The sequence below is a fragment of the Pedobacter sp. UYP1 genome, assembly GCF_040547305.1.
GTDB lineage: Bacteria > Bacteroidota > Bacteroidia > Sphingobacteriales > Sphingobacteriaceae > Pedobacter.
Map to the genome: position 1 here is coordinate 57,672 of NZ_JBEPPL010000011.1, position 57,671 is coordinate 115,342.

Sequence of the window (57,671 nt, forward strand, 5' to 3'; positions counted from 1 at the left end):
GCAGCATCAATACTGCTCACACTTACTCTCCCCCTTTTAATAGTTAACATCACAGGATGCGCCGATCCGGAATGCAAGACTACCAATTGAACCGGAGTCCCTTTTTTGCCCTTGATCTTCCCGATCATTTTATCTCTGGTCAAGTGTTTACCACTGACAAATAAACTGTCAATTTTTAAAATTTTATCCCCTAGTTTTAATCCTGCAACCGAAGCCGGGCCATCTTTGATCACATTCGTAACCAGCAGCGTATCTTTAAGAATATAATACTCAATACCGATCCCTTCAAAATTGCCTTCCAGCATATCTGACTGTGCATTTGCTTTGACCGGAGGAAGATAAACACTATGGGGATCGAGCTGATGTAATAAACTATCGATCTCCAGGTGACTTAAAGTATCCGCATTAATCTCATCCACATAATTCCTGTTGATCAGATTGATAATTTCATCTACCTTATTTGAGTTTTTATCCGCGAACTGGACACTGCGTTGGAAAGTGAACCCCTGATCCTTTAAAAACTTGTAACCCAGAAACATACCACCTATTAATGTGACAGAATAAGTGATTGCGACAAGCAGGTTTTTGCGGGTGGTTGGTTTCATGAAATAGCAGTTGCACAAAGCTATAAAATTACGCTGTTAATTAACCTATTAACCCCATTAGAATTGTAATTGTTTAAGATTTTATTATAATCCTCATTTGTTTATAAATATTCAGCTGTAAATCTGTCCGAAATGCATTCATATTTCCCTGTTAAAAAGAAATTGACGATTTTTAACAAAAAATACATAAAATGATACGGATCACCGAACAAGAATCGAAGTACAATAATATTGATCAGATGGAAGTGCTTGACATTCTGAAAGGTATAAATAACGAAGATAAAACAGTTCCCATGGCAGTGGAAAAGGCGATCCCGCAAATTGAGAAACTGGCTACTGCTGTAGCAGAGCGAATGAAAAGCGGAGGAAGGTTATTCTATATCGGCGCAGGTACAAGCGGCAGACTGGGCGTAGTTGATGCTTCAGAATGTCCACCTACATTTGGCGTGCCTTTTGATGAGGTGGTCGGGATTATTGCAGGTGGAGATAAAGCAATCAGACGCGCTGTAGAAAACGCAGAAGATGACGATGCCCAGGCCTGGATAGACCTGCAGGAATTTACGATCAATGCAAAAGACAGCCTGATTGGCCTTGCCGCATCAGGAACTACCCCTTATGTGGTAGGCGGACTGAAAAGAGCAAGAGAAAACGGTGTACTCACCGGTTGTATCATCTGTAATGAAGGAGGCCCTGTGGCCGAAGCCAGCGATTTCCCTGTTGAAGTTGTCGTAGGCCCGGAATTTTTAACGGGATCCACCCGGATGAAATCCGGTACAGCCCAGAAACTAGTCCTGAATATGCTGAGTACAACTGTTATGATCAGATTAGGCCGCGTAAAAGGAAACAGAATGGTCGACATGCAATTAACGAATCATAAACTCGTTGACAGAGGTACACAAATGGTCATGAATGAACTACAAATCGACTATAAAAAAGCCGAAGACCTGCTGATCCGTTACGGAAGTGTCAGAAAGGCTGTGGAAGCCGGTACTAAATAAAAATATTATGCACGAAATAGAACCATTTTACCGCTGGCGTGACGACTATATAGCCGCGGAAGACCCCCGGTCACCATTTTATAATACCGAATACTCTGAGTTTTATTTCGATAAACAGCTATACAATTTCCTGATTCATCCGCAATGGGATGATTTTGGCTCCAATACACTTTATATTAAGGTGCTGTTTGTGGACTATGACCATCATTATGCGATCATTGAATTTATCGGTGAATGGAATGATGCCATAGGAAATGATATTATGCTGCTTAAAAGAGAAATTCTCGAACTAATGATCGATGAAGGCATCAACAAATTTATCCTGATTGGAGAAAACATTCTTAATTTCCACGCCTCAGAGGATAGCTATTATGAAGAATGGTTCCAGGATGTTGAAGACGGATGGATCACCGGACTCAATTTCAACCCGCATGTAATTGAAGAATTCAGAAGCAGCAATATTGATTACTATATCAACTTTGGTGGCGAACTTGACGATTTGGCATGGAGAACAGCAAAACCCCTTCAAATCTTCCATAAAGTTGAAGAAATTCTGACAAAAAGACTAGGGGCATAGCTTTTGCTGATACAAATAGATTCGTATATTTAATTAAATTTTAAAATAACATGGATAACAACAATAATAATTGGTCACAACAATCAGTATTTGTGGAAAACCAAACAGGAACAGTTGCAAAGAAATTTTTTGCCAACGTGTTTTTATGGATGTTTGTAGCGTTGAGTTTATCAACACTGGCTGCAGTTTACATGGCAAATACGCCAGAAATGTTAAGCTACCTGATCAATCAGGAAACAGGTAAAATGTCTATGATAGGTTATGTTGCTATGTTTGCTCCGCTTGGACTGGTACTTTTGATGAGTGCAGGGCTGAGTAAGTTATCATACAGTGCTTTATTAGGCGTATTTATTCTGTATTCAGTATTGACCGGTGTCAGTCTGAGTTTTATCTTATTGATTTATACAACAAGTTCAGTAGTAGCTTGTTTTGCTGCTGCTGCAGGGATATTTGGTTTAATGGCTGTACTGGGTTACACCACCAACACCGATTTAAGTAAATTCGGATCAATCTTAATGATTGGTGTAGTAGGACTGGTTATTGCCAGTGTAGTGAACATGTTCCTGAAAAGTTCAAGCTTTGACTATATCATGAGTTTCTTCGGTGTAGCGATTTTCACTGCATTAACTGCTTATGACGTTCAAAAATTGAAACGTATCGGGGCAGGTATTGAAGAAAACGGTGGTACTATGGCTGTTGATGACACTAAGAAATTAGCGATCATGGGTGCCCTATCTCTATACCTTGACTTCCTGAATATCTTTATCTTCTTATTGAGAATATTCGGAGGAAGAAAATAAACCAGTATTCCTGGTTAAAAAGCCGGCCAGTGAAGTGCCCTCAGTAAGTCAGACACTTATTAAGGGCACTTCACTGGCCGGCCTTTTTTTGTTGATCTTTAGCACTATTCTCAATTACATCCATAGAAGAATACGCTAACCACACAGAACATTGTTCCGTACTATGTGTTCATTTGCCTGATTTTTGCAATTTTATATGCTTTAAACTCTATTTGCTTGGAAATGATTTTTCTTTGTTGCATTTTTGTATGAGCTTATAAAGAAAGACGGAGGGATTAGACCCGACGAAGTCTTAGCAACCTGTGCTTACAAGGTGCTACATTCTACTCGAACAGTTTCGGCTGTTCCTGACAGATAAGTTAATTCGATCCGACACCGGATTTCTGATTAGGCCTTTATATAAAATTTTCTGTCTTCAAGATACTGGCATCGCATTAGTTGCTTGAATACAGACAAATGGCTATCCAACACAGATAATGAGCATAAGAGAAGAGCTTAAAAAACGAATACTAATCATCGATGGCGCAATGGGCACCATGATCCAGCGCTATATCCTAACTGAAGAAGACTTCAGAGGAGAGCGCTTTGCGAATCATCCATGCGACGTCAAAGGAAATAATGACCTGCTGAATATTACCCGTCCTGATATCATCAAAGCTATACATACCGAATATCTTAAAGCAGGAACAGATATCATCGAGACCAACACTTTTAGTACGCAAAGGATCTCTCTTGCGGATTATAAGATGGAAGAACTTGACTATGAAATGAGTTTCGAAGGTGCTAAAATAGCCAAAGAAGCAGTCAATGAATTCATGGCCGCAAATCCAGACCGCGTTTGTTTCGTTGCAGGTGCCGTAGGCCCTACCAACCGTACCTTGTCTATCTCACCAGATGTAAATGATCCGGGATACAGAGCCTTAACCTTTGATGAACTAGTTGACGCTTACTACGAACAAATCAGAGGACTGGTTGATGGCGGATCAGACCTGTTATTAATTGAGACCATTTTTGATACTTTAAATGCGAAGGCGGCAATCTTTGCAATCAAAAAATATGAAGAAGTTATCGGGCGTAAAATTGAGATTATGATTTCCGGAACTATTACAGATGCATCAGGCAGAACACTGTCCGGTCAGACTGTAGAAGCTTTCCTGAATTCAATCATTCATGCTAACCCATTGAGCATAGGCTTTAACTGTGCATTGGGTGCAAAAGACATGAGGCCCCATATTGAAGAGCTCTCTGCTAAAGCACCCTGTTATGTATCTGCATACCCTAATGCAGGTTTACCGAATGAATTTGGCGCTTATGATGAAATGCCCAATGAAACAGCGTCACTGGTCTCAGACTTTATTCAGCACGGTTTTGTCAATATCGTGGGTGGTTGTTGTGGTACTACGCCAGAGCATATCGCAGCGATTGCCGCAAAAGCCAAAAATATTACCCCAAGACAAATACCAGAAATACCACGTTACCTTCGCCTGAGCGGACTTGAACCCGTAACCATTACGCCCGAAAGCATGTTTGTTAATATTGGTGAAAGAACTAATATCACAGGCTCCCCAAAATTCTCCAAGTTAATTTTAAGCGGTGACTACGAAGCTGCACTTGCCGTTGCCAGGCAACAAGTAGAAGGTGGTGCGCAGGTCATTGACGTGAACATGGACGAAGGGATGCTGGACTCTGAAGCCGCAATGACGAAATTCCTGAACCTGATTGCTTCAGAACCTGATATTTCCAAACTGCCGATCATGGTCGATTCCTCTAAATGGAGTGTCATTGAAAACGGTTTAAAATGTTTACAGGGAAAAGGGATTGTCAACTCCATTTCGTTAAAAGAGGGAGAAGATAAATTCCGTGAAAGTGCCCGTAAGATTATGAATTACGGTGCAGCAATCGTAGTGATGGCCTTTGATGAAAATGGACAAGCAGATAACTTTGAACGTAGAAAAGAAATCTGTAAACGCTCATACGATATCCTGGTAGAGGAAATTGGCTTCCCGGCAGAAGATATTATCTTCGACCCGAATATCTTAACCGTAGCCACCGGTTTAGAAGAACACAACAACTATGCAGTTGATTTTATCAACGCAGCACGCTGGATTAAAGAAAACCTGCCCTATGCGAAAGTAAGTGGTGGTGTATCCAATATATCTTTCTCTTTCAGAGGAAATAATACCGTACGTGAAGCTATGCACTCTGCCTTTCTGTTCCATGCCATTAAAGCCGGACTGGATATGGGAATTGTGAATGCCGGGATGCTGGAAGTTTATGAAGCTATCCCTGCCGAGTTACTGGAACGCGTAGAAGACGTTTTATTAAACCGCCGCGAAGATGCTACAGAACGTCTGGTAGACTTTGCAGAAACCGTAAAATCTAAAGGAAAAGAACTCGTTAAAGACGAAGAATGGAGAAAAGCACCTGTAGAATCCCGTCTGTCCCACTCTTTGGTCAAAGGTATTATTGAATACCTGGATGCCGATGTAGAAGAAGCGAGACAACAATACGACCGCCCTATTCATGTCATTGAAGGTCCGCTAATGGACGGAATGAATATCGTAGGTGACTTATTCGGTGCCGGAAAGATGTTCCTCCCTCAGGTCGTAAAATCAGCCAGGGTAATGAAGAAAGCTGTAGCTTATCTGCTTCCCTTTATTGAGCAGGAGAAACTGGACAACCCGGATGGTGACCAAAGCTCTTCGGCCGGCAGAATCTTACTTGCCACAGTAAAAGGTGACGTTCATGATATCGGTAAAAACATTGTAGGCGTGGTATTGGCCTGTAACAACTTTGAAATTGTTGATTTAGGCGTGATGGTCCCTGCACAGGAAATTATCAGAAAAGCCAAAGAAATTAACGCAGATATTATTGGTTTAAGCGGACTGATTACACCTTCACTGGATGAAATGGTTCACTTTGCCAAAGAGATGGAACGTGAAGGCTTTACCGTACCCCTGTTGATTGGTGGCGCAACCACTTCCAGAATACATGCTGCCGTAAAAATAGCACCGAACTATTCGGGCCCAGCCATTCACGTGCTGGATGCCTCCAGAAGTGTGACTGTATGCAGTACTCTGATGAACGCGGAAGCCCGCGGTGGTTATATTGATAATATCAGGCTGGAATATGATAAAGCACGCGAAGCGCATTTGAATAAACGCAATGATAAACGTTTCAAATCTATTGAAGAAGCAAGGACCGATAAATTTACGATTGACCCTGCCCTTGTAGCTCCTGCACCTAAATTTCTCGGGACTAAAACATTCGAAGATTACCCGCTGGAAACCCTTGTGCCTTATATTGACTGGACTCCTTTTTTCCACACCTGGGAATTAAGAGGCAGTTACCCAAAAATATTCAATGACAAATCTGTTGGCGTAGAGGCAAAAAAACTATACGATGATGCCCGCGTACTTTTACAAAAGATCGTTGATGAAAAGTTACTGACCGCTAAAGCAGTTATCGGTTTCTGGCCGGCACATGCCAAAGGCGATGATATCGTATTAGACGTAGCAGGCGAACCCGTAACGATTCATACCCTGCGTCAGCAAGCGGAGAAAGTTGCCGGAGAACCTTATTATGCCTTATCAGATTTCGTGGCAACCAAAGAAGACGGAGTTCAGGACTATTTTGGTGGTTTTGCTGTGACTACAGGTATTGGCTGTGACGAAATGGTTGCTGAATTTGAAGCAAACTATGACGATTACAACAGTATTATGGCAAAAGCACTAGCAGACAGGCTGGCTGAAGCCTTCGCTGAACACTTGCATGAATTAGTCCGTAAAGATTACTGGGGCTATGCAAAAGACGAACAATTAACTAACGAAGATCTGATCAAAGAAGAATACGCAGGTATCCGTCCGGCACCAGGTTACCCTGCATGCCCGGATCACACCGAAAAAGAAACATTATTTGACTTATTAGGTGCAGAACAAAAGATCGGGCTGCGCTTAACAGAAAGCTTTGCGATGTATCCAACTGCAGCAGTCAGCGGATTTTATTTCTCACACCCTCAATCCAGATACTTCGGCCTTGGGAAAATAACCAAAGATCAGGTAGAAGAATATGCAGTCAGAAAAAACATGTCACTTGAAGATACCGAAAGATGGCTTAGTCCGAATTTAGCCTATTAACCTCACAACAAAACTTAAATGAAGATCACCGACCACGTTAACAACGCCAAGGGTAAAACCTTGTTTTCTTTTGAGCTCCTGCCGCCAGTTAAAGGAAAAAGCATCACAGATATTTATGATGCCATAGATCCTTTGATGGAGTTTAATCCACCCTTTATTGATGTGACCTATCATAGAGAAGATTATATCTATAAACAACATGACAACGGCTTGCTGGAAAAGGTGTCTTACCGTAAACGTCCAGGTACCGTAGCCATCTGTGCGGCAATCATGAACAAATACAAAGTAGATGCTGTTCCGCATTTAATTTGTGGTGGTTTTACCAAAGAAGAAACCGAAAATGCCCTGATTGACCTTCAGTTTTTAGGAATTGATAACGTATTGGTTTTACGCGGAGATGCCAGACACGCAGATTCGACCTTTATCCCTACCCCCGGCGGACACGCTTATGCCACTGATCTGTTAGGTCAGGTTAACGATATGAATAACGGAAAATATCTTTTTGAAGATCATTCAGCCTTCCAGACAGATTTCTGTATTGGTGTAGCCGGCTATCCGGAAAAGCATTTTGAAGCACCTAACCTAAAGGCCGACTTTAAATACCTGAAGCAAAAAGTAGATATGGGTGCAGAGTTTATCGTGACCCAGATGTTTTTCGACAATGCCAAATACTGTGATTTTGTTGCCCAGTGCAGAGCAAATGGGATAAATGTCCCCATTATTCCCGGACTTAAGCCGATTACTTCTTCTAAACAACTCATCAGTTTACCAAAAATATTCCATATCGATCTGCCGGAAGATTTGACAGAAGCCGTTCAGGAATGTAAAAATGAGAAGGACGTAAAAGAGGTAGGAATAGAATGGATGATCCAACAGTGCAAAGAGTTAATCAAGGTTGGCGCTCCAGTACTTCATTTTTATACCATGAGTAATCCTGAACCAACAAAAAGAATTGCCCGCGCAGTTTTCTAATTTAGAGGTCAGATTCTGCTCCTGATGAATATTTGGCAGATTCTTTGTATATTTCGTTCTCTACAAAGAACGATATGAGAAGGACGACATTGATGGTACTTACAGTTATTGGCACTTTAACTTCCTGTAATGCCTTAAAGAATACGGTAGAGGCAAGTTCAGATTTATCCAAACTCGGAGGAACCTGGGAACTGAATTATATCTCAGGCCCAAGGATTGCTTTCAACGGTTTGTATCCAGGCCAAAAGCCAACCCTGATTTTTGACCTTGCTGATAAAAAGGTAAGCGGTAATAGCAGCTGTAACTCTTTCTCAGGAAAGCTGAATGCAGATGATACGTCCATTAACTTTAATCAGCCAATGGCAGTTACAAAAATGGCCTGCCCCGGTGAAGGAGAATCTGTTTTCTTTGAAACCTTAAAAAAAGTAAATAAATACTCCATCAAAGGAGATACGATACTTAATTTTATGATGGGTGATATCGCCATCATGCGATTTAAAAAGATAAAATAATATAAAGCCTGTTTAATTTGAATTAAACAGGCTTTTTTTCTAAAAGAATATCCAACTGGCCAAATCCTAGCCTGCCGTTAATAAAAAGGTCTTAAAAGCATCAAAATCTACTGGCATAGCCGTAGCTATCTTCTGTTTTTGTCTCAGTGCATTCACCTGCTCAGGAATATCAATCTTCGCAGCAATTTCAGCAGGGAATATATCAGGGAACTTACAAGGATGTGCTGTCGAAAGGAATACAAAAGTATCATCGCCCGGAGCCTGTTGTTTCTGATACTCCTGCACAGCTAACCAGGCAATAGCCGTATGCGGGCAAGCCACGTAGTTAAACTGCTGATAAATATCAGCAATAGCCTGAACAGTCTGCTCATCGGTATACCGGTAGCTCTTTACAATCTCTTTCACACTTTCACGCTGTCCGTTAAACAAAGTCATAATCCTCACCCAGTTACTTGGCGCACCTACATCCATTGCATTTGCATAAGTCTGTACCGAAGGCCTGGTTTCATAAACCCCTGTTTCCAGAAAGCGTGGAACCGTATCATTCGCATTGGTAGCGGCGATAAACTGTTTGACAGGCAAGCCCATTTTATAAGCTAACAAACCCGCAGCGATATTCCCGAAATTACCACTAGGCACAGCAAAGACTACCTCTCTTTTACCCTTTCTGAAAAGCTGGGCTACTGCATTAAAATAATAAAAGGTTTGCGGAATTAAACGCGCTATATTAATCGAATTTGCAGAAGTAAGTCTCATTTTACTATTCAGCTCGTCATCAGCAAAAGCCTGTTTAACCAAATGCTGACAATCATCAAAAGTCCCGTCTATTTCTATTGCACGGATATTTTGCCCATTGCTGCACAATTGCAACTCCTGAATCTCACTCACTTTTCCCTTAGGATATAAAATCGTTACCCTGGTATTCGGCACCCCCAAAAACCCAAGTGCTACCGCCCCCCCGGTATCTCCCGAAGTAGCAACCAGCACATCCAGCAATTGCTCATTATCCTTTAAAAAATAAGCCATTACCCTGCTCATAAACCTTGCCCCGAAATCTTTGAAAGCCAATGAAGGCCCATGAAACAATTCCAGCACATAAGTATCCTCATCCAGCGGATGCAAAGGGGCTTCAAAATTGATGGCATCATCAATAATTGCCTTTAAATCATTTGCAGGGATATCATCCTGTAACAAAGCTGAACTCACTTTATAAGCAATTTCACGCAGCGTATACCGGTCAAGGTGCTGAATAAAATCCTGATCAAGTGCAGGGATTTCCACAGGCATATATAAACCTTTATCCTGTGGCATACTATTGAAAACAGCAGATTGGAAATCTATTTTCAGGTCGTGGTTATTCGTACTGTATAATTTCATGTTCGCGTTTTTTAATCAAGTATAACCGGGCCTTTTTTATTAACCGATGATACAAATGAAAGACTGTTAATCTGAATGGATTTTAATTGTTTTTGAAGTGCCTGTGTAATTAAATGTGCTGTATCCTGATCTTTGGTCAGTGCGAAAACAGAAGGCCCCGAACCGGAAATCCCGAAACTCACGGCGCCCATCTCCATCGCTATACTTCTCATTTTATAAAAATCAGGGATCAGAATAGACCGCGTAGGCTCCACCAGCACATCCACCATACTCCGGCCAATCAAATCATAATCATTCGTAAACAAGCCCGTTACCAAACCAGCTACATTTCCCCATTGCTTCACCGCATCTTTCAATAAAACCTTAGAACGGATCATTTGCCGCGCATCCTTAGTCGGAACATCTACCTCCGGATAAACAATTGCCGCACACATATCCTGTGGAAAAGGCAAGCTGATTACATCCAATGGCTCATAACTCCTAACTAGTACAAAACCACCCAGTAAAGCAGGCGCTACATTGTCTGCATGCCCATAACCGCAGGCCAGCTCTTCACCTTTCATCGCAAAAGGAACCAATTCCTGACTACTCAATTGATTGTCAAACAAGGTATTAACCGCAAACAATCCAGCCACTGTACTTGCAGAACTTGAGCCCAGCCCACTTCCGATAGGCATCTTTTTATGCAATTCTATATCAATTCCAATATCGGTACGTCCAATATGTTTCAGGTAATCCTGTACACTCGCACTCACCGTATTTTTATCTGGATTAAGCGGTAACCGGCCATCATCACCCGTAATTTTAGAAATAATTACACCTGGTTTATCCGTAACCCGCATTACCACTTCATCACCCGGCGCATTCACTGCAAAACCCAAAACATCGAACCCGCAAACTACATTCGCTACGGTTGCCGGAGCAAAAACTTTTACTGTATTTCTCATTTCTTACCCACATTTATGATGTCCGCAAATACACCAGCGGCAGTCACTTCTGCACCTGCACCAGGCCCTTTAATCACTAAAGGACGATCTTTGTAACGGTCTGTAGTGAAAGAGATAATATTATCACTGCCCGAAAGCATGTAGAAAGGATGGCTGTCATCAACCATTTGCAAGTTAATAGTCACTTTTCCTTCTTCTAGTTTTCCGATATACCGCAGTACTTTATTTTCAGCTGCCGCTTTGTTCTTCAAATCTTCAAAGTAAGCCGCATTGTTTTCCAGTTCCTGATAAAAATCTGCTACACTAGCCGCAGCCAGACAAGCCGGCGGCAACATACTTTCTAACTGCACATCTGCTTCTTCTAAAGGATACCCCGCATCTCTTGCCAGGATCAGCATTTTGCGCATAAAATCTTTTCCATTCAAATCATCACGGGGATCTGGTTCAGTATACCCTTTATCCTGTGCTTCTTTTACGATTTCGTGGAAAAGCACGTCATTTTTAAAGTTATTAAAGATGAAAGAAATTGTACCCGAAAGGATCGCTTCAATACTGAAGATATTATCTCCGCTTAACATCAGATCTTTTAAAGTACGGATGATCGGAAGACCTGCCCCTACATTCGTTTCATAATGAAAATCGACCCCATAAGTACGTGCAGCGTTTTTAAAAGCAGCATATTGCTCATATTCGGCCGAGTTTCCAATCTTATTACAAGTAACAAGCGAGATACTGGATTCCAGTATTTCCTGGTAAAAGTTAACCGGATTACCACTCGCAGTATTGTCTACAAAAACACAGTTTGGCAAATTCATCGCCTTCATCTGTTTCACGAAGGAAGCTAAATCTGCTGGTTCCGCATTCCTGCTCAGTTCATTTTCCCAATCTGCAAGGTTCATCGCTGTTTTACTCAGGTACATCTCCCGCGTGTTACTAACACCCATCACCTTTACTTCAAGGTCATTGTTCTGTGCAAGTAACGGACTTTGAACTAACAACTGACGGAACAAAGTTTTACCGATGTTTCCGGTACCCAGGCAAAACACATGCAGCGTTTTCTTCAGGTTTTCAAAGAAAGCTTCATGCACCGCATTTACGGCTTTTGACAAGTCTGTTTTTGATAAAATAACCGATATATTATATTCTGAAGATCCCTGCGCAATTGCACGCACATTGACCCCGTTTCTACCTAAAGCATGGAACAATTTTCCAGACATACCTGGTGTATGTTTCATATTCTCCCCCACAATAGCCAGTACAGCCAATCCATTTTCTACCTCCGGATATTCCAGTTTTTTAGCCTGTAATTCCAGTTCAAATTCCTTACTGATGATAGCCAGCGCACTTAAAGCATCCGCAGGTTTCACTGCGAAAGTGATACTATGTTCAGAAGAAGATTGTGTAATTAATACCACGTTAATCTGTTCTCTGGATAAAAGAGAAAACAACCTGCCACTGAAACCAGCCTTCCCAACCATTCCGCTACCCGACAAATTCAGGATACTGATTTCATCAATAGAAGAAATTCCCTTGATAGGAAAAGTTGAGGTATTAACCCCATGGCGTATATAAGTACCCTTAAAGTCTTTATTAAAAGTATTCTTGATGACGATTGGTATTTTCTTTAGAAAAGCCGGGGTCATGGTTGGCGGATAAATCACTTTTGCGCCAAAATACGACAGCTCCATAGCTTCTGTATAGCTCAGCTCTGGTAAAGAAAATGCTTTTTCCACGATCCTTGGATCAGCAGTCAGCATTCCATCTACGTCAGTCCAGATTTCAATCTCATTTACATTCAGGGCGGAACCCCATATTGCAGCTGTAAAATCACTGCCACCGCGTCCCAAAGTTGTGGTTCTTCCTTCGGTATTGCTGGCTATAAATCCGGTTACAAATAATAGTTTATCTCTATTCGCTTCATAAAAGTCCTGAATCAGCAGTTCTGTTAAAGGCGTATTTACTTTAGCCTGTCCAAAATTACTATCAGTTTTAATCAGTTCAGCCCCATCTACACATTGTGCATTCGGGAAGTCCTGTTTAGCCACATGGCTAATCATAAACGCAGAACAGCGTTCTCCGAAACTCAGAATCAGATCTTTGGTCTGAGGGCTTAGTTCTTTTAAATGATAAACTGATTGCAAAACATCTTCCAGCTCATTGAAGTAAATCTTCAACCTGGTAAATACTGGGTTTTGTGCAGCTGCCGGAAGCAACGTTCTCACCACCTCGAAATGTTTTTCTTCGATTTCTTTAAGCGCTGCAGTATAGTCTTCTGCCACCTGTGCTTTTTCTGCCATTGCCTGGAGCAGATTAGTTACCCCGCTCATTGCTGAAAGTACAACTACCGGATAATCACCCTGTTCCCTTTCTTTGAGGATACTGATCAGGGTTCGTATACCTGATGCCGATCCTACTGAAGTACCGCCGAATTTTAGAATGTTCATAGTTTTAATTGTTAATCTATTTTTTTATAGGTATTGGTTTTAACCTGTACTCCCGGGCATTTCAGTCCCGGATAAGCTCAGGCAGGTTTAGGTTCAGGTTCAAAAAAAAAGCGCCTTCCGGTTTAAAGGAAGGCGCTTTTTTATGGTTTTTTATTATTCTTATTATACCAATATACACCCGCCTCCGGCTTTCCCGGTGGTGGTAATAATAATGGATGTAAGTGTTGAATTATTTATCATATGTCTAACAATATTGCTTCGGTATTGCTATACCCTAAAGTAAAGTTATATTTTCCTAATAAGCAAGAGAATATGAAAAAAAAATATCAGGAAATAAATATAACAGACTAAAATTAATTCAGTGTTCTCAAAAAGCACCCTCCTGTTTTTTACTTACCTTTACTGCGTAAATTATGCAAGGACTAGTAATAAAATCAACAGGGAGCTGGTATTTGGTTCATGGAGAAGATGACCGTGATTATCAATGCAGGATTAAAGGAAAATTCCGGATCAAAGGAATTCAGACCACCAATCCTGTTGCAGTTGGAGATCAGGTAGACTTCGAGATGGAGCCTAATTCTGAAAATGGAGTTATTTATAAACTTCATCCCCGGAAAAACTATATCATCAGAAAATCAATTAACTTATCAAAACAGGCGCAGATTATCGCAGCCAATATAGACGAGGCCTTTCTGGTGGTTACACTCGCCTCTCCACGTACTTCGCTTGGCTTTATAGACCGCTTTTTAGTAACCGCAGAGGCTTATAGCATTCCTTCGGTATTAATCTTCAATAAACTGGACTTATACAACGAAGACGGGCTGGAAGTATTAGCAGACTATAAAAACATCTATGAAAACCTGGGTTATCCATGTTATGAAGTTTCTGCCACCGAAGGAACAAATATGCCTTTGATAGAAAGTTTATTAAAAGATAAAACAACCCTGTTTTCTGGGCACTCAGGCGTAGGAAAATCAAGTCTGATTAATGTACTGCTCCCAGACCGTAATATCAAGACAGGTGAGATCTCTGAGTCTAGTGATAAAGGACAGCACACCACAACCTTTGCCGAAATGCATACCCTGCCTTTTGGTGGTTACCTGATCGATAGTCCGGGTATCAGAGAACTGGGTATTTATGATATTAAACCAGAAGAACTGAGCCATTACTTTAGAGAGATGCGCGATATGATGCATCAATGTAAGTTTCACAATTGCCGCCACATCAACGAACCTAGTTGTGCAGTTTTAGAGGCCGTTAAAACCGGAGAAATTGAAAGCAGCCGCTATGAAAGTTACCTGAGTATGTACCATGGCAATGAAACCAGGGCTTAAACATTCATGAGAGCAGTTATACAAAGAGTTACGCAGGCAAGTTGCCAGGTAGATGATGAGATAACCGGTTCAATTGAAAACGGATTACTCGTTTTACTGGGCATTGAAGAAGCCGACGGACAGGAAGACCTGGAATGGCTTGCTGCCAAAATATTCAACATCCGGATCTTTAGTGATGCGAAAGGATTGATGAATAAATCGCTTGCAGATATAGATGGAAATATTTTACTGATCAGTCAGTTTACCTTATTTGCAGCAACTAAAAAAGGAAACAGGCCCGGATTTACCAGAGCTGCAAGGCCAGATCAGGCTATTCCACTTTATGAGGCCATGATTAAACAACTCAGTACTTTATCTGGCAAGCCTGTACAAGCGGGCATTTTTGGGGCAGATATGAAAATTAGCCTGCTCAATGACGGGCCGGTCACGATATTAATTGATACTAAAAACAAAGAATAAATGACGATACAGGAAGCACAGGATACCGTTGATCAATGGATCAATACAACCGGGATCCGTTATTTCAACGAATTGACCAATACGGCCATATTAATGGAAGAAGTGGGTGAAGTAGCCCGTATTATGTCCCGTAAATATGGTGAGCAATCTTTCAAGAAAAGTGATGAAGCTGCAGACCTTGGCGATGAAATGGCCGATGTCTTATTTGTGCTGATCTGCCTGGCTAACCAAACTGGTATTAACCTGACTGAAGCTATGGAGAAAAACCTGATAAAAAAGAGTATCAGAGATGCCGACAGGCATAAAAATAATGAGAAGCTGAAATAAAGCAACAGAGCCAGTTAAAAAAACAAGGACCTTGTTTTTTTAACTGGCTCTGTTGCTTTTTATAATTGTGCTTTAATCTTCTGAGCGGCTTCCTGCAGCTCTTCCTGCGTAGGATTCAGCTTCGCTTTACTAAAGTTCATATCTCCCACTGCATTCATAGGGATCAAATGGATATGTACATGAGGTACTTCCAGACCAATAACGGCCATTCCTACTTTTACACATGGAAAAGCTTTCTTTAGCGCGACTGCCACAATCTTTGCAAATAAGGTAAGTCCGAAATAACTTTCTTCGTCCATATCAAATATATAATCAATTTCCTTTTTAGGGATTACCAGTACATGGCCCATAGTTAAAGGACTAACATCTAAAAACGCCATAAATTCTGTCGTTTCGGCTACTACATGTGCGGGAATTTCTCCGGCTACGATCTTGGAAAATATACTTGACATATAAAATGATTATCTGGTGATTTCTAATATTTCAAATTCGATTTTACCTGCAGGAACTTCAATTTCAGTTTTGTCCCCTACCGATTTACCTAGTAAACCTTGTGCAATCGGAGATTTAACAGAGATTTTTCCGGTTTTAAGGTCGGCTTCAGTTTCAGCCACCAGCTGGTAGCTCATTGTTGCACCGTTTTTAAGGTTCTTTATTTTAACGATCGATAAAGCCAGCACTTTAGTCAGGTCTAATTTCGATTCATCAATTAATCTTGCAGACGCAAGTGTAGTCTTCAATTTAGATATTTTTGCTTCATGCAGACCTTGCGCTTCCTTAGCAGCATCGTACTCCGCATTTTCAGATAGATCGCCTTTATCTCTTGCTTCAGCTATAGCTTTGGAGATCAATTGTCTCCCCGTAGTAGTTAAGTAATGTACTTCTTCTTTTAGCTTATCTAATCCTTCCTGAGTGTAGTATGTTACCTCTGTCATAGCTTAATTTATTATTTGTAAAACCTTTAAAATACAAACAAGACTATACTGGCAATAAGCCCACATAGTCTTGCTTCAATTAAAACGAAGATAACAGGCAATTCTTACAAAAGCAAATCTTTTGATTTGAATTGTTTGCAAAGCCTTTAAAGTCCCTTTAATATTTATCGAATAACTTGTTTACAGGCTTAAAACGATTACTTTTGAAAATCTGCCTGAATTCAGTTATCTGTTTTAGCGCCTGTTTAAATTTGAAGAATAAAATTTAAACAGGCCGTAAAATATGGAATACATGAATTCAGACAGGTATTGAACGAATTATAAAAAAACATGATGCACAAAAACATTTTCAAGATAGCTACGCTATTTTTATTGGGAACCGTTACCACGCAAGCCCAGGAACTGTACATGCCACGTAATATCAAAGCAGCATTCGCTAACGGTACACGTGCGCTGGATGGCAAGCCTGGAAAAAACTACTGGCAGAATAAAGGAAAGTACGACATGACGATCACTGTCACTCCAAATGATAAATTAGTCAAAGGAACAGAAACTATTACGTATACGAACCATAGTCCTGATACGCTGAAGAAAATAACGATGAGGTTTGTCAATAACATGCACAAACCAGAAGCCCCAAGAGCAGGTTATGTAAGCAAAGATTATTTAACTACAGGACTGGATATCAGTTTATTTACGGTAGATGGCCAGAGTTACAATGTGGATAGCAAAGACTGGGGAACGACCTCAGACATTCAACTAAAGAATGCTTTAGCACCGGGCAAGACTGCTACTTTTAAAATTAACTGGAGTTATCCTTTGTCAAAAGTAAGCGGCAGAGAAGGCCAGATCGACAGTACTACCTTTTTTGTAGCCTATGCTTTCCCAAGGGTTTCAGTTTATGACGACTACAATGGATGGGATAAAATCCCGCATACCGACAGAACTGAATTCTATAATGATTTCAATGATTACCTGTTGACAGTAAAAGCACCTAAAAACTACGTAGTTTGGGCCACAGGCGATCTAAAGAACCCCGATGAGGTATTACAACCTAAATTCGCAGATAAGCTTAAAAAGTCTTATATCAGCGAAGAAGTTGTATCTATCGCTAATGCCCAGGAAATGGCTAATGGTGAAGTAACCAAACAGAACGAATGGAATACCTGGAAATTTACTGCAGATCATATTACTGATGTAACCTTTGCCCTGAGTAATCATTATTTATGGGATGCAGGAAGTGTAGTCGTTGATAAGAAAACCGGCAGAAGAACAAGTGTGCAATCTGCTTATGACAGCAAAGCTGAAGACTTTTCACATGCTGCAACCTGGACTAAACTAGCCTTAGACTGGTTTTCAAATAACTGGCCAGGTGTTCCTTACCCTTTCTCAAAAATGACCGCAGTCCAGGGTTTTGCTGATATGGAGTTCCCGATGATGGTGAATGACAGCAGTACTCCGGATATGGAATTCAGCCAGTTTGTATTGAACCATGAGATTGCGCATACTTATTTCCCTTTTTACATGGGTACGAACGAAACCCGTTATGCGCACATGGATGAGGGCTGGGCAACGACTTTAGAATACCTGATCGGTCAGCAACAACTTGGTAAAGAAAAAGCAGATCAGAATTACAAGAAATTCAGAGTAGAAAGATGGATTAAAGACTCTTCTACAGAAGAGGATCAGCCAATTATTACTTTATCTACCCAGGTATCAGGTTCAGGTTATGGCAATAACGCTTACGTGAAGCCTTCGCTGGCTTACCTGGCTTTAAAAGATATGTTCGGGGATGTATTGTTTAAGAAATACCTGCATGCTTATATGGATCGCTGGAATGGAAAACACCCTATTCCATGGGATTTCTTCAACACAATCAATGATGTTTCCAAACAAGACTTAAACTGGTTCTGGAACAACTGGTTTTTCAGCAATAACTATATTGATCTGGCTATTGACAAAGTAACGATCAAAGGCATGACTTATAATATATCCATCCAGAACATTGGTGGTTTTGCGATACCTTTCGATATTAAAGTAACCTATGCTGACGGAACAACCCATGTGATCCATGAAACTCCAGCCGTGTGGAAATTCAACCAGAAAGCGATTAACATTCAATTTACTGCCGACAAGCCAGTGACATCAATGGTGTTGGATGGTGGTATTTATATGGATGCCAAGCCATCAGATAACAGCTGGAACAAGTAATTCCAACTGCATAAAAAGCCCTGCCGTGTTGCACTGCCCCAAAAAGATGGACGCTATTTTGGGGCAGTGCAACACGGCAGGGCTTTTTATATTTTATCTCTTTTGCTAACTTCCTGTGTCATTCTGAAAGTCAGGAAACCGAGTAAAGCAGCCACAATTACAATTGCAGCCCAGATTACCCAGCCAGGAATCCCATCCCCTTTTGCAACCTTACTTTTTTCCAGTGGTTTTTGATATAAAGGATTAGCAGAAACCGATTGATAGTTCAGCGGTTTTAACTCCTGCTGCAAGCTATCTCCAAAAAACTTCAGGTCATAGTCTGGTGCGATTGCTTTTCCATCTCCAAATAGAATTTTATAATCCTGATCTTTTTCAAGATAGCTGATTAAACTTTGACTCAATTGATAACCATTGACTTTATGGAGTAGCAATGGTGGATTATCACCGTTCACAATTTCAAGTTCTAAATGGTTTGTTTTAGCAGAAAAATACAGGTTAGGAATCGCTGAAGTACTGATGAAGGTATCTGCGACCAGTGATTTTTCCTTCTGATGTACCGCATATACCCTGATGTTCCGTTTATAGTACTTTTGTCCGGCAATTTCCAGATGCAGTTTATTCAATTGATAAGGTGCATTAAAACGTACCGTTATATAACTCACCTGGGCACTATCCCGCTGATGAATCAAAGGTTTTTTAAGCTGAACATAAACAGGCGGAATACTTTGCTGTCTGTAAATACCTGCTTGTAAAATCGCAACCGGCTCTTTATTTTCATTGTTGATCTGTATCCGGAGATACCGGTAAGAACTGGAAGGGAAATTCAGCTGCTGCTGATAAGTTCCGTTACCTGGTTCATCAGCAACTGCTTCTTCTAAAGATATATTCTCTTTAATGGCGTACCATTTTTTAAGATCATCACTTCCTGATAAGTTTACATTTCTTTTAACAGAAGCATTGCGCAACTGCAAACTTAATTGGTTAATGGTGAGGTGAGCCGCATTTTCCACGATAAAAGTAGTCACAGTATCTACTTCTGCCAATGCTTTCAATTTTGGAAAAGCAATAAAACTCCGCTGATCTTTAAAAACCAGTTGATTTCCAAAAATATAAGGCGAAAACTGTTTCTTCTGATTCAATATCCTGATATCGCCAAGATTTGCCTGAGCCCCGGCAATGAGTCCGGGACTTAAATCAACCCGGTAAAACCCATCTGCTTCTACTTTTGGCAGTTTCGCCTGATACTTGAATGTTTGCTGTGCAAATACACTAAAAACACTCAGTAAAAGGGCCAGCGTTAAAAAAAACTGTTTATTCATCTTTATGGGGTTCATCTGCGGCAATAATTTTTTTAACCTTTTGGTACATAAACGAAATGATCAGCAGTATTACTCCCAGGAAGAAGAATGCTGCAATTTTACCTGCAGGTGGGATATTGCTGATGTCAAATATAAATAGCTTTACTAAAGTAAGCGCAAACAGACTGAGCGAAATAATACGCAGTATAAGGTACTTATGTCGCATTCCCAGCCACATCATCGCAAATGACAATAATCCCCACAATACCGGAAGACCTGTTTTGATATAAATCCTCTCTACATTGCTGATTGGATTAGTAGCTGAATAAAACAACACATTACTGATTAAGCTGACTTCCAGACTTAAGAACAGAACAATTGAACCTGCCAAAACCCAGGCTGCTATTTTCTTCCATGTTTCTGGCAGTAAGGTTCTGGCGATCTGGATCAGCTGATGAAACAATAATCCGATAAATAACGCGCCAATCCAATGGGCTATAAAATGAAATGATGCGACTTCCTGACGAACAAGTATAGCTTCCTGCAGATCGAAAAACCCAACCATAAAGAACAGATAAACTGCAATGCAAGTACTGATCAGGACCGCACTTATTCTCCAGTTTAACCGGAGTGCTTCTCTTTTTTTAGCTAAAAACAGATATAGGTAGAGGAATACTGAGGCATACAAGATTACATATAAGCTATTTAAAGAAGTATGTGGGAACCTGTTGGAGAACTGGTGGTTAACTTCCAGCAATCCGCTTAAAAACAGCAGTACAATGGCTGTATATTTAATAAATACAGGATTTAAGATATCACCGTTATGGGTTTCTCCGTCAATTTCTGGCTTTTGATAAAGAACATATAATAAGTATGAACTGACTGCAGCAAACAATGTGGTAATAAATCCTTTGTTGATCAGCACATTGACTGCTATTGCTGAATCACCATAAATTGCTGCCCAGTCCATGAACAGACTTAAAAGCATTAATGCCCAGATAATTTGTGAAGCCAGCTGCATTAAATAGATATGTGATTTTTTATACAGCCAGTAAAGCAACACAGTTTCTGCTGCCCAGAATAACGTAATATAATGACCATGTAATTGAATTGGGCCGGCAACCGATATAAAGGTCAGCGTAATCCCAATCAAAAGGTAAAGCACATTGGTATCCACCTTCTTATTTTTAAACAGCAGGTAAGATAACAGCAAGTTGATGACTGCTAAACTTACCGCAAAAAGCCCTCTGAACTGCTCCTGGTGCATTCCGGTGAGCAAGAATAAACCTGCACCAAAATATAGGGCAGTATTGGCCAGCAGAATGGTAAAATCAGAGCCGATAAATGTTTTATTCTCTCTGACATTATACGCTACGTTGATCCCAAAGAATAGCAGGTATAGAATACTGGCATATAGAAATCCAATCCCATAACTCGCAACTGGCATGCTGAACAGGCTTGCTGAAAACATGAGTATAGTGAGTATAAAGGTCGAAACATTGAGGAAACGCCACGATTTTCGGTAAGCAATTACCAGCAGTCCTGCATTGAGGATCACCAGGTAAATAAACAGACCATGGTAATTAGCATGACCAGTACTCACCATTAATGGACTGGTTAAACCACCCACTAAAGCAATAACAGCCACTTCCTGCCGGTCGTAGAGCAGTGAAAGCGCGACGGCAAAACAGGTTATTCCAATCAAAATAATGAAGGATGTGGTTTGATTGAACAGCTGAAATTGGTGAAAGGCCAGCGTAATGGTAAAATATAAAACTGCAATCCCTCCCCCTACTAAAACAGAGCTGAATGCTTTATAAGAATTACGCATCCAGTGTGCGATACCAATTAAAATACCACCGCAAAGTACACCAATCCCAACACGGCCTACCGGGCCTATCCAATTGCTGTCAATTGCAAATTTCACAAAGTAACCGATAGCTAGTACCAGTATCGCAATACCAATTTTATTGATCAAATTCTCTCCAATGAATTTCTCCAGGTCAGGATGTTTCTCAAAGAAGGAAAGTTCTGGTGCTGCGGGCTCGCGCTGAACAGGTTGTTGAACCAGTTGCGGTGTATTTTCTTCAGTTAAGAGTTCATTGTAAATATTAGCTGGTGTATCGTGAACAACTTCAGGCTCATGAACGGCCTCTGGCTGTTGTATGGTTTCTTCAGGAACAACTGATTCCTGAGCTTCCTCCTGAACAGGTTTGGGTATGAAATCGCGTACAGGATCAGGATGAAGATCTTTTTTAGTCTTATAGGGTGGCGGAACAAGCGGAATTGCTGGTGCCTGAAATTGCGTTGCGCCCCAGTCTACCGGCCTCATTTCTTGTGGTTCTGGTTCCGCGGCAGCACTTTCTGGCGGAACATAACCGGGTCTGCTTTGCTTTAAAAGCTCCTGAAATTCAAAAATCCGGTATTCAAGCCGCCCGACTCTCTCGTTCAGACTGCTTTTAGTAGTGGCAATCATCACAATGATGACAACCAGTAAGATGACATAAAGAAACTCCATGAATGATGCGTTTGTTGATAAAGATAATATTTAAGTTCAAAGCAAAACATTTCAGGCAATAAAAAACCCGGCCATTTACGTAACCGGGTCTGACATAAAATATCTTTTCGCGCTAAACCTGCTCCAGCTTATCAGCAAGCACCTCAGAAATCTTTCTATAAGAATCAAAAGTCCATCCACCAACATGTGGCGTCAAAATAACCTTATCAGATTCTTTCAGTTCAGTAAACCAGTCTTGTTCTGCCAATGCCGGGAATTTTTCAACTTCCAGTACATCCAGCCCTGCGCCTGATATCTTACCAGATTTAATCGCTGCCAACACCGCTTTAGTATTCACAATTTCGCCTCTGGCTGTATTGATGAAAAATATATTCTTTTTGAAATGGTATAAATATTCCTCATCCACCATTTGCCTGGTTTCCGAAGTCAATGGAATATGTAAACTCAGCACATCACTGTGTTTAACGATTTCTTCCATGCTGCATTCCTGCGCATAAGCATCAGAAAAGCCTGTTTTATATTTATCATAAGCGAGCACTTTCACCTCAAAGCCCGAAAGCTTTCTGGCCATACTGCTTCCCATAAAACCATACCCGATAATCCCGACAGTTTTGCCTTTCAGCTCCCATCCACGGTTACCTTCTCTATCCCAGATTCCGTTTCTGATCTCTATATCAGCCTTGCGGTGAGTATTGATCAGTGAAAGCAACATCCCCATCGCATGTTCCCCTACTGCATCCCTGTTACCTTCTGGTGCATTCAGCAACTTAATATTCCGCTCCTTCGCATAAGCCTCGTCGATATTATCCAACCCCGCTCCTGCTCTGGCCACAAATTTAAGCCCCGGTGCAGCTTCCATCAGCTCCCTGTCTATCTTAAACTTTGTCCGTACTGCAATACCATCATATCCTGAAATCACCGCCAGCGTTTCTGCCCTGGTGATTAATGGACGATCGTCTACTTCATAACCTAATTGTTCTGCCCTGCTTTTGAATACAGGATGTAAATCATCAACAATTAAAATTTTACCGTTCATCTGTTTTATAATTATAACGCCAGCTTAGTGACCAGCTGCGTAAGGGTAATAAAATCTTCTACACTCAATTGCTCTGCTCTTTTTTCAAAATAGATATTGTCATCCATTTTAACCTTAGGCAATACACCAGACAAAGCATTTCTTAATGTTTTTCTACGCTGATTAAATCCGGCTTTGACCACAGTCCAGAATAATTTCTCATCGCAATCCAAAGTCACTCTCTCATTTCTGCTCAAACGGATCACGCCCGAATTCACTTTAGGAGGTGGATTAAAAGTTCCCGGTTTTACAGAAAATAAATAATCAATATTATAATAGGCCTGGATCAGCACACTTAGAATCCCATAATCTTTTGTTCCGCTTTTAGATGCACAGCGTTCTGCAACTTCTTTTTGAAACATGCCTACCATCTCTACTACATTTTCTCTGTGTTCCAAAACCTTAAATAAGATCTGTGAAGAAATATTATAAGGGAAATTACCTATTATGGCGTATTTACCGGAAAATACTTTTTTCAGATCCATTTTCAAAAAATCCCCGTTAATTAACCTTTCGCCCATTTGCGGATACTTCTCATTTAAGAAATGATAGGATTCCACATCGATATCGATCATAAAGGTTTCCAGGTCTTTTCTTTCCAGCAGAATATCTGAAAGGATACCCATACCCGGCCCTACTTCAAGCACCTGACTGTATTGATCGGTATGGACAAGACCGTCTACAATTTTAGCTGCTATTTTTTTATCGGTCAAAAAATGTTGCCCTAAATGTTTTTTCGCCCTTACCAAACTCATATGATTGCTGTTATATTTTATTAATCGAAAGAAGCCAAGACTTCTAAAAGGTGCAAAATAACTAAAGTTTACGAGTTCAACCTAATTATTAGCAATGAAGCCTTAGCTAAGTAACACTAATCAGCAAGGTTACTGGCTATATTGTCCAGCAGTTTGATACGGGTTTCAAGCGGGTTTGATACGGGCCGAGGCGTTTCAAACCCATATCAAACTCCAGCAGAAACCCGCCAGTTACCCTCCTGTTCAGTCTGCTTTCAACTACTCATCCTTTATCACCTATGCTCACAGCCCGAATAGCTATAATTACCAGTTCTAAACAGATCGCCCTTAAAAACAGCACGTTTTCTAATGAATTTCTGTATTTTGCGCAAATTTTCATTTGAGCATGAGCAATAAAATCAAAATAGGTATCAGTATAGGTGATGTAAACGGCATAGGTTTGGAAGTAATACTGAAAACTTTAGCCAATAACAGTATTCTGGATTACTGCACTCCTATCGTTTATGGACATACAAAAGTAGCCTCTTACCATAGAAAAGCACTGGGTTTAGGTGATTTCAGTTTCAATGTAATCAATGATGCCGAAGCAGCTAATCCTAAAAAAGCAAATATGATTAACTGCTGGGAAGAGGATGTAAAGATCGAACTGGGTGTAGCCAATGAAATTGGCGGAAAATATGCCTTGTTATCTTTAGAAAGAGCAACAGAAGACCTGATCAAAGGAAATATTGACGCTTTAGTCACTGCTCCGATCAATAAACATACGATTCAAGCGGAGAATTTTAAATTCCCTGGCCATACAGAATACTTGCAGGAACGTACCGGCAGCTCTGATGTAATGATGTTTTTATTGAGTGAAGATATTCGTGTAGGCGTAGTTACGGGTCATATTCCTGTTTCTAAAGTTGCAGAAAGTATCACGAAGGAAAGTATTGTTAAAAAACTTTTGCTGATCAATAAGAGTCTGAAAAGAGATTTCTGGATTGAGAAACCAAGAATTGCCGTATTAGGGTTAAATCCGCATGCTGGTGACAATGGTTTGCTGGGCAGTGAAGAACAGGATATTATTATGCCTGCGATTCAGGAAGCGTTTGATTCTGGTGTAATTTGCTTTGGACCTTACCCTGCGGATGGATTTTTTGGCAAAGGTGCTTATAAACAATTCGATGCGGTACTGGCGATGTATCATGACCAGGGCTTAATCCCTTTCAAGACCATTGCTTTCGGAACTGGTGTAAACTTTACTGCCGGAATGAAATATGTACGTACCTCTCCTGATCATGGTACAGGCTTCGATATTGCTGGAAAAGACCTGGCAGATCCATCTTCTTTTATAGAAGCACTTTTTGCGGCAACACACATTGTAAAACACAGACGTGAACAGGACGAACTGTTAAGCAACCAGTTAAGAAGCGGCGGAAAAATTATAGAAACTGCGGCAGATGTGAAGGATGATGCAAATTAACGACAATATTATTTCTAAAACATTTCAGAAGTATCAAATTAATTCATACATTTGCGGGCTAAAATTTTGTTACAATTGAAACCTTTAAAACAATTTTCGATCCCGTTTACTGGCTTAAAAATTGGCAAGCATCAATTTGATTTTGAGATTGATAACAGCTTTTTTGACGCATTCGAATACTCTTTGGTAAAAAAGGGGGATTTGAAAGTTACGGTAGAATTGGATAAACAGGAGACAATGCTGATTTTGAAAATTCGCATTGCCGGAACAATAAAGCTTGATTGTGATAAATGTTTAGCTGAATTTGATGCCCCTCTGGATATTTCAGAAAGGCAGATTGTAAAATTCGCTGAAGATGAGCTGGAGAGTGATGATTTAGAAATCATCGTATTGAATAAAAAAGAAAGTAGCATCGATATCGCGGAGATTCTTTATGAATTTATCACAGTATCGGTACCCTATATAAAAATTTGTGAGCAGAACGGCAATGGTGCCAAATGCGACAAAGAGATGATTGAAAGACTTGAAAGTCTGGCTAATCCTTCTCAACAAGAAGAAAATACAACAAGTGCTGACCCACGTTGGGAAGCATTAAAAAAATTAAAATAATAATTAAATAAATCAGCAATGGCACATCCAAAACGCAAGATCTCTAAAAGTAGAAGAGATAAAAGAAGAACACACTATAAAGCGGTAGCTCCTTCTTTATCTACTTGTCAAACTACAGGTGCAATCCACATTCCTCACCATGCATACAATGTTGATGGGAATTTGTACTACAACGGTAAACTGGTTATTGAAAACACCTCTATAGGTTAATTTTTCGGAGAAATTGTTTGTGTTTTCAGCTTCATTAAGTTTAACTTAGGCGCTTGAAAAAAAAGGCAATAATGCTTTATTCACAAACTGATTTTTTACTATGAAAATAGGTCTCGATATAATGGGCGGAGACTATGCTCCCAAAGCAAACGTTTTGGGAGCAATAGCTGCTCATGAATTACTAGCGCCAAATGAGCATTTAGTGCTAATCGGCGATACTCAGCAAATTAAGCCTTTGCTCGCTGAAAATGGGTTCAATCCCGATCACTTTGAATATGTTCATACCGAAGAGGTAATTGGTATGGGCGAACATCCCACAAGAGCGATTGCTCAAAAACCAAACTCAAGTATTTCTCTGGGTTTCTCTATGTTAAAAAAAGGAGAAATCGATGCATTTGTCGGCGCAGGTAACTCTGGTGCGATGATGGTTGGCGCAGTTTTTAGTGTAAAAACTGTTCCTGGTATTATCAGACCTTGTCTGTGCACGATCGTACCCAAACTTGATGGAGGAAGAGGTTTAATGCTGGACGTTGGTGCAAATGCCGACTGTAAGCCTGACACTCTGCTCCAATTCGGCGTTTTAGGAAGTTTATATGCTGAAAATGTGATGCAGATAAACACCCCTAAAGTCGGCCTGATCAACATTGGTGAAGAAGATGAAAAAGGAAATATGTTAAGTCTGGCTACTTTTCCATTGATGAAAGAATGTAATCTCTTCAACTTCATTGGAAATATTGAGGGACGTGATTTATTCAACGAAAAAGCAGATGTAATTGTATGTGACGGGTTTACCGGAAACATTATGTTGAAATTAGCTGAATCGTTTTACATAATGACCATCAAGAAAGGACTTAAAGATGAGTTCTTCGACAGGTTTAATTATGAAAATTACGGTGGAAGTCCGGTTCTTGGAGTAAATGCACCTGTGATCATAGGTCATGGAATCTCCTCGCCTACCGCTGTAAAAAATATGATCTTTCAAGCGAGAGATATGATTACTACAGGTCTGGTGGAAAAAATACAAGATGCATTTAAATAAAATCTGACAACAAATGAGTAAAATTCACGCTGCTATTACTGCGGTTCAAGGTTATGTTCCTGATTATATCCTTTCTAATAAAGAGTTAGAGACGATAGTTGACACAACAGATGAATGGATCACCTCACGAACGGGTATTAAAGAGCGAAGAATATTAAAAGGTGAAGGATTAGGTACCTCTGACATGGCGGTTCACGCAGTGAACGGATTGTTAAAGAAAAGAGGTATTACTGCAGAAGAGATCGACCTGATTATCTTTTGTACCACGACTCCCGACATGCCTTTCCCAGCCACTGCAAATATTTTAGCCGATAAAATCGGTGCAAAAAATGCATGGGGTTTTGATTTACAGGCAGCCTGTTCTGGATTTATCTATGGGATTTCTACTGCTTCGCAATTTATCCAGTCAGGAAAACATCAAAAGGTATTGGTGGTGGGCGGCGATAAAATGTCGTCTATCATTGATTATACGGACAGAACAACCTGCATCATTTTTGGTGATGGTTGTGGTGCTGTGTTATTGGAACCTAATGATGAAGGTAATGGAATCATTGACTCTGTTTTAAAATCGGATGGTGCCGGAAGACAATTCCTGCATCAGAAAGCCGGCGGATCTGTTAAACCAGCTTCGCACGAAACGATTGATCAGAGAGAACATTTCGTTTACCAGGAAGGAAAAGCTGTTTTTAAATTTGCGGTAACTAATATGGCAGATGTAGCGGCCGAAATCATGGAGCGTAATCAGCTGAATGCTGAAGATGTGAAATGGTTAGTTCCACATCAGGCCAATAAAAGAATTATTGATGCTACGGCTTCAAGAATGGGCATAGGAGCTGAAAAAGTAATGATCAATATTGAACGTTACGGCAATACCACCAATGGAACCATCCCGCTTTGTTTATGGGAATGGGAAGACAAACTAAAAAAAGGGGACAATATTATTCTTGCTGCTTTTGGGGGTGGATTTACCTGGGGATCAGTATATATAAAGTGGGCTTACTAAATTTTATTACAAATAAAAATATTAACTTTGAGTCTTTAAAAGACCAATATCTTTTCAACAAAATACCTAAAAATGGATATCAAACAAATTCAGGAACTCATTAAATTTGTTTCTCGTTCGGGCGTCAATGAAGTTGCAATAGAACAAAAGGACTTCAAAATTACTATCAAAACTAATCAGACCCCAACAGTTATTACCACAACAGTCCCTGCGCAGGCAGTAGCACCACAGGTGTTACCATCTGCTCCAGCAGTACAACCTGTTGCTGTAACGGCAAACAACGCTTCGTCTGCTGCTGAGGCTGATGATTCTAAATATATTACTGTAAAATCTCCAATGATCGGAACTTTCTACCGTTCCTCGAGCCCTGAAAAACCTTCATTTGCAAATGTTGGTGATGAAATCGCTCCGGGTAAAGTTATCTGTATCATTGAGGCAATGAAATTATTCAACGAAATTGAAAGTGAAGTTTCTGGAAGAATCGTTAAAGTATTGGTTGATAACTCATCACCTGTAGAATACGACCAACCATTATTTTTAGTAGAACCTATGTAATATTTGCTTCTGGCAAATTATCATCTTATCAATTATATGTTTAAAAAAATACTAATTGCCAACAGGGGCGAAATTGCGTTACGTATTATTCGTACCTGTAAGGAAATGGGCATTAAAACTGTTGCAGTTTATTCAACTGCTGACAGGGAGAGTCTCCATGTTCGTTTCGCGGATGAAGCTGTTTGTATAGGCCCACCTCCGAGTAAAGATTCTTACTTAAGTATCCCAAATATTATTTCAGCTGCTGAATTAACCAATGCAGATGCGATTCATCCAGGCTACGGCTTTTTATCTGAGAACGCTAAGTTCTCTTCTGTTTGCAGAGACTATGGAATTAAGTTCATTGGTGCTACACCAGAACAGATCAATTCTATGGGAGATAAAGCTTCCGCTAAAGAAACGATGAAAAAAGCTGGCGTACCTACTATCCCTGGTTCTCAGGGTTTGCTGGAAAGCGTAAAAGAAGGTATTGTCTTAGCCAATGAAATCGGATATCCTGTAATCCTTAAAGCAACTGCCGGTGGTGGTGGCCGTGGAATGCGTGTGGTATGGAAAGATGAAGACTTCGAAAATGCATGGGACAGTGCAAGACAGGAATCTGGCGCTGCTTTTGGAAATGACGGTTTATATTTAGAAAAGTATATCGAAGATCCACGCCACATTGAAATCCAGATTATTGGTGATCAATATGGTAAAGCTTGTCACTTATCTGAGCGTGACTGTTCTATTCAGCGTCGTCACCAGAAATTGGTTGAAGAAGCTCCATCTCCTTTCATGACTCCGGAATTGAGAGAACGTATGGGTGAGGCTGCAATTAAAGGAGCCACTGCTGTATCTTATGAAGGTGCTGGAACCATCGAATTTTTGGTTGATAAACACCGTAACTTCTACTTCATGGAGATGAATACGCGTATCCAGGTAGAGCATCCGGTTACAGAAGAAGTAATCAACTATGATTTAATTAAAGAACAGATTAAGGTAGCTTCAGGCGTTCCGATCTCTGGTAAAAACTATCTTCCGAACATGCATGCGATTGAATGCAGGATCAATGCGGAAGATCCGTTTAATAACTTCAGACCTTGTCCTGGAAAAATCACTAATTTCCATTCTCCGGGTGGACATGGGGTGAGGGTGGATACGCATGTTTATGCAGGCTATCAGATTCCTTCTAACTATGATTCGATGATCGCTAAGCTGATCTGTGTTGCACAAACACGTGAAGAAGCCATCAGTACCATGGAACGTGCGCTAAGTGAGTTTGTAATCGAGGGTGTAAAAACTACAATCCCTTTTCACTTGCAATTGATGAAAGATCCGAACTTCAGAGCAGGAAATTTCACCACTAAGTTCATGGAAACATTTGTTTTTTCTGAATAAATCCGAATAAAGACATCTAATTATTATATTTAAAACGTAAATACCATTCTAATAAAATAGAATGGTATTTTTGTTTTACAAATAACTTACATGAGTGATAATAAAGCGCAGGACCTTATAGGGGCCATTAAGAATAAAGGAAAGAATCTGGAGTCTGAAATGTCTTTCTTTGACCATATTGATGTATTAAGAAAACACTTGCTCAGAGCATTATTGGCGATCGTAATTTTTACTGGTTTAGCCTTCTGGTACTACGATTTCCTGTTTAACACGATTATAATGGGCCCTAAGAGCGCCGATTTCTGGACTTACCGGATGATGTGTAAGCTGGTACAGGTTTTCCCTTCACTGGGATCAGACTTTTGTATTACCGTTATTAAGGGTAAAATTATCAACACGGAAATGGCGGGCCAGTTCACGTTACAGATTAATTCCTGTATCATGACGGGTATCGTTTTTGGGATTCCGTATATTCTTTTTGAACTCTGGTTATTCATCAAACCTGCCCTTCATGAGAAGGAAAGGAAGGCTGCAAGGGGATTTGTCTTCTTTGCCTCTGTATTATTTCTGATAGGTGTTTTATTCGGTTACTACATCATCTGTCCATTATCAATTAACTTCCTGACGAATTTCTCGGTGAGTCCGATGATTGAAAATACGTTCACTATTGATTCGTATTTATCATCTGTCTCTACTTTAACCATCGGTACCGGGATTATATTTGAATTACCTGTTGTCATTTATATCCTGTCTATATTCGGTATCATGACCCCTGCATTTATGCGTGCCAGCCGGAGATATGCAATTGTAATCATCCTGATCATTGCTGCTGTAGTTACACCTACTCCAGATATGATGACGATGCTTGTTGTAGCTTTCCCGCTATTCATTTTATATGAGTTGAGTATATTCATTTCTGCAAAAATTGAGCGCAGAAAGAACAAAGAACTTTACGGCACAACTAAAGGTAACAACGCTTAAAAACATGTCCACACAATTAAAAATCGCTATTGGCGCTGACCACGCTGGTTTCGCTTACAAAGAGTTATTACGTGATTTTCTGAAGGATTTTCAGGTGCAGGATTATGGAACTTATAGCCCGGACTCTGTAGATTATCCTGATTTTGCACATCCAGTGGCTTCGGCTGTGGAAAATGGAGAGTTCCATTTTGGAATCCTGATTTGCGGTAGCGCTAACGGAATTGCGATTACAGCTAACAAACACCAGGGAATCAGAGCCGCGATTTGCTGGGAAAATGAAATAGCTTCCTTAGTCAGACAGCATAACGATGCAAATATCATTTGTATCCCTGCAAGGTTTGTGTCAGCAGAACTGGCCAAAGAAATGGTCATGACCTTTCTGAATACGGAATTTGAAGGTGGCAGACACGCTGGAAGGGTGGATAAAATAGCTGTTAATCTATAGCTATTTATCCTGACTATCAGCATAGAAAAAGTAAAATATCTGGTCTGAATTTCATAGAAGTTCAGGCCAGTTTTATAACCACCAGGTCTGTGCTGTAACATAATAGTTATTTTTTGAAAAACCGGTTCAGTGTCGCCATAAGAAATAATTAATTTCTTATATTAAGACCGCTTAAGGAGCAGGGCAATTCATCCGGAAAAACAAGAAAACAGTATAAAACTAAATAATGAACAAACACATTTTAAGTACAAGCATGGCTTTATTGCTTTGCTTAGGTGCCTGCGCACAAGGACAGCAAGCTGTTAAGAACAAAACAGCCGTAAAATTCAGTGCAGGTATTAATAAGACAAATGCTTATAAGCATCTTTCTGTACTCGCATCTGATGAATACGAGGGCAGAGAAACAGGTAAAAAAGGTGCCTGGATGGCAGCTGAATACATCAAAAACCATTTTAAAAGTATTGGTTTAGAAGGCCCCGTAAAAGGAGATTATTTTCAACCGGTAGGTATGATGACTTATAAACTGGGCCAGACCGTATTTACAGTTAATGGCCAGGTTAAAAAGGTGGAGAAAGATTATATGATGCCTGCCTATAATGTAGCCCCTCAGGGGTTTAACATCAATACAAAAGAAATAATTTTTGCAGGTTACGGAATCGATTCTGAAGATTATAACGATTACGCTGGTATTGATGTTACAGACAAAGTTGTAATGATCTTCGCTTCCGGCGGTCCGCTAAAAGATGAACCTGTACCAACCGACCGTGCTGCAAGAAGAAAACATATGTCGGCCAAACAGGCTAAAATGAAATACCTGGCTAATCATAAAGCAGCAGCAATAATTATGATAGAACCGGCATTGGATACACTGAATCAGGAAATGAAAACCAGGTATGCTGATGAGGGATATATATTTTTGAAAACAGAAGAAACGATCAAAAGGATGACTAATCTAAAATCCTTTCCTGTAGTTGATATCTCAGTTTCCACTGCCAATCAGCTTTTAAAAGCTGCAGGAACTACAGTAGAAGAGGTACAGCAAAAAATGAACTCAACAGGTAAACCAGCTACCCAAACAATTAATGTTGCAATTTCCGCAACTGCTGTGAAGCATGAAATAAACTTGAAAGCTGAAAATGTGCTGGGCTTTCTGGAAGGATCAGATCCTGTACTAAAAAAAGAGATTTTAGTGGTCACTGCTCATTATGACCACATTGGTCTGACAACCTCGGGTACTGATAAAGTAAACAACGGTGCAGATGATGATGGATCAGGAACTACTGGCGTATTACTGATTGCTGATGCTTTCGCTAAAGCTAAACAAGCAGGAAAAGGACCTAAGCGGAGCATCTTGTTTATGACTGTAGTTGGAGAGGAAAAAGGACTTTTAGGATCACAATGGTATTCAGAATACCCGGTGTTTCCACTAAAAAACACAATTACCAATTTAAATATTGATATGATTGGGCGTGTGGATAAAGAGCACGAAGACAAGCCTGACTACATTTATATTATTGGTTCTGATATGCTGAGTTCTGACCTGAATGCTGCCGGAATAAATGCAAATGATCAGTATATGAAAATGAACCTGGACATGAAATACAATAACAGAACTGATCCAAACCAATTCTATTACCGTTCAGATCATTATAATTTCGCGAAACATGGTATCCCGGTGATCTTTTATTTTAATGGGGTACATGAAGATTACCACCAGCCGGGCGATGAGATCAGTAAGATTAGATTCGACTTGCTGGCCCGACGTGCACAATTAGTCTATTATACGGCCTGGGACCTGGCTAACCGCCCTACCCGCCCCGTGGTAAATAAAAATGAAGACGGTACACCCACAAAATAATTTTAAAAACCTGCATAACCTGCAGGTTTTTTCGTTTTATTAAGAGCTTGTTAATTTTAGCCCCTAATTTTAAACAGGCTCTCAAACATTTATTTATATTTGAACATGACGAAGATTGCTGAAGAGTTTTTGGTGAAGGCAGATGAGAAGGCATTTGATGTAGATCATCGTAACACAATCAACCACAACATAGGAAAGTATAATGATGCGGTTGCAAGGGGTTTAACGAAGTTTGAGAATTTAGAAAACTCAAAGAAGAAGGCGCATGTCATCAAGTGGAGAGTGATGGAAAACCTGGACAAGTTCTTACCGGAATTTGAAGCTAATTTCCAGCGTCGTGGTGGGAAAGTAATCTGGGCTAACGATGCGGAAGAAGCACAAAAAGAGATTTTAAATATAATTAATAAAAGTGGTGGCAAATCGGTTATCAAATCGAAATCCATGACTACTGAAGAAATTCATCTGAATGACTTCCTGGAAAAGAACGGCATATCGTCTTTAGAAAGTGATCTGGGTGAATTTATTGTACAGTTGTTAGGGCAGGCACCTTATCATATCGTGACCCCTGCAATGCACCTCACTAAAGAGGAAATTGCGAAGTTATTCCATGAAAAATTCGGTACTCCGATAGATTATACGCCAGAACAGCTTACACAAAAAGCAAGAGAACTCTTAAGAGAGAAATACCTGAGTGCTGATATCGGGATTACTGGTGGAAATTTCCTGATTGCAGATACAGGCAGCGTTGCGCTAACCGAAAATGAAGGAAATGCCCGCTTAAGTACAACCTTCCCTAAAATACATATTGCCATTGTCGGAATTGAGAAAATCATTCCTTCTATGGCCGATCTTGATCTTTTCTGGCCTTTATTATCAAGCCATGGAACGGGTCAGAATTTAACAGTTTACAATTCAATTCTAAGCGGGCCAAGACAGCCGCATGAAACTGATGGCCCGGAAGAAATGTATGTGATCTTACTGGATAACGGACGTACAAATCTGCTGGCACAAAAAGATCAGCGTCAGGGGTTATATTGTATCCGTTGCGGCGCTTGTCTGAATGCCTGCCCTGTTTATAAGAATATTGGCGGTCATACCTACAATACAACTTATAGTGGTCCTATTGGCTCTATTATAACACCTCATTTACAGGGGATGAAGGAGTTCAAGCACCTGAGTTATGCGTCAAGTCTTTGTGGTAAATGTTCTGAAGTTTGCCCGGTAAAGATTGATATCCATAAAATGTTGCTGCTGAACAGAAGAGATGCGGTAGAACAGCATCAAAATACTAAAACAGAAGATATTGGCTGGAAGATCTGGAATACAGGGATGTCCAAAAGGTCAAAAATGGACTTGTTCGGTGGAAAAATCAAGAATTTTTTCATGAAGCTGATCTTCAAAAAAATGTGGGGCAAATACCGTGCTATGCCGGAGGTCGCACCAAAGTCTTTCGCCAAACAGTGGGAGGAAAAGTCCAAAACTAAACCGCAAACCTAACCTATATGCATTTCGACCGGAAAGAAAAAGACGATGAAACTTTGTTGTCGCTTTATAAGCGTCTCCTTTATCCCAGAATGGTCGAAGAAAAAATGCTGATCCTGCTTAGGCAGGGACAAATAGGTAAATGGTTTTCTGGCATAGGCCAGGAGGCAATCGCAGTGGGAGCCACTTTAGCGATGCATGCGGAAGAATATATTTTGCCGATGCACAGAAACCTGGGTGTGTTTACATCCAGAGATATTCCGCTGCGTAATTTAATGGCGCAGTGGCAGGGAAAAATGACTGGCTTTACTAAAGGGAGAGACAGGTCTTTTCACTTCGGCACGCAAGAATTTAAAATCATAGGGATGATTTCTCACCTTGGCCCTCAGCTGGCTTTGGCTGATGGAATTGCCCTGGCCGACCTGATAGCCGGAAAAGAACAGGCCACTCTTGTTTTTACCGGAGAAGGCGCGACCAGTGAGGGTGATTTCCATGAAGCCGTTAATGTGGCTTCAGTCTGGAATTTACCTGTCATCTTTCTGGTTGAAAACAATGGTTACGGCCTTTCTACACCAATTAACGAACAATTCAATTGTGATGACTTAGTGGACAAGGCCATTGGTTATGGGATTGAAGGAATTCAGATTGACGGCAATAATGTTTTAGAGGTCTTTGATACGATTACTGAGATTACAAAAAACATCCGTGCTCATCCAAGACCAGTTTTATTGGAATGCCTTACTTTCAGGATGAGAGGCCATGAAGAGGCTTCAGGTACCAAATATGTTCCACCTCATTTGTTTGAAGAGTGGGCTGAAAAAGATCCGGTTAAGAATTTTGAGCGCTATCTGTTTAAACAACGTATCTTAACCGATGAGCTTTTACAAGAGATTAAAGCAGGTTTCAAAACTGAACTGGATCAGGAAATTGAGCTGGCTTTTAAAGATGCTGACCCTGAACCTTCTGCAGTAACGGAACTTACGGATATGTATTATCCTTATTCGCAACAGGTAATCCCTCCTGCTGAACCTTCTACCGAAATCCGTTACCTGGATGCCATCAGCGATGGTTTAAGAATTGGTATGCAACAGCATCCCAACCTGGTGATTATGGGACAGGATATTGCTGAATATGGAGGTGCGTTTAAAATTACAGCAGGTTTTGCAGAAGAATTCGGTAAAGCGAGAGTCCGTAACACGCCTATTTGTGAATCTGCAATAGTTGGTGCCGGGCTTGGTTTGTCCATCAATGGTTATAAGGCAGTTGTAGAGATGCAGTTTGCAGATTTCGTGACCTGCGGATTCAATCAGATTATAAATAACCTGGCCAAAACACATTACCGCTGGGGAGAAAAAGCGGATGTAGTGGTCAGAATGCCTACGGGGGCCGGAACTGGTGCAGGTCCTTTTCATTCTCAGAGTAATGAGGCCTGGTTTACCAAGACTCCGGGTCTTAAAATAGTTTATCCTGCTTTTCCTTATGATGCAAAGGGTTTGTTGCTCGCAGCAATTGAAGACCCTAACCCCGTTATTTATTTTGAACATAAACTTTTATACAGGAGTTTAAGCGGATTAGTTCCTGCTGGTCATTATACACTGGAAATCGGCAAAGCCAACTGGCTTAAAAAAGGGCAGCAGTTCACGATCATTACCTATGGCCTGGGCGTTCACTGGTCACTTTCTTATCTTTATGACCATCCTGAATTATCGGTAAACCTAATAGATTTATGCAGTTTACAGCCTTGGGATAAAGAAACAGTTGCAACGGCTGTAAAGGTTACGGGCCGGGTAATTATTCTTCATGAGGATACCTTAAGCAGTGGTTTTGGTGCTGAGATCGCTGCTTGGATTGGGGAACACTGTTTCACGGATTTAGATGCGCCTGTAATGCGCTGCGCGAGTCTGGACACCGCTATTCCAATGAGTAAACTGCTCGAAGATCAGTTTCTGGCTAAAAGCCGTCTGCATGAAACTGTTCAGAAATTGATGGCTTACTAAGGCCTTGGCACGATAATGGCCTGCTCATCAAAAGACCATTACTTACCGGAGCGCGTTATGAAAACCATTTATCTACTATGTTTAGGAGTTTTACTGTTTACACTTCCGGGTTGTAAGTATTTTAAATCTACACACCCACAAGCTGGTTTACCTGAAGAAGGTACCACAAATATGACTGATAAGTCTATTTTAAACTATGCTGCTGCGATTGACCGGACATTGAGAGATTATAAGAAAGAATACAGTCTGATCTATTTATCGGGCGATCTTTCTGTATACGCAGAAAAGTACAGTGCGCATAATGATGGTATGTTGTATAAAACCTACACCTCGAACGGGTCGATCAGTAATGCCGTAAAAAGCTATTATTTCAAGAATGACAGCCTGATTCTGGTAAAAGAACGGATTAAGCTCATGAACGAGGAAGGGAGCGTTTTTAAGGACGTCAGGACTTATATGCGGAATAATGTGATCTTCAAAATAGATAGCCGCACAGCAAGCTCTGCTGAGGCTTTACGCACACTCCCATATTTATTGGTTCAGGTGGCTGACAATAAGTATCCTGAAGAGAATTATGCTTCGGATGTGAAGGGAATCGATGATGCGATCAATGGTACGGATAAATTTGAAATGGTATTTGATAATATCTCCACTTATCCGGATGCACTTTATATCATGCTTAAAAGTAAGCGGCAGCCGAATTATAAATCCAGTATTCTGGTGAAGACTAAAGATGCTTATATCGATAGTCTATTGAATTTTCCTTCGCTGTTTAAAGATGATAAGTTAAACTTTAAATGGAGAATAGAGGATAATGCTTCTATTTATGTACCAGTGGCAGATACAACGACTTCGGCTAAAGGACTAAATAAGTAGATATTACCGTTATCCAGACATTCACATCTGAAACGTTTTCTGAGCTTCTCTCCTTTTTTAAATCTGCGGCCATCTTTAATGGTGAATACTGTGTGCTGAGGGAGTTCTTCTAATCGGGAATGGTCAAGCGTGCCATCATACTTTTTAAGAGCTCTGGAGAGACTTAAGTCGGTACAACTGGAGGCAGAAGGGTTAGTTAAGTAAGTACTGATAGCCTTTTGCAGATCTTCAGGAAAAACCTGCTGCTCCAGAAAGGGTGTCATCATTCTTTTAAAGTTGTGTTTCCATTCTCCGCCGTGTGGCTTGACCTTATTTTTATGATCATTCCAGGTTAAAAGGTGTGCAAATTCGTGCACTGTAGTAACCAGGAAGGCATAGCGGTTCAGGTTATTATTGACAGAGATTTTATGTCCCAGTTCTTTAAAAGGGTGTCTGTAATCACCGAGTTTGGTCGCCCTGCTTTTGGAGATCTTAAATTCACATTGAAAGTAGTCGATCCATTTAGCAATTACGGGAGCCGCCTCAGGGGGCATATACTGTGCTAAAACATCAACTTTTTCCACAGCCCTAAGATAAAGAATTTACTTCAAAAACTGATAGGCGATTAAACTGGCTACATAGGCCATAGCGGTCATATATACGGTCTGAATCAACGGCCATTTCCATGATTTTGTTTCGCGGTAAACAACTGCAACAGTACTCATACATTGCATAGCGAAAGCGTAAAACAGCATCAGGGCAAATCCAGTGGCAAAGGTAAAGACTGGCAGTCCGGTTTCCGGATTTCTCGCCTCTCTCATTTTATCCCGTATGGTTCCAGGGTTCTCTTCTCCGTTGTCAACACTGTAAATCGTAGCCATTGTCCCTACAAAGGCTTCACGGGCAGCGAATGAGGTAATCAGTGCAATTCCAATTTTCCAGTCAAATCCCAAAGGTTTAATGACCGGTTCGATGCTTCTGCCCAGAATGCCTGCGTAAGAATTTTCCAGTTTCTCGGCCGATTTATCTCTTTCCAGTGTACTGATTTGCACACTATCTTTTTGCATTTCAATTTTAGCGTATTTCGTTTCTATCTGCTCGAATTTCTCCGACGGGCCGTAGGTTGCCATCACCCATAAAACTATGGATATTGCGATAATCACCTTACCTGCTTCAAATACGAAGGTTTTAGATTTTTCATACATGGTGAACAGTACGTTACTCCATCTTGGCATTCTGTAAACAGGCAACTCCATAATAAAGTAAGACTTTTCTGTAGCCTTAATCATGAATTTCATCACGAAAGCTACAGTAACCGCAGCAATGATGCTGATCAGATACATTCCCATCAGCGCAAGTGCCTGCATACTGATAAAGCCAAATAGTTTGGTATCTGGAATAATCAGGGAGATCAATAAGGTATAAACCGGAAGTCTTGCTGAACAGCTGACTAATGGAGAAACCATAATAGTAATGATCCTGTCTTTCCAGTTTTCAATGTTCCTCGCACTCATAATAGAGGGAACAGCGCAGGCGAAACTACCGATCATTGGTACGACTGACTTCCCGCTCATTCCAAACTTCCGCATGATCTTATCCATCATAAAGGTTACCCTGGCCATATAGCCGGTATCTTCCAGGATGGAAATCAATGCAAACAGAATGGCAATCTGAGGAATAAAAACAATAATACCGCCTAGTCCGGCAACCACACCGTCTAAAAGAAGGTTGGTTAGTATTCCGTCGGGAAGGTATTCGTGTCCTGTTTTCGCAATCCAGCCAAACGCACCTTCAATCAGGCTCATCGGATAGGCAGACCACGAAAAGATTGCATTAAAAATAAAGAACAGGATAAACAGGAAGATAAAGAATCCCCAGAAACGGTTAGTCAGAATCGAATCTATTTTATCACTGAATGCAAATTTCCTGGAGGCGCCGGTATCTTCGATGACACCGGATAATATGGTACTTAAATATCTGTAACGGGCAATGGTTTCTGCTGCCTGTAGTTTGGAGGATTCGAATTCGTTTGCCTTTTTAATCTGCTCGAAATTTGCGTGCTGCTGAGCGGTATAGATTTCAAGGTGCTCATGCTGATGCAGAATTTGCAGTGCAAAGTAGTCGTTATCAGTATCAAGAATGGTTTTGGTTTCATTAATGGCGGCCGGAGCCAGTACATTAACGTCAGCTCCGTCTACTTGTGTAGGGATAGTGGTAGTATTGGCAATGGCTTGTTTTAGTGCGTCAAGGCCCGTTTTACTTCTGGCAGAGATGGCAACAACCTGGATGCCGAGGCGTTTAGAGAGTTCATCAATATTGACATTGATACCTTCTTTGGTGGCCATGTCCGTCATATTCAGTGCAAGTACGACTGGAATACGTAAGTCTGCTACTTGTGAGTAAAGGAGCAGGTTCCTGCGCAGGTTAGTTGCGTCGGCAACTAATACAATGAGGTCGGGGTGGCTTGGGTTTTTTTTATCGGCAAGTACTTGAAATACGATACTTTCATCTCTGCTTTTTGGGTATAAGCTGTAGGTTCCCGGCAGATCGACTATTTCGGCCTGTTGTGTGGCGGAAAGTTTGCAGAAACCAGTTTTCTTATCAACAGTGATACCGGGGAAGTTACCTATCTTCTGGTTTAACCCGGTGAGTAAGTTAAATAGTGTTGATTTCCCTGTATTCGGATTACCAACTAACGCAATTTTCAGTGTAGTAGCCAAGATAGATCTAAGAAATTATAATAACAGAAGCTTCGTTTTTACGTAAACATAATTGGTATCCGGCAACGCGTATGGCCATCGGGTCACCTAGTGGTGCAAATCGTTCAACTTCCACAACTTCGCCAGGCAAACAGCCCATTTCCATTAGTTTTACTGACATTTCTAAATCTGTAAAGGCTACAATAGTGCCACGTTCTCCTGGATTTAACTGCGAAAGTTTCATATGCTTAATTAGCCCGCAATGTACCCTTTATCAATAATAAATCCAAATAAAGACCTTCGTTGTGACACCATTAATACATAAAAACAAAGAATACTTATGTTCGGGCGACATTGCCGTCGCCTGAAGGGGCTCGGAACGAATGCCCTCACATTAAGTATCCTTTGTTTTTATCCAATCCACAATTGAGAAGTGTATTATACGAAGGGCTTTTAAATGGAATTTAATTATGGAGCGCGGTTAACGCCTTTGTCGGCGCTTTAGGTGTTTACTTGTTGGCGCGTTAAGGATTGTTTATTTGATGACGCTTTAAGGATTGCTTGTTTGTTGGCGCTTAGTGATTGCTATTTATCAGCACCTTAAAGATTGGTATTTGTTGAAGCCTTAGAATGGTTATTCGATGATGCTTTAGGGATTGGTATTTTCCAGCACCTCGAAGATTGGTATTTGCTGAAGCCTTAGGCTGGTTATTTGATGATGCTTCAGGGATTGTTATTTGTCAGCGCCTTAAAGATTAGTATTTGTTGAAGCCTTAGGATTGTTATTGGTTGACGCTTAGTGATTGCTATTTATCAGCACCTTAAAGATTAGTATTTGTTGAAGCCTTAGGATTGTTATTGGTTGACGCTTAGTGATTGCTATTTATCAGCACCTTAAAGATTAGTATTTGTAGAAGCCTTAGAGTGGTTATTTGATGATGCTTTAGGGATTGGTATTGTCAGCACCTTAAAGATTAGTATTTGTAGAAGCCTTAGAGTGGTTATTTGATGATGCTTTAGGGATTGGTATTGTCAGCACCTTAAAGGTTAGTATTTGCTGAAGCCTTAGGCTGGTTATTTGATGATGCTTAGTGATTGCTATTTATCAGCACCTTAAAGATTAGTATTTGTTGAAGCCTTAGAGTGGTTATTTGATGATGCTTTAGGGATTGGTATTGTCAGCACCTTAAAGATTAGTAATTTACTGAAGCCTTAGGATTGCTATTTATCAGCACCTTAAAGATTGGTATTTGCTGAAGCCTTAGGGTTGTAGATTAGTAACAACCTTAGATGCCTGTTTAAGACACCTAAGGGTTATTATTTTTATTGATTCAATAAGTATTAGAAGTTGTATTTAACACTGATTCTTCCATTTCTTGGTACTTCATAAATGTAAGTGTAATAAGAAACTGATGTCGCTGTTTCTTTTGCTACTTTAGTATAAGAACCTTGAGTGAATAGTTTTTTGTCTAGTAAGTTACTTACTAAACCTGTGATGGAGAATTTACCTCTTACGTAAGATATACCTGCGTCGAAACGGATGTAATTTGCAAATGGTGTTTGAGTAGTTCCTGATCCTGCGTAACGGTTTAGTAGCATTTGGTAACCGCCTGAGAATCCAATTCCGTTAAATATGGAGTTTGCATTTCTGTAACGGTACGATAACCATCCGTTGGTTATATGTTTAGCCGTATTAGCCAGGTAAGTTCCGGTTGCATTTTTTGCCGGATCTTTGTTCTCATCTCTGGTTACTTTCGGGTCGGTGTAAGCGTAGTTCAGGGTTAAGTTTAAGCCTTCCGCTACTTCACCGACTAAGTCAAATTCAATACCTTTAGATTGAACTTCACCTAATTGCACCATGAAGTTATTTGGATCTCCAAGAGGGTATGCCGGGTCAGGGGTTAACACATTTTTCTTTGTAATTTTATACATAGAAAATGTTGAGTTCCATTTTCCGCCAAACCAGTCTTTCTTCAATCCAAATTCAATGTTATTACCTGTTACGGGTTTAAAAACGTCGCCGGTTGCTGATCTCGAAGCTTGTGATTGCGGAATAAAACTTTGATCGTATAAGGTGTAAGCAGAGAAATCTTTAGTAATGGAATAACTTAAGCCTATTCTTGGGGTAACTGCATTATCTGACATTTGTGTCGCATTGGTTTTACCAACAGTTTCTGCATGGGTAAAACGACCTGCTAAGGTTAAACGTAGTTTCTCATCCAGAAAACGCAATTCGTCTTGTAAATATACTCCTGTATAAGTGGAGTTGGTTGCATAAGTATTTGCGCCTGATCTTACCTGAATGCTTTTGGATCTGTCAAATACAGGAATATTAGCAGTTGGTATACCGTAAACAGGGTTGTAGATATTAAAAGTGGCATTACCAGCCAATTGAACATCTGGTTGTGAGGTACTAGAAAAGTCACCCCAGGTTTTTAAGTTGCCCATATCCAGGCCTCCTAAAACTCTATGTACAACTTCTCCTGTTTTGAACTGGCCTTGCAAACTCAATTGTATATTTTTATTGATAGCCAATTCTTCACTGATATTTAGTCCTCTTCTCATGTCACCATTAGCAGCGATCATAGAAGGCCATATCGAACTGCCCACCAGAGAATAGTTCAAATAGGCAGCTTGTGCGTTAAATGTCCAGTCTTTATTGAATTTATGATTGAAATAAAGTGTAAGGTTATGGTCATTCAGCTTATTTGGGTCTAATGAAGGATCTCCAAGAAAGAAACCCGGATCGGTATCACCAAATCCTTTCGGAGAGAATCCGTAGTTACCCAATGCTAATGCTTCTACGTGCTGGTGTGTATATTCAGCAGTAACTTTAGTATTGCTGTCAATCTGATAGCTGATTACCGGAGCAATTACGTATTTATCATTGTAATTGAACTTATTGAAACTGCCTTTAGTTTGCGCAGCTACGTTTAAACGAAATAACAATTTACCGTCAGCAGAAAGCTTGGTATCCAAATCTACCGCAGCACGTGCAAGGTTATATCCACCCGCACTCAGACTAACAGAACTTTGATTCGTACCCGTAGGTTTTTTAGTAACGATATTGTAAAGACCACCCGGTTCACCATTTGCCATCATAAAGCCGGCAGGGCCTTTCACGAATTCAATACGGTCTATTGTAGCTGCATCATCTGCAAGCGGGCCCCATGGGGTTTTTAAATTCATCCCATTACGGAATCCTGGAATAGAGAAACCACGCATGTAAATATTTGCGTACTGCGCATCCCAATGGCCAACTCTTACGGCACCACTTACGTTTCTGGTTACGCCGTCAACAATATCAAAAGCCATTTGGTCTGCCATCAACTGGCTTGTAACCACTTTAATGTTCTGAGGTAATTCCAATAATTTTGTTTGTAAACGTAAAGAAGAAGAGACTTTTTCTACTTTATATTTTTTATTGGTAGAAATCTGTACATCCTTCAGCTGCGACTTATTCTCATTCAGAGAGAAGTCAGCTATTACAGTTTCTTTAGTCACTGTAATTTGTTTTTCTTTAGGATATAGTCCAATAGCAGAAACAACTATAGTATAGTTTCCGGTTGGTACCTTTCTGATTGAATAAGAACCATTCTCCTCAGTAATTGCACCAAAGGTAGTACCCTTTAGTTTTACAGTTACCCCATCGGCAATCGTCCCATCAGAAGTAGTAATTCTACCTTTGACGCTTCCCGTATGTTGTGCGTATAAGCTGGTACTTAAAAATAAGATGAAAATTAATGAAAGTAATTGTTTTACCATAATTATTTAGATTGATTATATATAATTTTGGCGCAAAGTAAGTTCAATTTTACTAGGTATTCAAAATTATTTTAAATCAGTCTAAATAATAGCTTTTTACGCAGAATATTGTCTATTCATTAAATAAATTGTTTTAGCTAAATAATCGGACATTAAATTTTCAAGTATGATCCCTGCAAACAGGTCAATTACTCATCAAATGATGTACTAAAAATCAGTAAGACCTTTCTAGCTAACAATCATTATCTATCCTAGCAATTCTGTAAGCAACCAACATTGTTTAACTACTCAATAAACAAAATCCCGGATAGCAATCCTCATAGCAATCAACATTGTTTATCCATCTAATAAACCAACATCCGTGAAGCAATCCACTAAATACTCTCTAAGGATTGGAATTTAAAAAAACAAACTGCTAATGTGAGGACATTCGTTCCGAGCCTCTTCAGGCGAAGGCAATGTCGGCCGAACATAGCAGGTTTGTTTTTTTAAATATTACATATCCCCCCCACCTCTTCTTCCACCACCCCCACCAAAACCACCATTACGACCACCCCCACCCATACCCGGCATTGGCATATCATTCTGCATAGTTTTGCCACCCATTCTGCTCAGAGAATAAGTAAACGAGAACATATAATATCTTTTCAGCACATTATACCTTAAATCTGTAATCGTGTTATTGCTCGAAGTTCTTGAAATCCCCTGGTTCTGATTTAACGCATCATTCACAGCAACCTTAAACGTTCCCCTGTTCTTGAAAAACTGTTTACTGATATAACCATTCATGATCGTAAAATTCGTATTGTACTCCGGCCCTCTTCCCGTATTCTGGAAATAATCCACATTCACCGCAAGGCGGATATTTCCAGGAAACATATAACTCACATCAATTGCTGGATTCAGCGTATAATAAGTCGTATTTGCAGACGACTGAGCAGAATAAGTAGCGCGGTTAATAGATCCCGCTACACTTGCCGTCAGATCCAGTTTATCCATAGAAGAAACTAACCTGTATTTATTCGTGATCGAGAGGTCATTCGTCACATTTTGCAGAGAATTCGTGAAATTCACCCCTCTGGCATAAGTACCCCCTAAATCTATATTCAGATTCAGTTTATTTTCCTTGATAATAGGCAAACCCAGTGAAGAACCTAAAGTACCCTGATAAACGCCATTCACATTTACAGGAACAACCGCAAGCTTTCCAAAATTGGGATCAGTTGGCGCATCAATTAACCTGCTATCATTTCCAAAAGCATTAAAGGTCTGACTGATATTTGCAAAAATGAACAACGAACGGAACTTCGCGAAGTCGAAATTATTATACAACACAGTCAGATTATTCGTGAAAGAAGGCTTCAAACCAGGATTTCCGATCGGAATACTCTGTGCATTGGTATTATCCGGAATAGGTTGAATCTGAGTAATTGAAGGCTGTTGTGTATTTCCACGGTATCTGATAACCAATCTTTTGCTCTTGCTGAATTTATAACGCAATTGTGCCGTAGGAACGATATTATAAAAGTTCTGCGTGATCAGATTACCAGTGGTCAGATTTTCATTTCTTCTGTCTGTATTCTGTACCCCCACCCCAATATTCCAGTTATACTTCTCCGTGTTCTTATTCAAACTTGCCCCAACCGCATTCGTTAGTGTCTTATTCTCATAAGTATTGGTATAAGTCAGATCAGGTATATCGTACTGTGAAGTTATCGGGTTAAAGTTATAATTGAAACGCTCACTATTGTTAAAACTATAAGTATTCTGATAGTTCAGCTCCAGGTTCAGCGTTTTGGAAACAGGTTCCGTATAAACTACTCTTGAAGTATTCGTAATGGAATGTGAATTCTGATTGTTCAGCTGGTTAATCACCGAATTGCTTACCGAATCACCCTGCGTAGTTACATTGTTAATATCATTATAGATTTTGGAGTCGTTGTCATTGATACTTGTATTGATATTCAAAGATAAGGTACGTCCCTTTTTAGCAAACTTTTTCCTTAAGAGAATATTGTTGCCGATTACCGGCGAAGTAGAGTTGGTATTATATCCCTGTGTACCCACTGTCTGGTACTTATCATAGGTATTCACGTAATTAGTATTCTGGGCTAATCCAGTCTCGGTATAAGTAATATTTGGCTGCACACGAATAGACATCGTCGAGTCGATCTTAGTATCAATTAAGAAGTTGAAACGGTGATTTTTACTATCCGTATTGCTTGTCAGATTCTGGTTAAAAAGAGTCCTGCTATCTCCTAACAAGTTTTCCCTGGAACTGGTCTGCTCATTAAATAAAGAAGTCTTATTGAAAAAATAACTAGCGGTGATTTTAGTCTGGTCTGTATAAACATCGGCAAAGTTAATACCGAAAGCATTGGTGTTGGTAATCCCCTGCGGTGGAGCACCTGATGCCGCACTAAAACGACCACCCCCGCCACCTCCGCCTCCGCCACCACCATTACCCAGGCCGCCCCCGCCGCCGAAGTTCTGCTTGTTGACATTGTTAAACTGACCGATCACAGAAAATTGCTGCTCCTTGTTAAACTTATTGACATTCAGATTTACATCGTAACGATCATCCGTACCATAACCAACACTTGAATTTCCGAAATAACCATTCTTCTTATCCTTCTTGGTCGTGATATTAATAATCTTTTCCCTGTTCCCATCATCCACACCAGTAAACTGAGCTTGATCAGAAAGCAAATCAATCACCTGGATCTTATCAATCATATCAGCCGGCAAATTCTTTGTAGCCAATAAAGGATCATTTCCAAAGAAATCTTTACCATCCACACGAACGCGCGTTATAGTTTCCCCCTGAGCCTTTATAGAACCATCCTTAGCCACATCAACACCAGGCAGTTTCTTCAGTACATCTTCTACTACAGCATTTTCTCTTACCTTATAAGCACCCGCACTGTATTCTACCGTATCAGTTTTGACCACTACCGGAGTAACTACCCCTTTAATCACAACTGTATTTAAATTCAGACCGGTATTCTCCATCGCCAACGTGCCTAAATTGATTGATGGCGTTGCAGCAGATACCGTAAATTCTTTGTTGACATTATTTAAGCCGAGATAGGCTACCGTAAGCCTGTAAGGTCCGGGAGCAAGTCCTTTAATCGCAAAAGAGCCATCGGCTTCTGTATTGATCACGCCAGCAACACTGGAATCTTTAAGACTTTTGACTGCTACTGAAGCATAGTCTACGGGTAAACGGTCTTTCGCATTAACGACCTTTCCGCTAACGGAGCCGTTTTTTAATTGGGCATACGAAGAAAAACTGATCAGGAGGAATGCAATCAGCAAGAGATTTTTTGTAAAAGTCATCATGGAAGAAGCTTGATATTTTCAATTATATCCTTGTCTGACTCTAAGAAAGGTAAATGGTTTGTTTTTATCTGTTAAAATATGGGTAACATTTTAAATACACCTGTTTATTCAGCTTAAGGAGCTGATAAAATGATTTAACAAAGGAGATAATAACTAAGAATATAGCTTGTTTTTCTGCAACGCAGGAACTGAATAACTTACTTTCGGGCAATGGCAGCCCGGTTTAAAAATACGACAGCTGCTCAACAGTCCTATCGCCAACAAAAACAAAATACTAGCTTTCCTTTTCATAGTTAGATTTATTTAAACACACGTAAGCAAATATAGCCATAAATACACCGATCATATCGCAGCCCAGATCCCACCACTCCGCAGAACGGTAAGTGAAGAACTTATATTGAATCAGCTCAATAAAACCACCTAAAGCAAAGGTGAGCACCAAGATCTTAAAGATAGTTAAGATTCCAAAATTATCTCTGCGCTGACTTTTTGTTTCACCGTAAAATAGTAAAATAGTAAGGACATAGAAAAAACCCAGATGAACTACCTTGTCAAACCCTGTAAAGAAAAAGCCTGATTCACCAATGGAATCAGGCATTTTCATGGTACAAAGAATCAAGATAAACACTGTCCATATAAGAGCTAAGCGTTGATGCAAGAGTACTTTGAATTTATTCATTTATTAAGCACCAACTAAAGCCTGGTATGCAGCAGCATCCAATAATTCAGCTACCTGAGCAGCATCACTTAAAGTTACTTTAACCATCCAGCCTTCTCCGTAAGGATCAGAATTCACTAATTCCGGGCTATCGTTCAATGCAGCATTAATTTCTAATACAGTAGCAGTAACGGGCATAAATAAGTCAGATACAGTTTTAACGGCTTCAACACTACCGAAAACATCATCCTTACCTACTTCCTCACCTACGGTATTGATATCGATATAAACGATATCACCTAATTCGCGTTGCGCGAAATCAGTTATACCAATAAAGGCTTCATTACCTTCAACTCTAACCCATTCGTGGTCTTTAGTGTACTTTAGTTCTGATGGAAAATTCATTTTTTATTCGATTTGATTGCTCAAAGGTAATTAATATATACTTTATACAAAACGTTACTTTCATACAAAACATTACAGCCTGTTTAAATAATAAATTTAAACAGGCTCGTAGTTCTGCTAATTAAGTGTGATCCTCAAACTAAATCCAAAATTGCTGAATGAAGTATTGAACGATTGTGAAGTATAAGGCTTGGTAATATTCGAATCGTAGAAAACCTTAATGTTAAAACGCTGATTCAATATATAGTCAACGCTTGGTCTGTAAGTAATATTTTTAGCACCCGATGAAATTTCTGCTGTAGACACATCAGCTCTGTAAATCACAGTTTTGTTATCTCTGATGGAAACATCCAGCTTGAAGTCCATATTGTTATCCATTTTCAGCTGTTTGAACAATCCGAAAGGGAACCTGAACTTAGTGGTGCGGTAACCTAAACCAAATACCATGTTATTCTCTGACAATTGTGATAGCTGCGTATTCGCTAAACTCAATCCTAACAAACGCGTTCTGCCGATCTCAAAATTAGCGGTCAGGTTGTTTTTTAAACGCGTATCGATTCCAATGAGCGGTGCAAACTGTTCTGCAATTGTAACCTGCGAATATTGATAGAAAGGAAGGAAGTTCTGATTATCATCTCTGCTACTCACGTACCCGTCAGTTTCCTGATAGCGGGCCAGCGTGTTAAATCCATTCACACTATAAATAGAGCGGTAAGAATGTCTTAAATCAATCGACTTAAAGTAATCACCCAAAAAGTCCCACCTGGTTAACCCACCATAATTAATGCGCCAGTTTGGTAAAGGTATTTTAGGGAAAGAATTTAAACTTACTTTAGAAGCATCCTTACCAGTATAAGCAGCCATAAATGCAGCAATCAATACGTCTTGTGAGTTTTTATCATAACCATCAGCAAAGCCGCCGGAGATACCGTGAGAATTGGTATTGATCCCACCTAAACGCTCAGAAATAACTGATCTGTTTGCCATAAACTGATTGAACAGCTTAGAAACCGTACTGCCTGGATTCTCAGAAAATGCAGTTCCAAGGGAGATGAATGAAATACTGTAATCACCAGTCGTAGACGGGCTCAGGTTACGGAAAGCCTGGCTCGTATTGTCATATCTGAAATTACTTGAGTAATTCATCGTCCTGTTTTTATTGGCTGTCAGGGTAATCCTGAAATCACGGAAAGGCTCAATCACACTGGTAATACTCAAATCTTCTCTCATCGTATTGATGTACAATTGGGTCTGAAGTGTATCGTGTGTAAGCCAGTTGTTTCTGATCGCCATATCTCTGATATCACGCTGACTACCGAAGACGAATCCCCATCCTGGTGCTCCGGAAAACTTATCAATTCCAAAGTAATCTGTTGTTGGCGTATAACCAGGCAGGAATATTCCCTTAGTCTGAGTATAAGCTGCATTTATATTCTTAATACTGGTCAGCAAACCTAACAGGATTCCAGGGCCTCCGTCACTATTCTTCGCTCTCTTTAACAAGCCGAACTTATTGTATAAGCTTGTGAAGTTAAATGTTGGGTTGATCTGGACGGTCCTTGCATTCTGAATGGTATTTCCAAGGTTGATCAGTGGATCTCTCAAGGTAGAAAGTGGTTCTGTATTCCAGGTGAAGTTGGTACCATACCTGGTCGCCACATTAATCCAGTCTAAGCCAGGAATCTTATTGATCGGCAAAGCATAGGTAATATTCATGTTATGGCTATAGTCTGTGGTACGGCCAAGTCTAAGGAGATTCTGCCATACTGTATCACGCTTCAAGCCATTGATCCTGCCGTCTGGTTCGTCAATGATGGAATAATTTGTCGCATCAAAGTCCAATGTCAGTGATTTGGTCAGGTTCCAGGAAATCGCATATACCCGGGTGATCAGGAAGTTTTTATTGAAAGTAGTATTAATTGGTATAGAATTTCCAGGATCATTGTTTCTCAAACTATTCTCAGAATAATAACGGTTCACATCAATCCTGAAATTGATCGCTGTTGGCAGTGGACTAATGTTAATATCCTTTAAAATTGTCAGCAAGTTTGATTTGATCAGTTTATCAAATGGCCTGTAGTTCTTCGACTGTCCTGAATAATTATAAGCAAGAGAACCGAAATAGGTTTTCTGTATCGAACTCTGATTGATAAAATCGTGGTGCAGGATTTTAGTAAAAGAATAGGTTCCACTAAAATTTTCTATGTCCCAAAGCTTAGGTGCTTTGTTTAGATCTGTCCGTTCTTTATGGACATTTGTGAAGTTAATACTGTTACGTGTTGTATAATCCTGTGAATAATCCAGGATAATTTTCCGTTCTTCAGCAGATGCCCCTTTCAGAGAAGTCTTCAATTCAATATCCGGCATTTTCGGATCATACTGAGGTGTACTCACCTGCTTAGAATAACTGACATAAGTTGGAATCTTGATCCCCGATTTTTTAGGAAAGAATTTACCCAATTCCATACTGGATGAAATATCAAAAGAGGTATTATCAGACCTGTTTCTCTCGCTCACCCTTTTGTCAATGGAACCAAAACCAATAGTTGATTTACTTCCTGAAACATTGACTTCTGCAAAATCAGCCAGTTGTGCATTCATTCTCGCTGCTGCTGCCCATCCACCACGTTCATCAAATTCCGTTAACCTCAGCTCATTGAACCAGATTTGTCCGCTTTTTTCCAATCCATCATCCGCACGCGGATTCGAGGCCAGCTTTAATGGGTTTTTCACCCCAAGCATATAAACCTTAACCTGACTCATGTCTGGCTGCCCTTTAATGGTTACCGTTTTACCGTCGACCACATAAGAGAAAGGTTTGGTAATATCCCACATTGCTCCATTAGGCATCGTTGCCCGGTTACGTGCCAGTTTGATATCCTGGAATAACGATAATTCAATATCAATCTTATTGGCATCAGGCCAGATTGCATAAGGATCGCTGGTATTTGGCTGTGTAACGGTTAATGGTTGTGAATATTCGTAGTAGTTGTCCTGATTATCTGTTCCGATCCTGATAAACGCACTCAGGTCACCGTTGTTAATCACCGTATTTCCTAAAGCTTCCAGATGGACAAACATTTCCAGTCTTTTGTAAGACCTGAAGTCATTCAATGCAGTCTTGAAAGTTGCGCGGCCATATCCATCACGCAGATTCCTTACAATAAAAGACAGTGATTGTTCGTTTAATCTTGTATTGGTCCTGTAGTTATTGAAATCAAGTTCTCTCTGAATCCCTGGTGGCACTACATAAGGAATAGGTGTACGTTTTCCATTCTCCTCAATGTTTACTGTACCGACTTCAATTGTTGAATTATCAGGGGTAACCGTATTGTTTAGTCCCGGGTCAGTAATTAATTGTGTCCCGATATTCTGATCGTTATATTTTCTCCAGTCTCCTCTTACCAATTGAATTTTAGCAAACCTTAAGATCGTTGTATCTGTAAAGTTTGTCAGGAACATCCTGAAGAACCTGATCGATTTAAAATCCTGAATGTTTCCTACTTTTTGCTGATAATCGGCCAAAGGAATACGAATCTGATACCAGGTAACCGGTTGTGTTTGTCCATTAGCCAATTTAACCTGTGAAGTCACGGCATCTGTTACATAGTTCTTACCGACTTCCAGGTCCCCTTTACGCATCGACACTTTGTACTGGAAATACTCATCAGACTGGGTCATGTTATTATCCCTGTTTACATCCTCACCATCCGGTAAAGAAGTAGATGCAGAATTATCAATTCCTAAATCTTCTAATGATTGCTGAGACGTTTTTGAGTTCCCGTCTGTTCCGTTGTATTTTTCGTAACGTTTCAAGATTCCTGCATTTTCCTGATCTAACTGCGGCCCTCTGAAATAAGCGTAGTTATCTGAACTCGGATCGCCTTGCAGCTCGCTTGCCGCCGCCGGACTTAATTGCGGAACGATCTGACTCAAAACAGGCGCGAACTTAGTTTTCTCATCGTTATCACCTAATCCGTCCAAACCAACATCCTGTGCTTTACGTGCAGCAGGATCATTGTCAAATGCCTGAACTACGGGCTGTAATTTAGGTACTCTTCCCCAGTTCGTTTCATCAAACTTGGTCGGGTCCCCATCTGGAGGTAGTCCGTTCTCCAGTGACTTTCTACCATCTTTCAGAATATCTTCAGAGATATTACCAATGTTAAAATATAAATCTCCGCCTGCAGAATTAGTCTTGTAAATGTTAGGGTCCATTACCCACAGCTCTATATATTCAATATTTAAAGCCTGGAAATCATTGGTCTCAATTTTTCTGAACATTCCGCCCCAACGTGATTTAGGATTCATCAGATCCCCATTACTGTTGAAACCACTCGGCGCATAATTGTAAGGCCCACGCTTATTAGGATAAAAGGCCACATTCAGTGTGGGTAAAGAAACTGCTTGTCCTGTAGGAGTTTCCTTGAAAGGAAAAACTTCCTGTTCGATAATTTCCCTCACATAATGATTGGACAACTCTGTTTTGTTGTTTCTTAAGTTTGCAGGGATATTCGAAGCAGTTCTATTGTAAAATGTTGGGTCAATATTATAGAAAGCAAGCCTGGCTCTATTGTATCCATAAGCAAGGTCATTTGTCAATCCTGCTTCCTGGAAAAGTTGCGGTGTACCTGAAATCTGCCAGGCAATTGCGCTCTTCAAATCAATAACTGAACGTGAGGCTTCAAAATCATCCAGGTAACTTGTTCCCCCTTTATCTCCTAAACTATTAATTGCGCTTGGGTGTCCTGGAACTAATTGAGCGAACTCACCAGAGAAAGAGAACTTTGAAAGCGCTTTCGTAGAAATGAAAGGCAGCTTATCTACCATTTTTGTTAAGAACCTGGAAGAAGTGCTATAATTCAAATCCATTCCCCAGATCGTATTTGAAATTGGTTCTTCTCCAATGTTGACTTTTGGCGTAAGCGGCTTCTCTGATAGGTTCATGTAAGTTGCCCCTAAATTCAGTTTATTATTCACCTTATAGTCCAGCCTGGTCCCAAACAATGAACGCTGCTGTAAGCCGAATAATTCATTGTTCTCGGTAGTAATCCTGATAGCCTGGCCAGAAAGCAATACACCAGTATTAATGATACTCACTCTTCCACCCTGATAATCCACGGTAAAATCGACCCCTTCCTGTAATGGAATAGTACCAGAAAATACTTTTACAGATCCCTCCGGAACGTTGATCGAATTCAAACTGAATTCTGAAGCCACCTGAGACTGATAGCCCCCTTTAATGATGTACCTGTTTTGTTTAGTGAAAAGTTGCTGTGCCACTACTTTCGTAGAATCGTACAGCGCCGTATAAGTATATTTGTCAATCAAATTCTGTTCTCCAGGATTAAACTGAGCAGCCAGATCTCTACCAAATGGTTCTACTACAGGAAATATAATACGTCCGTTCAAAGGATCAATCGTAATATATCCTTTACTCATATTCGTAGCAAAAGCTGCAAGCCCATTATTACCGTTAGTACCAATGGTACCGATACTACTGATCGTGGTGGGCGGCACTCCGCTCGAAGTGCTGGTGAAAGGCTTATCCTCTGCCTGGAAGTCAAACACTCCATCCGGCTTGCGGTCATTCTGCTGATTTAACCTGTCCAGACCAGTTAGGTTAATCCATAATTTATTCGTTGTATTGACCCCTTCAGACATCACTGGTCTTTCAATACCAGTATCATTATCTAAACGGAATATATCCAGTTTAAAGTTCTGCTGACTAATTTGATAACCACCAATAGAATAGATGTTTTTCATCATCAGCTTCCATGTCGGAAGATTGGTTTTAGTAGTTTCGTTCTTTAATAACTTGGCAAATAATACTTTTGGTGTACTTGGATCAAAGGGTACATCTGTCGAAAACTCACCGACCTGATATTCTACTCCATTGTAGGTATAACGGAAAACTACAGCAAGTACTTCATCTGAGTTTAGCGCGTTGTTCAGGGAGATATAACCCAATTGAGAATGGAAAGTGTATTCTCTGTCTGCAAGCTTACGCGCATAAGTTAACTTGGCATAGTTGTCTGTTCCTTTATTCGCCTGGAAATAAGAAATGACGTCATTTGAATTCGTGAATCTTGCACCTGGAGGCAATTTAGATAAGATATCGTTGGATTGTCTGACCCCCTGAAGTGCAAAACCTGATGGCGCCAGTGAAAAAGCCGATCCACCAGTAAACCCTGTATTATAGGGTTGATTCTCTCCAAGATCGATCAAACCTAAAACGTCCCTTGAATCTTGTGTATTACCTGTTTTATTGGTAATCCAAACCTCAACTTTAGTAATATTTACACCCGATAACAGGTTGGGTGCATTGGCCATCGCCTTATTGTAGTTGTCCCTGAAGAATTTTGCCAGGAAATAATGTTTGTTGGCCTCATAGGTATCACCAGTTATCCGGAAATCATTGTGCTGCGCTCCATTACTGATTTGCAGTTCTCTGGATTGTGATTTTTGCTGCGTAAACACAGTAGTTACATTCAGTTTTCCGAATTGCAGTTGGGTCTTGATCCCGAAAAGAGCCTGTGTACCTGTAATCAGTGAAGTACTTAAAGGTAAACTTACATTACCTGCTTCTATTTTCTTGATGATATCATCTTCTCCACCTGTATAATCCAGCTTGATCTGATTTTCAAAATCAAATTGTGCTTCGGTATTATAGTTCATGTTCAGCTTCAGCTTTGTTCCGATATTACCAACCAGATCCATCTGGATACGCTGGTTGAAATCGAAATTGCTCTGTACTCTCTGCTGCTCATTGAACAGCGGGTTTTCATTCTTGTTTACACGCCCTAAAAAAGTAAGCTCAGCTTCTCCCCTGGGTTGGATACTAATTTGATTACCGCCAAATATTTTCTCGAATGCCGGATTATTCACTGTCAGACTCGGGATAACGCCCGTTCTTCTGATTTCATCTGTTTCTGCATTGGAAATTACGCGCCAGTTATCTCTTTTCATTTCAGAATTGACCAGGCGCTGGTATTCTTCTATAGTCAGATATTGAGGAGGACCAAAAAATCTTCCTCCAATCCTTTCTCTGATAATATAACGTTTATTCGCCGCATCAAACTCTACCTCTCTCTTGATATTGTCTGGTTGTGGTGTAAATGAATTAAATGGCTGACGAATACCCAGACGTTGTTTTTCTTTCAGTCCAAAGTTGTTTCTGGTGGTGTCCTGGTAACGGTCCTCCGGATTTATTTGCGAGAAAGCTTGTTGTCCCCAAAAGGAAAAAATCAATAAAATGATTAAAGTAAAAGTGTTTCTCAAAGGCTGGAAGTTTATTGTAGGTATTTTTTTATTATAAGTTCTTTAAAGCTATTTTAATCATCTGTTCAACAGTTAAATCCAGTCCGCCATTCTTAATTGCATTATCTATCGCTTTCTCCGCTGGCGCTTTTGCAAATCCAAGCATCGTTAATGCTGATAATGCCTCTTCTCTGACCGTATGATTTAAAGGAGCGGCAATTAACGACCCGGTACCTTCTTTTTTCAATTTATCCTGCAGCTCCAAAACTATCCGCTGTGCACCTTTCGCACCAATACCTTTGATACGTTGTATCAAAGGTAAATCAGCGTTGACTATGGCAGTTTGAATCTCGGCCGGCGTGATAGAAGAGAGCATCATCCGCCCGGTATTCGGCCCGATACCAGACACTGAAATCAGGTGTAAAAATAATCGGCGTTCTCCTTCGTCAATAAATCCGTATAAGGTATGTGCATCCTCTTTCACATGCAGCCATACATAGATTTTACAGCGCTCGGCAGTTCCTAAACTGCTATAGGTATTCAATGATATATTGATGTGATATCCAATACCACCCGCCTCTACCACAATATAAGCAGGACACTTAAATGTTAACCTGCCATCAATATAATCAAACATAATATTTTATACTTTATTTCGTTTTCTTTAATAACCCTGTTCTTTTAGGCTTTTCGGCTGCTTCTGCTTGTTTACCCTGTACATCCAATACTGCGATCGTTACCATATTCACAATTTCGCGTACAGAACTTCCTAACTGTACAATATGTACAGGCTTCTTTAGTCCTAATAATATTGGGCCTACAGCCTCTGTTTCACCTAATTCCTGTAACAATTTATAAGCAATATTTCCCGACTCCAAGTTTGGAAAAATCAACGTATTCGCCGGGCTTTCCGCTAATCTACTAAAAGGAAAGTTATCTTTTAACAAAGAATTGCTAATTGCAAAATTAGCCTGCATTTCTCCATCTACTAGAATCCCGGGATGCTTATCGTGTAATATTTTTACCGCCTGTCTAACTTTTTGAGGAACTTCACCGTCATTCGAACCAAAGTTAGAATAAGAAAGTAAAGCAATTCTTGGTTGTATATTAAATTTAGCTACCGCGCGCTCTAATAATAGGGTCAGATCGACCAGTTCTTGCACCGTCGGATCAACATTGACTGTAGTGTCGCCAAAGAAAACAGGCCCTTTTTTAGTCATCATCATGTACATCCCTGCAACTCTGTTTACCCCTTCTGCCGTCCCTATAATCTGTAATGCAGGTTTGATGGTTGAAGCGTAATTTCTTGTCAGTCCTGAAATCATCGCATCTGCTTCTCCAAATTCTACCATCGAAGAACCAAAGTAGTTTCTGTTCCGCATTAAT

43 protein-coding genes and 1 riboswitch (2 of these 44 cut by a window edge) are annotated in these 57,671 nt (G+C 40.2%); of the genes, 23 read left to right on the top strand and 20 right to left on the bottom strand.

All coding sequences use genetic code 11. The features are described from left to right. A protein-coding gene (locus ABIB30_RS19210) for a S41 family peptidase (protein ID WP_354304666.1) crosses the window boundary here: on the bottom strand, nucleotides 1-605 show its 5' end (the start). Its footprint begins 1,003 nt before the window's first position; only the first 605 of its 1,608 coding nucleotides appear in the window; the start codon lies at nucleotides 603-605; its stop codon lies off the left edge, out of view. Nucleotides 606-796: 191 nt separating this feature from the next. On the opposite strand from ABIB30_RS19210, the gene murQ reads away from it, so the two are divergent. From murQ to ABIB30_RS19240, 6 genes are all read left to right on the top strand, one after another. Beyond that, complete coding sequence (murQ, locus tag ABIB30_RS19215) at nucleotides 797-1,603, top strand: N-acetylmuramic acid 6-phosphate etherase (RefSeq protein ID WP_354304667.1); 807 nt, start codon at nucleotides 797-799, stop codon at nucleotides 1,601-1,603. A 7-nt stretch (nucleotides 1,604-1,610) separates the two neighbouring features. Next, nucleotides 1,611-2,180: a hypothetical protein gene (locus ABIB30_RS19220; RefSeq protein ID WP_354304668.1), complete on the top strand. Its 570-nt coding sequence runs from the start codon at nucleotides 1,611-1,613 to the stop codon at nucleotides 2,178-2,180. A 50-nt stretch (nucleotides 2,181-2,230) separates the two neighbouring features. Then, nucleotides 2,231-2,980: a Bax inhibitor-1/YccA family protein gene (locus tag ABIB30_RS19225; protein ID WP_354304669.1), complete on the top strand. Its 750-nt coding sequence runs from the start codon at nucleotides 2,231-2,233 to the stop codon at nucleotides 2,978-2,980. Nucleotides 2,981-3,231: 251 nt separating this feature from the next. Next, a riboswitch (SAM riboswitch) is annotated at nucleotides 3,232-3,341 on the top strand. Between the two features lie 115 nt (nucleotides 3,342-3,456). Then, entirely contained in the window at nucleotides 3,457-7,116 is a 3,660-nt protein-coding gene (gene metH, locus ABIB30_RS19230; protein WP_354304670.1) for a methionine synthase, read from the top strand. A gap of 18 nt (nucleotides 7,117-7,134) precedes the next feature. After that, a complete protein-coding gene (gene metF, locus ABIB30_RS19235) occupies nucleotides 7,135-8,088 on the top strand; it encodes a methylenetetrahydrofolate reductase [NAD(P)H] (RefSeq protein ID WP_354304671.1) in 954 nt (317 codons plus the stop codon). A 74-nt stretch (nucleotides 8,089-8,162) separates the two neighbouring features. Further along, on the top strand, nucleotides 8,163-8,600 hold the full coding sequence (locus ABIB30_RS19240) for an META domain-containing protein (RefSeq protein WP_068405668.1): 438 nt from the start codon (nucleotides 8,163-8,165) through the stop codon (nucleotides 8,598-8,600). Nucleotides 8,601-8,666: 66 nt separating this feature from the next. On the opposite strand, the gene thrC is transcribed toward ABIB30_RS19240, so the two are convergent. Genes thrC through thrA form a run of 3 tightly spaced genes read right to left on the bottom strand, consistent with a single transcriptional unit; the run spans nucleotide 8,667 to nucleotide 13,368 of the window. After that, nucleotides 8,667-9,977, bottom strand: coding sequence for a threonine synthase (thrC, locus tag ABIB30_RS19245; RefSeq protein ID WP_354304672.1), 1,311 nt, complete (start codon nucleotides 9,975-9,977; stop codon nucleotides 8,667-8,669). An 11-nt stretch (nucleotides 9,978-9,988) separates the two neighbouring features. Beyond that, complete coding sequence (locus tag ABIB30_RS19250) at nucleotides 9,989-10,924, bottom strand: homoserine kinase (protein ID WP_354304673.1); 936 nt, start codon at nucleotides 10,922-10,924, stop codon at nucleotides 9,989-9,991. Continuing rightward, nucleotides 10,921-13,368, bottom strand: a complete 2,448-nt coding sequence (gene thrA / locus ABIB30_RS19255; RefSeq protein WP_354304674.1) for a bifunctional aspartate kinase/homoserine dehydrogenase I — start codon at nucleotides 13,366-13,368, stop codon at nucleotides 10,921-10,923. The genes ABIB30_RS19250 and thrA overlap by 4 nt, the downstream gene beginning before the upstream one ends. Before the next feature lie 413 nt (nucleotides 13,369-13,781). Between thrA and rsgA the strand changes: the two genes are divergently transcribed. Genes rsgA through ABIB30_RS19270 form a run of 3 tightly spaced genes read left to right on the top strand, consistent with a single transcriptional unit; the run spans nucleotide 13,782 to nucleotide 15,488 of the window. Then, entirely contained in the window at nucleotides 13,782-14,702 is a 921-nt protein-coding gene (rsgA, locus tag ABIB30_RS19260) for a ribosome small subunit-dependent GTPase A (RefSeq protein WP_354304675.1), read from the top strand. A gap of 6 nt (nucleotides 14,703-14,708) precedes the next feature. Next, entirely contained in the window at nucleotides 14,709-15,161 is a 453-nt protein-coding gene (dtd, locus tag ABIB30_RS19265; RefSeq protein ID WP_354304676.1) for a D-aminoacyl-tRNA deacylase, read from the top strand. Then, nucleotides 15,162-15,488 carry a nucleotide pyrophosphohydrolase gene (locus tag ABIB30_RS19270; RefSeq protein WP_354304677.1) on the top strand — a complete coding sequence of 109 codons (327 nt, stop codon included), beginning with the start codon at nucleotides 15,162-15,164 and terminating at the stop codon, nucleotides 15,486-15,488. Between the two features lie 59 nt (nucleotides 15,489-15,547). Here ABIB30_RS19270 and ABIB30_RS19275 read toward each other — a convergent pair whose 3' ends face one another. Further along, nucleotides 15,548-15,940, bottom strand: coding sequence for an HIT family protein (locus ABIB30_RS19275; protein WP_111633005.1), 393 nt, complete (start codon nucleotides 15,938-15,940; stop codon nucleotides 15,548-15,550). Between the two features lie 9 nt (nucleotides 15,941-15,949). Beyond that, nucleotides 15,950-16,423 carry a transcription elongation factor GreA gene (gene greA, locus ABIB30_RS19280; protein WP_183870212.1) on the bottom strand — a complete coding sequence of 158 codons (474 nt, stop codon included), beginning with the start codon at nucleotides 16,421-16,423 and terminating at the stop codon, nucleotides 15,950-15,952. A gap of 330 nt (nucleotides 16,424-16,753) precedes the next feature. Here greA and ABIB30_RS19285 point away from each other — a divergent pair, with 330 nt between their 5' ends. Beyond that, nucleotides 16,754-18,634, top strand: a complete 1,881-nt coding sequence (locus ABIB30_RS19285; RefSeq protein WP_354304678.1) for a M1 family metallopeptidase — start codon at nucleotides 16,754-16,756, stop codon at nucleotides 18,632-18,634. A gap of 86 nt (nucleotides 18,635-18,720) precedes the next feature. On the opposite strand, the gene ABIB30_RS19290 is transcribed toward ABIB30_RS19285, so the two are convergent. From ABIB30_RS19290 to rsmA, 4 genes are all read right to left on the bottom strand, one after another. Then, entirely contained in the window at nucleotides 18,721-19,953 is a 1,233-nt protein-coding gene (locus ABIB30_RS19290; protein WP_354304679.1) for a DUF3999 family protein, read from the bottom strand. Next, complete coding sequence (locus tag ABIB30_RS19295; RefSeq protein WP_354304680.1) at nucleotides 19,946-22,450, bottom strand: DUF2339 domain-containing protein; 2,505 nt, start codon at nucleotides 22,448-22,450, stop codon at nucleotides 19,946-19,948. The genes ABIB30_RS19290 and ABIB30_RS19295 overlap by 8 nt, the downstream gene beginning before the upstream one ends. 112 nt (nucleotides 22,451-22,562) lie before the next feature. Then, complete coding sequence (locus tag ABIB30_RS19300; protein ID WP_354304681.1) at nucleotides 22,563-23,486, bottom strand: 2-hydroxyacid dehydrogenase; 924 nt, start codon at nucleotides 23,484-23,486, stop codon at nucleotides 22,563-22,565. A gap of 11 nt (nucleotides 23,487-23,497) precedes the next feature. Then, the gene (rsmA, locus tag ABIB30_RS19305) at nucleotides 23,498-24,280 is read right to left on the bottom strand and encodes a 16S rRNA (adenine(1518)-N(6)/adenine(1519)-N(6))-dimethyltransferase RsmA (protein ID WP_354304682.1); all 783 of its coding nucleotides are present in this window, start codon (nucleotides 24,278-24,280) and stop codon (nucleotides 23,498-23,500) included. Between the two features lie 385 nt (nucleotides 24,281-24,665). On the opposite strand from rsmA, the gene pdxA reads away from it, so the two are divergent. The 13 genes from pdxA to ABIB30_RS19370 all read left to right on the top strand — a co-directional run bounded on the left by pdxA (nucleotide 24,666) and on the right by ABIB30_RS19370 (nucleotide 38,177). Continuing rightward, a complete protein-coding gene (gene pdxA, locus ABIB30_RS19310; protein ID WP_354304683.1) occupies nucleotides 24,666-25,745 on the top strand; it encodes a 4-hydroxythreonine-4-phosphate dehydrogenase PdxA in 1,080 nt (359 codons plus the stop codon). A 75-nt stretch (nucleotides 25,746-25,820) separates the two neighbouring features. Further along, entirely contained in the window at nucleotides 25,821-26,354 is a 534-nt protein-coding gene (locus ABIB30_RS19315) for a YceD family protein (protein ID WP_068405621.1), read from the top strand. A gap of 18 nt (nucleotides 26,355-26,372) precedes the next feature. After that, nucleotides 26,373-26,564, top strand: coding sequence for a 50S ribosomal protein L32 (rpmF, locus tag ABIB30_RS19320; protein WP_068405618.1), 192 nt, complete (start codon nucleotides 26,373-26,375; stop codon nucleotides 26,562-26,564). Nucleotides 26,565-26,664: 100 nt separating this feature from the next. Next, the gene (gene plsX / locus ABIB30_RS19325) at nucleotides 26,665-27,603 is read left to right on the top strand and encodes a phosphate acyltransferase PlsX (RefSeq protein WP_354304684.1); all 939 of its coding nucleotides are present in this window, start codon (nucleotides 26,665-26,667) and stop codon (nucleotides 27,601-27,603) included. A 13-nt stretch (nucleotides 27,604-27,616) separates the two neighbouring features. Further along, a complete protein-coding gene (locus ABIB30_RS19330) occupies nucleotides 27,617-28,606 on the top strand; it encodes a beta-ketoacyl-ACP synthase III (RefSeq protein ID WP_068405612.1) in 990 nt (329 codons plus the stop codon). A 72-nt stretch (nucleotides 28,607-28,678) separates the two neighbouring features. After that, on the top strand, nucleotides 28,679-29,161 hold the full coding sequence (gene accB, locus ABIB30_RS19335) for an acetyl-CoA carboxylase biotin carboxyl carrier protein (RefSeq protein ID WP_354304685.1): 483 nt from the start codon (nucleotides 28,679-28,681) through the stop codon (nucleotides 29,159-29,161). Between the two features lie 36 nt (nucleotides 29,162-29,197). Beyond that, the gene (accC, locus tag ABIB30_RS19340; RefSeq protein ID WP_068405607.1) at nucleotides 29,198-30,538 is read left to right on the top strand and encodes an acetyl-CoA carboxylase biotin carboxylase subunit; all 1,341 of its coding nucleotides are present in this window, start codon (nucleotides 29,198-29,200) and stop codon (nucleotides 30,536-30,538) included. A gap of 90 nt (nucleotides 30,539-30,628) precedes the next feature. Next, nucleotides 30,629-31,519: a twin-arginine translocase subunit TatC gene (gene tatC / locus ABIB30_RS19345; RefSeq protein ID WP_354304686.1), complete on the top strand. Its 891-nt coding sequence runs from the start codon at nucleotides 30,629-30,631 to the stop codon at nucleotides 31,517-31,519. Nucleotides 31,520-31,523: 4 nt separating this feature from the next. After that, nucleotides 31,524-31,964, top strand: a complete 441-nt coding sequence (rpiB, locus tag ABIB30_RS19350) for a ribose 5-phosphate isomerase B (RefSeq protein ID WP_354304687.1) — start codon at nucleotides 31,524-31,526, stop codon at nucleotides 31,962-31,964. Nucleotides 31,965-32,190: 226 nt separating this feature from the next. Further along, a complete protein-coding gene (locus ABIB30_RS19355; protein ID WP_354304688.1) occupies nucleotides 32,191-33,822 on the top strand; it encodes a M28 family peptidase in 1,632 nt (543 codons plus the stop codon). A 105-nt stretch (nucleotides 33,823-33,927) separates the two neighbouring features. Next, nucleotides 33,928-35,319, top strand: a complete 1,392-nt coding sequence (locus ABIB30_RS19360; RefSeq protein ID WP_354304689.1) for a LutB/LldF family L-lactate oxidation iron-sulfur protein — start codon at nucleotides 33,928-33,930, stop codon at nucleotides 35,317-35,319. 5 nt (nucleotides 35,320-35,324) lie between these two features. After that, the gene (locus ABIB30_RS19365) at nucleotides 35,325-37,301 is read left to right on the top strand and encodes an alpha-ketoacid dehydrogenase subunit alpha/beta (RefSeq protein ID WP_354304690.1); all 1,977 of its coding nucleotides are present in this window, start codon (nucleotides 35,325-35,327) and stop codon (nucleotides 37,299-37,301) included. Between the two features lie 57 nt (nucleotides 37,302-37,358). Further along, nucleotides 37,359-38,177: a hypothetical protein gene (locus tag ABIB30_RS19370; RefSeq protein WP_354304691.1), complete on the top strand. Its 819-nt coding sequence runs from the start codon at nucleotides 37,359-37,361 to the stop codon at nucleotides 38,175-38,177. On the opposite strand, the gene ABIB30_RS19375 is transcribed toward ABIB30_RS19370, so the two are convergent. From ABIB30_RS19375 to ABIB30_RS19420, 10 genes are all read right to left on the bottom strand, one after another. Beyond that, on the bottom strand, nucleotides 38,126-38,740 hold the full coding sequence (locus tag ABIB30_RS19375; protein WP_354304692.1) for a SprT-like domain-containing protein: 615 nt from the start codon (nucleotides 38,738-38,740) through the stop codon (nucleotides 38,126-38,128). The two genes, ABIB30_RS19370 and ABIB30_RS19375, sit on opposite strands and share 52 nt — an antisense overlap. An 18-nt stretch (nucleotides 38,741-38,758) precedes the next feature. Next, complete coding sequence (gene feoB / locus ABIB30_RS19380) at nucleotides 38,759-40,876, bottom strand: ferrous iron transport protein B (protein ID WP_354304693.1); 2,118 nt, start codon at nucleotides 40,874-40,876, stop codon at nucleotides 38,759-38,761. 7 nt (nucleotides 40,877-40,883) lie between these two features. Next, entirely contained in the window at nucleotides 40,884-41,099 is a 216-nt protein-coding gene (locus tag ABIB30_RS19385; RefSeq protein ID WP_068405584.1) for a FeoA family protein, read from the bottom strand. 1,097 nt (nucleotides 41,100-42,196) lie between these two features. After that, entirely contained in the window at nucleotides 42,197-44,620 is a 2,424-nt protein-coding gene (locus ABIB30_RS19390; RefSeq protein ID WP_354304694.1) for a TonB-dependent siderophore receptor, read from the bottom strand. 495 nt (nucleotides 44,621-45,115) lie between these two features. Further along, entirely contained in the window at nucleotides 45,116-47,962 is a 2,847-nt protein-coding gene (locus ABIB30_RS19395; RefSeq protein WP_354304695.1) for an outer membrane beta-barrel protein, read from the bottom strand. 274 nt (nucleotides 47,963-48,236) lie between these two features. Further along, on the bottom strand, nucleotides 48,237-48,641 hold the full coding sequence (locus tag ABIB30_RS19400; RefSeq protein ID WP_354304696.1) for a VanZ family protein: 405 nt from the start codon (nucleotides 48,639-48,641) through the stop codon (nucleotides 48,237-48,239). A gap of 3 nt (nucleotides 48,642-48,644) precedes the next feature. Further along, nucleotides 48,645-49,025 (bottom strand): glycine cleavage system protein GcvH, encoded by a 381-nt coding sequence (gene gcvH / locus ABIB30_RS19405; RefSeq protein ID WP_354304697.1) that lies wholly within the window; start codon nucleotides 49,023-49,025, stop codon nucleotides 48,645-48,647. 117 nt (nucleotides 49,026-49,142) lie between these two features. After that, entirely contained in the window at nucleotides 49,143-56,306 is a 7,164-nt protein-coding gene (gene sov, locus ABIB30_RS19410; RefSeq protein ID WP_354304698.1) for a T9SS outer membrane translocon Sov/SprA, read from the bottom strand. Between the two features lie 31 nt (nucleotides 56,307-56,337). Further along, nucleotides 56,338-56,922: a Holliday junction branch migration protein RuvA gene (gene ruvA / locus ABIB30_RS19415; RefSeq protein ID WP_111633029.1), complete on the bottom strand. Its 585-nt coding sequence runs from the start codon at nucleotides 56,920-56,922 to the stop codon at nucleotides 56,338-56,340. Nucleotides 56,923-56,935: 13 nt separating this feature from the next. Beyond that, nucleotides 56,936-57,671 carry the final stretch of an NADP-dependent malic enzyme gene (locus tag ABIB30_RS19420; RefSeq protein ID WP_354304699.1) on the bottom strand. The gene runs 1,580 nt beyond the window's last position, so 736 of the gene's 2,316 nt are visible here — the last part of the coding sequence; the start codon falls outside the window, past its right edge — the gene reads right to left on this strand; it ends in the stop codon at nucleotides 56,936-56,938.

Excerpts from the sequence above, each read along its gene's own strand:
- murQ (WP_354304667.1), top strand. The coding sequence starts at position 797 with ATGATACGGATCACCGAACAAGAATCGAAGTACAATAATATTGATCAG.
- ABIB30_RS19220 (WP_354304668.1), top strand. The coding sequence starts at position 1,611 with ATGCACGAAATAGAACCATTTTACCGCTGGCGTGACGACTATATAGCC.
- ABIB30_RS19225 (WP_354304669.1), top strand. The coding sequence starts at position 2,231 with ATGGATAACAACAATAATAATTGGTCACAACAATCAGTATTTGTGGAA.
- metH (WP_354304670.1), top strand. The coding sequence starts at position 3,457 with ATGAGCATAAGAGAAGAGCTTAAAAAACGAATACTAATCATCGATGGC.
- metF (WP_354304671.1), top strand. The coding sequence starts at position 7,135 with ATGAAGATCACCGACCACGTTAACAACGCCAAGGGTAAAACCTTGTTT.
- ABIB30_RS19240 (WP_068405668.1), top strand. The coding sequence starts at position 8,163 with ATGAGAAGGACGACATTGATGGTACTTACAGTTATTGGCACTTTAACT.
- thrC (WP_354304672.1), bottom strand. The coding sequence starts at position 9,977 with ATGAAATTATACAGTACGAATAACCACGACCTGAAAATAGATTTCCAA.
- ABIB30_RS19250 (WP_354304673.1), bottom strand. The coding sequence starts at position 10,924 with ATGAGAAATACAGTAAAAGTTTTTGCTCCGGCAACCGTAGCGAATGTA.
- thrA (WP_354304674.1), bottom strand. The coding sequence starts at position 13,368 with ATGAACATTCTAAAATTCGGCGGTACTTCAGTAGGATCGGCATCAGGT.
- rsgA (WP_354304675.1), top strand. The coding sequence starts at position 13,782 with ATGCAAGGACTAGTAATAAAATCAACAGGGAGCTGGTATTTGGTTCAT.
- dtd (WP_354304676.1), top strand. The coding sequence starts at position 14,709 with ATGAGAGCAGTTATACAAAGAGTTACGCAGGCAAGTTGCCAGGTAGAT.
- ABIB30_RS19270 (WP_354304677.1), top strand. The coding sequence starts at position 15,162 with ATGACGATACAGGAAGCACAGGATACCGTTGATCAATGGATCAATACA.
- ABIB30_RS19275 (WP_111633005.1), bottom strand. The coding sequence starts at position 15,940 with ATGTCAAGTATATTTTCCAAGATCGTAGCCGGAGAAATTCCCGCACAT.
- greA (WP_183870212.1), bottom strand. The coding sequence starts at position 16,423 with ATGACAGAGGTAACATACTACACTCAGGAAGGATTAGATAAGCTAAAA.
- ABIB30_RS19285 (WP_354304678.1), top strand. The coding sequence starts at position 16,754 with ATGATGCACAAAAACATTTTCAAGATAGCTACGCTATTTTTATTGGGA.
- ABIB30_RS19290 (WP_354304679.1), bottom strand. The coding sequence starts at position 19,953 with ATGAATAAACAGTTTTTTTTAACGCTGGCCCTTTTACTGAGTGTTTTT.
- ABIB30_RS19295 (WP_354304680.1), bottom strand. The coding sequence starts at position 22,450 with ATGGAGTTTCTTTATGTCATCTTACTGGTTGTCATCATTGTGATGATT.
- ABIB30_RS19300 (WP_354304681.1), bottom strand. The coding sequence starts at position 23,486 with ATGAACGGTAAAATTTTAATTGTTGATGATTTACATCCTGTATTCAAA.
- rsmA (WP_354304682.1), bottom strand. The coding sequence starts at position 24,280 with ATGAGTTTGGTAAGGGCGAAAAAACATTTAGGGCAACATTTTTTGACC.
- pdxA (WP_354304683.1), top strand. The coding sequence starts at position 24,666 with ATGAGCAATAAAATCAAAATAGGTATCAGTATAGGTGATGTAAACGGC.
- rpmF (WP_068405618.1), top strand. The coding sequence starts at position 26,373 with ATGGCACATCCAAAACGCAAGATCTCTAAAAGTAGAAGAGATAAAAGA.
- plsX (WP_354304684.1), top strand. The coding sequence starts at position 26,665 with ATGAAAATAGGTCTCGATATAATGGGCGGAGACTATGCTCCCAAAGCA.
- ABIB30_RS19330 (WP_068405612.1), top strand. The coding sequence starts at position 27,617 with ATGAGTAAAATTCACGCTGCTATTACTGCGGTTCAAGGTTATGTTCCT.
- accB (WP_354304685.1), top strand. The coding sequence starts at position 28,679 with ATGGATATCAAACAAATTCAGGAACTCATTAAATTTGTTTCTCGTTCG.
- accC (WP_068405607.1), top strand. The coding sequence starts at position 29,198 with ATGTTTAAAAAAATACTAATTGCCAACAGGGGCGAAATTGCGTTACGT.
- tatC (WP_354304686.1), top strand. The coding sequence starts at position 30,629 with ATGAGTGATAATAAAGCGCAGGACCTTATAGGGGCCATTAAGAATAAA.
- rpiB (WP_354304687.1), top strand. The coding sequence starts at position 31,524 with ATGTCCACACAATTAAAAATCGCTATTGGCGCTGACCACGCTGGTTTC.
- ABIB30_RS19355 (WP_354304688.1), top strand. The coding sequence starts at position 32,191 with ATGAACAAACACATTTTAAGTACAAGCATGGCTTTATTGCTTTGCTTA.
- ABIB30_RS19360 (WP_354304689.1), top strand. The coding sequence starts at position 33,928 with ATGACGAAGATTGCTGAAGAGTTTTTGGTGAAGGCAGATGAGAAGGCA.
- ABIB30_RS19365 (WP_354304690.1), top strand. The coding sequence starts at position 35,325 with ATGCATTTCGACCGGAAAGAAAAAGACGATGAAACTTTGTTGTCGCTT.
- ABIB30_RS19370 (WP_354304691.1), top strand. The coding sequence starts at position 37,359 with ATGAAAACCATTTATCTACTATGTTTAGGAGTTTTACTGTTTACACTT.
- ABIB30_RS19385 (WP_068405584.1), bottom strand. The coding sequence starts at position 41,099 with ATGAAACTTTCGCAGTTAAATCCAGGAGAACGTGGCACTATTGTAGCC.
- ABIB30_RS19390 (WP_354304694.1), bottom strand. The coding sequence starts at position 44,620 with ATGGTAAAACAATTACTTTCATTAATTTTCATCTTATTTTTAAGTACC.
- ABIB30_RS19395 (WP_354304695.1), bottom strand. The coding sequence starts at position 47,962 with ATGATGACTTTTACAAAAAATCTCTTGCTGATTGCATTCCTCCTGATC.
- ABIB30_RS19400 (WP_354304696.1), bottom strand. The coding sequence starts at position 48,641 with ATGAATAAATTCAAAGTACTCTTGCATCAACGCTTAGCTCTTATATGG.
- gcvH (WP_354304697.1), bottom strand. The coding sequence starts at position 49,025 with ATGAATTTTCCATCAGAACTAAAGTACACTAAAGACCACGAATGGGTT.
- ruvA (WP_111633029.1), bottom strand. The coding sequence starts at position 56,922 with ATGTTTGATTATATTGATGGCAGGTTAACATTTAAGTGTCCTGCTTAT.